Raw genomic sequence first — 57,671 nt, 5'->3', positions numbered from 1 at the left:
ACAGATACTTTATCTCCAAAGGCACGTTTTGTTTGGCGAAAGCCTCTTCAAACATTGGGAAATAATACTCCGAGATTGCCATTAATCGCTCAAAGGAATGTTTTCTATACTTCAGGAACGATTTAATTACATTTTCCAGACTCTGATTGTATTCAATCTTAAAAGGCGATTTTGCGTTCATGGCCTCTAATCTTGATTTCAACAATTCCGTAGGCAATTCATAATCTACCTTCGCGTCCATATTGATGTTTTCAATATCAGAAGTAATGTCATTGTACAACTCAAGATTTGTCAATTCCTTCATCCATAAACTGTCTACGCAAGAAGCCATTTCATCTTTTACGAAGGTCTTTTTAATTGAATCTAGGTACGATAGATTTGTTTCTATACTAACAATTCCTTTGTTTTCGGCAAATTGTTGCGAAAACGAAGGAATTGATGTTAATAAAATGAATGATAGTGATATATTTTTTATTGTCATATTTATTTTGTCAACATCCTTAATTCTAAACGATTAAGGAACTGTTATTTTTACAAACTTAATATGTTATAACTACAAACTTCTATAAATATTGTTAAAACTGATTATCTAGTCTAAAATAGCTGCGATTCCTGGCAATACTTTACCCTCAAGCATTTCAAGCATTGCTCCTCCACCTGTAGAAACGTAGCTCATTTTGTCCTCAAGACCAAATTGTTTTACTGCTGCTACAGAGTCACCACCACCCACAAGAGAGAAGGCTCCTTTTGCAGTTGCAGCTGCAATATATTTTCCAAGTTCAATTGTACCGTTAGCAAAATTTTCCATTTCGAAAACTCCTAATGGACCATTCCAAAGTATGGTTTTAGATTCCATAATTACTTTTTCAAATATGGCTAATGATTTTGGTCCTGCGTCCAAACCTTGCCATCCATCAGGAATTTCTTTTACGTCAACAATTTTAGTTTCGGCATCATTAGAAAATGCATTAGCAGCAACCACATCTACTGGGATGTGAATTTGGACTCCTTTTTCTTTAGCTAACTTTAAAATTTCTAAAGCCAATTCCATTTTATCATCTTCACAAATAGAATCACCAATTTTTCCTCCTAATGCTTTTACAAAAGTAAATGTCATTCCACCACCAATAATCATGTGGTCTACTTTATCTAAGATGTTTTCTATAACAGTGATTTTAGAAGATACTTTCGATCCACCAAGAACTGCTGTTACAGGCTTCTCACTATTTTTTAATACTTTGTTTAAACTCTCTATTTCTTTAGCTAATAATAATCCGAAACATTTTTTGTTTTCAAAAAACTGGGCAATGATCGTAGTTGAAGCATGTGCTCTGTGCGCCGTTCCAAAAGCATCATTCACATAAATATCTCCAAGTGAAGCCAATTCTTTTGCAAAAGCAACGTCTCCCGCTTCTTCTTCACTATGAAAACGAAGGTTTTCTAACAATAAAACTTCTCCTGCTTTTAAGTTGGCTGCAGCATTTTTAGCCTCTTCACCAATACAATCTGAAGCAAATTGAACTGGAACACCAAGAACTTCTGAAGTTGTTTTCAAAATATGTTTCAAAGAGTATTTTTCTTCAACTCCTTTTGGTCTCCCTAAGTGAGACATCAAGATTACACTTCCACCTTGCGCTAAGATAGCGTCGATTGTAGGTTTTGCTGCTTCAATTCGAGTAGCATCCGTCACATTAAAATTTTCGTCTAAAGGCACATTAAAGTCAACACGTATTATTGCTTTTTTATTTTTGAAATCAAAATCGTTTAAAGTCTTCATCAGGTCTGTTTTTAGTTTGTTTATTTGAAAGAACACCAAATATAGAACTTTTAGATTATTAATAAATTTGAAAAAATCAAAAAAACCCTAGCATAAACAACGAAATCGATGTAAATCCATAAATAATTTATTTTTATGCCAAATAAAAAATGATATATTCACAAAAAGAGAGAATCACACTTTCTAAAACGTTTCCATATCCCATGTCATTTTGCTATTACATTTTAGTAAACTTTGCTATCTAATATTTTAGACTAACCCATTTTCTTATATCTTTGCTTCATGCAATTTTCTGAAATTTTAGGACAAGAACACATTAAAAATCATCTGACACGAAGTGCTGATTTGGGTAGAATCCCGCACGCACAATTGTTTGTTGGTCCTGAGGGAAGCGGTACCTTACCTATGGCGATCGCCTACGCACAATACATTTTATGCGGCAATCAAGATGGAGAAAACAATGGCGCCAACCAAGCGTGCAATATGAAGTTCCAAAAAATATCGCATCCTGATTTGCACTTTGCTTACCCTACCGTAACGACCGAAGAAGTAAAGAAAAGCCCAAAAAGTATTGATTTCATTACTGATTGGAGAAAATTTATAACTACAAATCCTTACGGCGGTTTATTTGATTGGTATGCTATATTAGGTGTTCAGAACAAGCAAGGCGAAATAAGAGTAGATGATGCCCAGGAAATTCTTAAAGCATTGTCGTTAAAGTCATATGAAGGCGGTTATAAAATTATGCTAATCTGGATGGCAGATAAACTTAATATTTCTGCTTCTAATAAATTATTAAAGCTGCTGGAAGAACCACCAGAAAAGACAGTTTTTATTTTGATTACTGAAAACGAGGAAGATTTAATTCAAACGATACGTTCCCGTTGCCAGATTTTACATTTTAATGGTTTGAGCGAGCCTATCATTGCAGAAGCTTTGGTAGCAAGAGAACAAACGGATCCCAAACTGGCGGCAAAAATCGCACATCAGGCACAGGGAAATTACAATATTGCGTTGCATTTATTAAATACTAATGATGAAGAGCATCCCTTTGAGCAGTGGTTCGTTACCTGGGTTCGGGCGGCATTTAAAGCAAAAGGAAATGCTGCCGCAATTCAAGATTTGATTCTTTGGAGTGAAAAAATTGCAGGATTAGGAAGAGAGACACAAAAGAAATTTCTTGAATTTTGTATCGAAATGTTCCGTCAAGCGTTAATGATGAATTACGAGACCAAATCATTAGTTTATTTTGAACCTAAAGTCGATAAATTTAAACTTGAAAATTTTGCTCCATTTGTAAACGGCAATAACATTCATGATATTTTCAAAGAACTATCTGATGCCATGTATCATGTGGAACGCAATGGAAATGCAAAAATTATTTTAACTGATTTATCAATAAAACTCACACGTCTAATCCACAAAAAATAAACTTATGAATAACGTTGCCTCCATTTTAATATTAGTTTTTTTAGCGATTTCTTTTCTACAGTCTGGTTACGACAAACTGTTTTACTGGAAAGACAATATCGACTGGTTAAAAGGTCATTTTGCTAAAACACCTTTACGCAATCAAGTCCCGTTAGCTTTAGCAAATGTACTTGTGTTAGAGTTGATATCTGGTATTTTGTGTATTGTGGGTTGTATCGAATTATTGGTAAACAACGGAAGAGAATTTGGTTTTTATGGCGCGGTCTTTTCTTGCATAACCTTACTTATGTTGCTTTTTGGTCAACGATTAGCAAAAGATTACGATGGAGCAAGAACCATTGTTATTTATTTTATACCGGCAGTAATGGCCGTGTACTGGTTAAATTAGAATACAGAAACGAACGAAAACAGTAATTACATTGACAAATAAAATGACACCAAAACATCCTTCCGAATCCTTGACAACATTAACCGATTTAGTGTTGCCTAGCGAAACAAATCCTTTGAATAATCTTTTTGGCGGTGAGTTACTAGCGCGTATGGATCGTGCTGCAAGTATTGCTGCGCGAAGACACTCGAGAAGAATCGTGGTTACAGCATCAGTTAATAGCGTGGCTTTCAACAGAGCCATTCCGTTAGGAAGTGTGGTTACTGTTGAGGCTAAAGTTTCCAGAGCTTTCAAAAGTTCGATGGAGATTTTTATCGATATTTGGGTCGAAGACAGAGAATCCGGTAACAAAACGAAAGCCAATGAGGCCATTTATACTTTTGTTGCAGTAGACGATACGGGAAGACCGGTTGAAGTTCCTCAAATAATCCCAGAAACGGAGCTGGAAAAAGAACGTTTTGATGCCGCGCTCAGACGAAAACAACTTAGTTTAGTTTTGGCCGGAAAAATGAAACCGGATGAAGCTACAGAGTTGAAGGCTTTATTCATGTAAAAAAAGAGAATTTGAAACTGTCTTTTTTCTAGAAAATTAAGGTTTTAAAAAAAATCTTGAAAGAGAAAATTCACATCATAAAAAGAAGTATTTTTACAAAACATACAATTACTTTTAAACGAAATTATTAGCATACTAATCCATGCCGTTAGTTTGTTACAGATAGAAAAATAATACAAATAGATGAAAGAAAAGGTAAAAGAGAAAGAGAAGATGAGTACAGAGAAAGAAGCTAAATTAAAAGCGCTACAGCTTACGCTAGATAAACTAGATAAAACCTACGGTAAAGGAACTGTAATGAAAATGGGCGATAAAGCCATTGTAGAAGTAGAAACTATTTCTTCAGGGTCTTTAGGAATCGATTTAGCGTTAGGAGTAAACGGTTACCCAAGAGGTCGAATAATCGAAATATACGGTCCAGAATCATCTGGAAAGACAACATTGACACTTCATGCTATTGCAGAAGCTCAAAAAGCGGGTGGAATTGCTGCGTTTATTGATGCAGAGCATGCATTCGATAGAAATTATGCTGAAAAATTAGGGGTAGATATTGAAAACCTAATTATTTCTCAACCCGATAATGGAGAGCAGGCATTAGAAATTGCTGAAAACTTGATTCGTTCAGGAGCAATTGATATTGTTGTTATTGACTCTGTTGCTGCTTTGACTCCAAAAAGTGAGATTGAAGGTGAAATGGGAGATTCTAAAATGGGACTTCATGCCCGTTTAATGTCTCAAGCATTAAGAAAATTAACTGGAACGATCAGCAAAACAAATTGTACTGTTTTCTTTATCAATCAATTGAGAGAGAAAATTGGAGTAATGTTTGGAAATCCTGAGACTACAACTGGTGGAAATGCATTGAAGTTTTATGCTTCAGTACGTTTAGATATCCGTCGTTCTACACAAATTAAAGACGGAGACAGCGTTCTGGGTAACAGAACAAAAGTGAAAGTGGTAAAAAACAAAGTAGCACCGCCTTTTAAAATTGCTGAATTTGATATCATGTATGGTGAAGGAATTTCAAAAACAGGAGAGATTTTAGATCTTGCCGTAGAGTTTGAAATCATTAAAAAAGCAGGTTCTTGGTTCAGTTATGGTGAAACCAAATTAGGACAAGGACGTGATGCAGTAAAATCGTTAATCAAAGACAATCCGGAATTAGCGGACGAACTTGAATTAAAGATTAAAGCTAGAATAAAAGAATTAGCAGACGCATAAAACTAAAAAAGAGTTGGCCATGGCCAACTCTTTTTTTATATCCTATTTAGAAAATATCCATTTCTTCTCGTTTGATTCATTCTCAAATTCCAGTAACTGTGTGTAGATAACGTCACGAACTTCTTCTCTTATATGTCTTCTGTCTACTCCTGTTTTTCCAGAAGTCTCAATTTTTTCGTGTATTTTAACCCGCATTAACCCAGGACTACCACTAAAAAAAGTGTAAGACAACCTCTTTTTGTTATCTGCAAAACTAATAGGAACTATCGGAATCTGATGTTCAATTGCCAGTCGGAATGCACCGTCTTTAAACGTGTCCAAAAGTATAGATTCATCATCTGGAACACCTCCTTCAGGAAAAATACAAACACTTAAACCACGGTCAAATCTTTTCTGCGCCTCATTAAAAACCGTTAAGCGACTTTTAGAACAGCCTCTGTCGACTAAAATACAAGTTCGTTTATAGAAAAATCCAAACAACGGAATTTTACCCAATTCCTTTTTACCTACAAAAACGAAAGGATTTTTCACCGTGGCAAGCATCAGCATAATATCAGTCATAGAAGTATGATTGGCCACAATCATATAGCTTTTATCTGGTTCCAAGGTTTGGTTTCTTTCAATTCTATAGTAAAACCCCATTCCGAAAAGAATGAATTTTGCCCAAATACGCGCCATTTTAAAGTAATACGGGTATCCTTTTTCAGAAACGATAGACGCTACTAAAAACGGTAGCATAATCACTATGGGGATAGTAAATAAAACATAAAACCACATCCGCCATAAAGTCCAGAGAATTATTTTTATTCCTTTCATGAGTTCAAAAATAGGGATTCCTATGATACTATTTTTAAAAAGAATTAAAATTGGGAAATATAACCGCAAAGAACGCAAAGTTTTACGCAAAGTAAAAAACAAGAATGACTGAAAATGAGATTTCTAACATTGTCATTGGTTTAGCAATTGAAGTACACAGAGGACTTGGTCCTGGTTTATTAGAAAACGCTTATAAAGAGTGCTTGTATTTTAAAATTAATCAAGCTGGCTTATTTGTTGAAAAAGAAAAAGCCATGCCTTTAATATTCGAAGATGTTTATTTGGATTGTGGTTACCGAGTGGACTTATTAGTTGAAAAGAAGTTGATAATCGAACTTAAAAGTGTAGATTCTTTAACCGATATTCATCTAGCTCAGACCTTAACTTATTTAAAACTGGGAAAATACAAACTAGGACTTCTTATCAACTTTAATGAAATTCTATTAAAAAGTGGAATCAGAAGGGTCGTTAATAACCTATAATTAATAAGTTATTCATCATTTTAATACCTTAGGGCTTGAAAAAAATATTCTTTACAAACTTTGCGAAAAAACTTTCCGAACTTTGCGGTAAATAACTAAATAAACTACACGAACTTTGCAATTCAGAAAAAAATCATAATGGCAAAAATACTTACCGGTGTCCAAAGTACAGGAACACCACATCTAGGAAACCTACTTGGGGCAATCATACCCGCGATTCAATTATCGAATGATCCAAAAAACGAATCTTTTCTTTTCATTGCCGACTTGCATTCGATCACCCAGATAAAAGACGGAAATACATTAAGAACAAACACCTATAGTACTGCTGCAGCGTGGCTGGCTTGTGGACTAGATGTTAACAAAGTGGTTTTTTACAGACAATCAGATGTGCCACAAACAGCAGAATTATCATGGTATTTGAGTTGCTTTTTTCCGTTTCAACGTTTGACATTAGCGCATTCGTTTAAAGACAAAGCAGACAGACTAGATGATGTAAATGCCGGCTTGTTCTCCTACCCGATGTTGATGGCTGCTGATATTTTATTATACGATGCAGAGTTAGTTCCAGTAGGGAAAGACCAATTACAACATGTGGAGATCACCCGTGATGTAGCTTCTCGTTTCAATCACCAAATGGGAGAAACATTTGTAATTCCTGAAGCTAAAATTCAAGAAGACAGCATGTTGATTCCGGGAACTAATGGCGGAAAAATGAGTAAATCAGCTAATAATTTAATTAATATATTTCTGGAAGACAAAGCGCTGCGCAAGCAAGTGATGTCTATAGAAACGGACAGCACACCACTAGAAGAACCTAAGAATCCAGATACTTGTAATGCTTTTGCTATCTATTCCTTGTTAGCCAATGCCGAGCAACTTGCAGCAATGCGTGCTAATTACGAAGGAGGAAACTATGGTTACGGTCACGCCAAACAAGCTTTGTTTGAACTGATATGCGAAACTTTCAAAACCGAAAGAGAAAAATACAATTACTACATAAACAACCTTCCTGAAGTAGACGCTTTACTTAAAATAGGCGCTAATAAAGCTTCGACTGTTGCAAATGGTGTATTATCTAGAGTACGAGAAAAACTGGGCTTTGAAGCGCTTTAAAACCTTCTAGAACAAAACACAAAAAAGCCCTTTCTAAATCAAACTAGAAAGGGCTTTTGGTTTTAAAATAAAAAAAACTAAATCTCACTAAATGTGGGTATTGTGATTCTACATTAAAACACTTTACTTTGTTAGCACTATTATTAATGTATTATTATACCTTTAAAAACTAATCATGAACCAAAGCCAGGCTAGTCAAGGCTAAGCAATGTGGCAAATTCTTAATAGCATTCCTCCTGTCACTCACATTCACTAAATGCCAAGTAGAGGAAGAATCTCCTAAAAAACAAAGTAATATTGAAACAGTAAGCGCAAGAGAAGCTATTTCATTTCTACAAGAAAACAACGCAATTACTTCGTCGCAAACAGGAAAAAAAGTAACACTACAGCCTAGTTTCGATCAAATTTCACAAGAAAAAATTACAAATAGTGATCAATTACTAACTGTGATTCCGATTTTAAATAAGCAGGAAAAAGGGAAAGTAGAATTCTATTATTAAAAATAGAAAGAGAACTAAAAACAGTAGTTTTTACTATGTATCCCGATAAAAACATAGCTACTTCCTCATTCACCGGAAAAATAATAATGCAAAACTTAAACGGTGAGTTCATTAACGGATACCAAGTGAAAGATGGCTTTATCATTGCACAATTTGTCAAGAAAAGTTAAAGTAATGGGATTACAAAAAAAGATATAATTATTGATGGTGTTAGTTTTACTAATTATGACGTTGTAATTGTCGACAATAATTATCACAATCCTCGCACTTACATAAACTACTTGTCCCTCTTTGGTGGCTTAGCTGGCATTGGATCAAGTAGTATTGATTACGGGATGGGATGGGACTATGGAGATGGGGGAGGTGGTGGAAGTACTGGCGGAAGTACAACAACAATAGATGACAAAACAGACTCTAAAGATTTAGATCCCTGCTCCAAGGAAATTTTGGAACAAATAATAAGTGGTAATTCAATTGAAAGCATTATCAATCAATTTGCAGGAAACGATGCTCAATTTACGTGGACATTGGTAACAAACGATGGAAGCACTTTTAAAAATTCTGGCAATATTGCAGAAACTAATTGGAATAATGCTACTGCGAATAGTTACTTAACCGAGATTAATAGATCTTACACTAATACCGCTACTCGCCTTTCAATTGCTAGAACCATTGTTCACGAAGCTATTCATTCTTATATATTGAGTTACATAGATATTGCTACGCAGGGAGGTGCTTCAGCGTCATATAAAAAATTTCCTGAGCTTTGGAATGAATTGGTTGCCAAGAAATATGGAGACCCGAATACAACATTTGGCTGGAATAAATATCATCACGAAGAAATGTCTAGAAATTACGTCACTACAATTGCAAATGCATTAGCAATATGGGATAACAATCAAAATAATAGCCAATATTATACTGATTTAGCTTGGGGCGGTCTTATTGAAACGGATATTTTTAATCAAACAACCGCTTTAACAGCTGAAGATAGAGTTAGAATTGCTGAATCCAACAAGTCAGAAGATTTAAACAATGCCTACGCATTAAGTAATCCATGTAATTAAATAATTATGAAAGGAAAAACGACAATAACAATTATATGCTTTATACTGTTACTTTTTTTTCAGTCTTGTAAAGCACAAAACACTGATTTTAAATGCAATACCGTCGAAATTATAAATCTATTGCTCCCAAAAAATGATTCAATCTGTTTATTTAAAGAAAGTTATAATATAGGAGAAAGAAAAAAACCACAAAGTTTAATTGATCACTATTTTAGAGTATACAGTTATGATATAATGGAAGAAAATGATTCGATTAAAAATGATAATATAGCCTATAAAGTTTTTTATAAAGATATTGACGGCGTAATTTCTTTTAAAGAACTAAATGAAATGAAAACCAGATATACTTCTTGGTCTAAAAGTGAATGGAGACAATCAAATATTAAAAATAAAAATGTCCGTTTAATTTCCATAACAGATAAAAAATTTGATTGTAATACAGTTTACAGAATTTCAGAACCTTTATATGCAAAAGATGAAATGAAAGCGATTATTAAGGTCCATTCTTCTGTAAATAAAACAGGCGGAACGATTTTGACTATCCTAAAAAAAGAAAATGGAAAATGGAAAATAAAAGGAAGCATCCCTATTGGTACTTCGGGGTAAATAAAATTTATACCAGCTGTTAAGGTAACGCCACGCAAGCTTTGCCCGCATTGATAACTGAAACCTTTAAAACTGAAAGAGAAAAATACAATTATTACATGAACAACCTTTCTGAAGTAGACGCTTTACTTAAAATAGGCGCTACTAAAGCTTCAACTGTTGCAAATGGTGTATTGTCTAGAGTACGAGAGAAATTAGGCTCTCAAGTGCTATAAAAACTACATAATCTTAATATACAACCCCCTTTCTAATTTAAATTAGAAAGGGGGTTGCTTTTTAAATTGCAATATCACTAAAACTGGGTATATTTATTAGCGTAACTATTTCCTAAGATTGAAAAATGATCTTTTAGATAGTTAGAGAAAAAAAGATCCTTCTAATTGTAGAAAAATAGTAAATAACAAACTTATAAAATGAAATATTATATATACTGCATCTTGTGTTTAATGCTTGTTTCTTGTGCTTCCAGAAATTATGAAAAGCGGATAATACCCGACTTTATAAAAGAAGAAACTGCTGGGAAATATCATTATAGCTTACTAGTGGAAGAAGCGTTTCCAAGAATGCTAACTCTAGAAGATTACGAAAAAGCATACCTAGATAGAAACATTCCTTTAGAAACACACAAAGTCAGAATGGTTCCTTTCAATAATAAGCGCACACCACAATGGCCTATAGATTCCTTAGAAATATCGTATTTAAAAGAAAAATACGCTAAGGATACGATTACATATCACTGGAAAAAAAAGGATTTTATTCGACCTAAGTTTAAAATATTTAAGAAAAAAGAAATTCTATTCACCGACAGTTCCATACGCCAAAAACATAACTTAAAAAATGCTTTATTAATTTCAAAACCAATAATAAGTTCGGACAAAAAATTCGCTTTGTTTTTTAAAAGCTCTTACATAGTTAGTTTTATGTACGGAGGAGACTCCAAAAACAATATTAATGGAAAACGTAAATGGTACTTGGAAAACAATCACTACGTATGTCCTTCCATAAATAGAATCAAGTAAAAACCAGCTAAAAACATAAAATATATCAGTAGAAACTCGTTTATCTTCTCGTTCTGGTGCTTGCCTACGGCTAGTACCTATCTAAATTGAAAAAAAAACTTAGCGTTTGCAACGCGAATCATCAATACAAAGTAACTTGTAAAAGTGTTGTTTATTCAAACCTAGAATGTAAGTAATAATCAATAGTTAGATACAATGAGTCACGTTATAAAAGCTATATTTAGTACTAAAAACTAAGTAGGTACTCGTTCCAAACGAGCACCAGAGGGTATATCTCCTTGCGAAAAAGACTAATTATCGTAAATTAATCCGATTATGAAAAAACATATTTCACTTCTTTTCCTAACTTTTTTTTCTATTGCTGTCCTAAAGGCACAAGAGACAAAAAAAGACACCTATGAAGTAACACCAGATTGCAACCTATAATTAAAAAAAACATGAAAACAAGTCTAAAAATATTTTCAGCTCTTTTATTCTTTTTCTCGGTACAGACCAAGGCACAAACCGTTAGTGATACTTTGCAGTATTTAAAAACTAATTTTGAATTAAAAAAAGCGAACTATATAGGAAAACCTTTTTCTAGATTGTTAACGGATTTAAAAATACAACCAACGCAATCATGGCATATTACTCCTTTTAGAAAAAAATATTCAGTAATTAGTACAGATTTCTATTTTCTAAAAAAGGGAGCCACTTATACTAATAGAACAATTGTTTTATCGATCTATTGGCAGGAAGAAATTCCTAAATCTACAGTAGAGATATATGAAAATAAAAATGGTTATCTATTTACTAGTGATGAGCGGACTTTTTACGGAAATAAAATAGTCAAGGATATAAAAGTCTATCGCTAATTTTGTGATATTTTAACCAACGAAAGCCCATATTGATGAGCTTTCATTGGTTGGCTTTAATTATAACATAAAAATAAATATAAAAATATTTGCATTAGTACTATTCTTTTACTCTCGCTGGAACTCGTTTGTTTTCTCGTTCTGGTGCTTGCCTACGGCGAGTACCTATCTAAATTGATACTACAAAACCTAGCATTTGCAACGCGGATCATTAAAAAATAGAAACGCGTAAAAATGTTGTTTGTTCAAACCTAGAATGAAAGTAATAATAAGTAGTTGTATAAAAGAGTCCCGTTATAAACGCTATATTTATTACTGAAAATTAATTGAGGTATTAATCAGAGATGATTTTTATAACGGCCCCTCAAATTGTAATTAATTATGAAAACAATTATCTACACACTATTATTATTAAACGTAAGTTTTATATATTCACAAAATTTAAAAAGCTTAGAAAAAGATTTTAATGCTTTTTACGTAGGCAACGAAATCGCAAAACCAATAAAATATATATTATTTGACGGAAAAGAATGCGCTCATACAAAGGGTGAAAATATATCATATAAATGGCGACAGCTTTTTATATATTAAAAAAAGACATAAAACAGATACCCTTTCAATTGCCATTTTAAAAAAAACAAAGCTACAAAGTAGCAGGAGATTACATGAAGAAGAAGATAACTACTTTATGAAAAAAATTGAAGAGTACGAAAGAAAAACCAATACAAAAGTTCCAAAATCAATGCCCATATCGCGCACTCATAAATACTTTAAGATTTATATCTTTGAAAAAGTAAATGCTAATAAAGTAATTAGGCGCGAAGTGGAATGGCAGTATGCCACTTTTTAAAACCTGCAGTTTGTTTTACAGAAACGGAGTTTTATGATGCCCTTCAAATTGTAATTAATTATGAAAAATGTATTTTATATATTATTCCTTGTGGCAACTACTTTTGTAAATGCTCAAACAAAGGCTAGTGATTTCTTTAGATTCTATAAAGGGGAAGATAAGTATTTAAAACCCATTAAATATGTTTTTTTTGACTCTACTGTTAGTAATGCAGTGAAAAAAAAAGTTAAGCACGAAATCTATTTTTATATAAAAGGAGAGACATTTGTTTATAAAAAAAATCACAAAGCTGACACTTGTTCAGTAGACCTTTTACAAAAAATAAAACTGGATAACCCTGCCGATTTACAGCAGAATGCCTTTCACTATTTTAAAAATAAAAAAGAAGAAGTTAAAAGGAAATCAAATAACAGAACATCTATTATATTTCCTGTAGCTGGTTTTAATAAATACTTTAAAGTTTATGTTTTAGAAAAAATAAAGAACGATAAATTACTAAAGTATGAAGTAGACTGGGAGTATTCTAATTTTTAAAGGGCACGAATTAGACTTTGAAGTTATCTAGTTAAAAAAATTAAACCGCAGATTCGCAGATTTAAAAAAATTAAAAATCTGCGAATCTGCGGTTTATTTACTTTAGTTTATATCGCCTCAAACAATTTTCCCGGCAACGGCCGTACCACACCTTTCAGTTCCATATTTAGCAACATTCCTGAAATTTTATAAATGGGAAAATCACAACGCAGGGCAATGATATCCATTAGTTCTTTTCCCGTTTTTAAAAGAAAATCATACACTTTTTGTTCATCGTCCTCGAGAGTCACAAACAATTGTTTTTGTACGGGTTTTGTTTCTTTTTGAATGTCCCAATTCAGTATATAAACCAAATCAGCTGCGCTAGTGAGCACATTTGCTTTTTGCGTTTTTATAAGGTTGTTACAGCCTGCGCTGTATTTATCAGTTACACGACCCGGAACAGCAAAAACATCGCGGTTGTAATCGTTGGCCATGTTAGCCGTAATCAAGGAACCGCCTCGATCAGCAGATTCTATAACGATGGTCGCCTCAGACATTCCCGCTACGATCCGGTTTCTTCTTACGAAATTTTCCTTTTCGGGATTCGAGGAACTCCAGAACTCGGTCATGAAACCTCCATTCTCTTCGACTTTAGCGACATATTTTTTATGGGTTTTGGGATAGATTTGATTCAAACCGTGCGCCACTACGCCTATCGTTTGTAAATTGTTTTCCATCGCCAATTGATGCGCGACAATATCAACGCCATATGCAAAACCACTTACGATGATAGGATCCAGCGGAGCCAAATCCTCAATCAGCTTCCGGCAAAACTCCGTTCCGTAGGAAGTGATTTGGCGCGTGCCCACAATACTGATTATTTTTCGGTTTTTTAAATCGATATTTCCAGAGGTGAACAATAAAAGTGGTCCGTCGATGCAATGTTTCAAACGATCGGGATAATTGTCGCCTTGAAAATGCGCCACATTGATCGCGTTCGTTCGTATGAACTCCAGCTCTGCATTTGCTTTGTCAAAAACAGTTTGATTCTTTAGATTTTTAAGTAAAATCGAACCCACACCATCAATGGCAGCAAGTTGCGTGGCTTTAGTTTTAAAAACTGCCTCGGCAGAACCACAATGAGTGAGCAGCTTTTTGGCCATAATATCGCCTACACCCTCCACTCTTTGTAATGCCAAAAGATAAAATAAATCTTGTTCTGTCATGCTAATTATTTGTAGTTGAAATGTATAAAAAAATTGCGCTGATTGTTAATAAAAATTGTGAATAAAATTTTGATAACTATTTTCATTGTATAACTTTGTCGATATGAACATCGAACCTTACATCGCGCAGCTTTTATATCGTTATCAATGTGTTACCGTTCCTGGATTCGGTGCATTTTTGACTGAAATCCAATCAGCCAAGTGGGTTGAAAGCGCAAATTCATTTTTTCCTCCAAAAAAAATGATCTCTTTCAATGCCAATCTGAAAAATAATGATGGCCTTTTAGCCAATCATATTGCTCAATCAGAGAAAACCTCTTATGATTATGCAGTAAGTGCTATTCAGTACGAAGTATTGACTTGGAAAAAAGCATTGGAAGCAAATGGAAGCTTTTCGATAAAAAATGTTGGAGACATCAGCCTTAACGCAGACAATAACATTGTTTTCAAACCTTTGGATCAAACTAATTATTTGACGAGCTCTTTCGGTTTAAGCGCCTTTGTTTCTCCAGCTGTAAAAAGAGAAATTTTTGAACAAAAAATAGAAGCAATTGAAGAAAACGCTGTTATCACTTTAGATACTGAAGAAAGAAGCGGTCGTTCTTATTTAAAATATGCCGCCATTTTTGTTTTAGGATTAGGATTAACTGCGAGTGTGGGTTATACCGCATATCAAAATCAAATTGCTACCGAAACTGTACTAGTTGAAACAGCCGTTCAAAAACAAGTAAACAATAAAATTCAAGAAGCTACTTTCTTTATAAAAAGCCCAATGCCACCGGTAACTCTTTCGATAAAAGAAAGTAAGATGTCGTATCATATTATGGCAGGCGCTTTTAGAGAGGAAGCAAATGCAGATAAAATATTCAAACGTCTTTCTGACCAAGGATACAAAGCCAGACGCATCGGTATTAATAAATACGGCCTTTACCCTGTCCTTTATGGTAGTTATGCCACATTTGCCGAAGCAGATAAAGCCAAGAAAGAAATTCAGAAAAACGACAATCCAGAAGCTTGGCTTTTGATTGAGTCCCTATAATATAAAAACCAGTATGGTTTAGACTACCCCCAAAAAGTGATACGCTATTTGGGGGTGTTTTTTTAGGAGCTTTTTCCAGCTATTCGCTATATCTCTTGTGGCTCCCGATAAAAATCGGGATGCCACAAGAGGATGCCGCTACTATCTGGGCTATTGCCATTCATTTTCAAAAAGAAATAAAGTGTAGAAATTAGTTAAAGAAATAACATCCGAACCCAAAATATTTCAAAATATAGCTATCAACACTTAGCAATAGTAGCAGGGAAAGAAAAAAAAAAGGCTTGATTGATCTATGAACATCCAGAGTTGTCATTTTTATGCGTTTTAACGGCTTAATTCTGCATTAAGGACTACAAGTGTAATTTAATTCAAAGACGACAATAAAAACGTTCTATTTAGACATAAAAAAAAGCGACTTAAGAAAGATTCCTAAGTCGCTTTTGCATTTATTTGAGTTAAACTAAATGATTAAACAATCTCACTAATTTGAAGTTCTCCTTCTACATTAGTGTAATTAGGTACATCAGCTGCAAATTTTGCTGCATGAGGCCCAAAAGAGGATTGAAATGATTCAACAGAATCAAATTTTAAATCTACTATGGCAAAATAAGGCGCTAATGCCCCAGGAACCCTACCTCCTATTCCTACAGTGAATTCCATTCCTTTTAAGGCATCTCCTAAAGCTTCCTTAATCATAGGAAGGTGTGAGTTTTTGTAATAATCTACATCAAATTTTGTGTCGGTACCGTTTGGGTACATTACGCTTACTTTTATCATTATATTTTTATATTTTTAGTTATTAATTTTAGATTTTACTGAACTTTTTTCTTCCGTTGTCTCCTTCATTAGCACGGTTAAATGGGATCAGTTATTTACTTATAACACCATTGTCTAAAAATTCTTTGTCACTAAGTCCATTCTCATTGACTGTCCCTTTTGGCAACATATTTAGAACCATTGAGTTCACTATTCTACTTTTGCTTAAATCTGGTTTTACGATTACTGCCTTATGGAACACACCTAAGGTTTCTGGAGTGGACTTTGGGTTGCTGTTATTGATTAAAACAATTGTATAAGTATCGCTTTGAACTAAGTTTACTTTAGTGGCATAAGGTGCTAGTTCTGACTCTTCGTCTTTAAATATTGGCGTGAACTTTTTAAGATAATCCTTTGTTGCAGCCTTGCTTTCATTCGCATATTTATGATAATCTGCTATGTGCAACTCACTTTCTATTTCACTTGGTTCGTATCCCAACATCAAAAGAGATTGATCAGCTGCATTATCTACGTGAAAAGGGGTATTGACTTGCTGGTCAAAACGTACAAGCCAATGATAGCTTAATTCTCTGTCATATTTAACAGCAGTGAACTTTGCTAACTCTTCCTTAAGACCCACCATAATCGCCCTAAATTGGTAGGGCGTTAAATTTTTCCCGAAATCAAGATGAATAAAGCCAACCTCATTTGTATTTGTTCTAAATACGTTTTTGATACATTGCTGCGTTATCTTTTTTATGTTGATATCCTGTATTACCATGCTGATTAAATTAGTTTTGTTTTTAAAAACCTTCTCTAAGACTGTTATTAAATTTACTATTATCCCATCTCAACTTTTTCCAAGATTCATCTGTTAAAGGGCGATTCCAAGTATCTTCTTAATGTTTTCGATTCGTTAGTAATAAGATACCGTCACGATTTTCATACCAAAACTTCATCGGTCTTTAATAAGCCAGTATATTTATAAAAGCTCACTAATTTGAACTTGTGGCTGAACATTCGTAAAATTTGGAAGATCGGCCATAATCTTTTCAGCATTGGCTCCAAAAGACTGTTCAAACGACTCCATAGATTCAAAAACCATGTTCGCAATTACGACATAAGGCGCTGTTGTATCAGGAGCACCACCAGCAATTCCCATATTTACATCAGACGAAATTATAGCATCACCCAGCAAATCTGTAAGTAATTGCCCGTGTTTATTTACGTAATATTCTTTATCAAATTTTAAATCCGGTGTGTTAGGGTATAGTACGGTTAATTTTATCATTGCTTCTATTTTTAATATTTAATTTCTTTTTAATATTCTATTTTGAAATATCCATTTTACTCAAAGATTAGTATCAGTTCCGTTACATCTTTCCTGTACTAAAGCAAGCTTTCATTCTGTTGAATATCGCATTTCTGTTCTTTTTATTTAGAAGATAAAAGGAAACCCATAAAGGCTGCACTTATCTTCTCAAGATGCCAATTTATAGTTCTGCTAAAATTTGACGTATCATTTGATTGGTAAATCCCCATTCGTTATCATACCAAGTCATTACTTTTAATAGATCTCCATCAACAACCCTTGTCATACTCAAATCAACTGTTGAGGCGTAAGGGTTTTTAACGATATCTGACGACACTAGAGGTTCCGTAGTCGTTGATAATACGTTATTGTATCTTTCTGTGGCAGCTTCTTCTTCAAAAATTGCATTTATTTCTTCAACCGTTACAGGACGTTCCGTTACAAAAGTTAAATCTGAAATAGAACCTACAGGAATAGGAACACGCAAAGCAACTCCATCAAATTTACCTTTAAACTCAGGCAATACCTTTGTTGTAGCGATAGCAGCTCCTGTTGATGTTGGCACTATATTATTAGCTCCTGAACGTCCCATTCTAAAGTTCTTTTTAGAAGGCGCATCAACTATTGCTTGTGAAGCTGTGTAGGCATGAATTGTTGTCATTATAGCTTTTTTAATCCCAATTCTACGCCCAAGGACTTCAACTATGGGGCTAATATTATTTGTGGTACAACTTGCACAAGAAAAGACATCGGTTTTTCCATCTGCAGAATTGACGCCGTGAACTACGCTTGGTATATCTTCGCTTTTTGTAGGCGCAGATATTATTACAGATTTGGCCCCGGCTTTAATATGTCTTTTGGCATCCTCACTTGCTGTAAAAAAACCTGTGCTTTCAATTACTACATCAATATTGTTTTCTTTCCAAGGTAATTCTTCTGGATTACCAACTGAATTATATTGAATTTTTTTACCATCTATAATAAGATTATTATCATCAAACGTTACTTCCTTTTCATAAACCCCATAAACAGAATCATATTTAATTAGGTATGCAATGTTTTCTGCAGAAACGATATCATTTACTGCTACTAATTCCAAATTTGGTGTGTCTAATATTACTTTGAGTGCGGCTCTTCCTATTCGCCCCATCCCATTAATTGCTATTTTTTTCATTTTTTTGGATTTAATTAAATTAAATTTCAAATATTCTTCAGAAGAAGTTTCAAAGTGAAACCCCTTCCTTGTTTTAATTTATTATTCAGAGAAATCTACCATTATAACATTATCAGAGAAACTTTGATAAGCTGCTTCAATTTGCTTTGCCATTTCGTCTGGAAATAAGTGAAAATCACCTGCTTCAAGTGCATTAATAATTCCTTCAGAAACGACTGTAGTATCGGCAGGATTTTCAAAACCTGCGGCAACTGCCATAGCTGTTGCGACTGGACCCGGGTGAACACTTAGTACAGTAACCCCTTTTTGTCCTAATTCTGTTCTTAATGCTTGTGTTAATGAATATGACGCCGCTTTTGAGGCAGAGTAGGTAGAAAGGTGGGGAAAGTTTTTAATCGACGCTATGGAGTTCATTTGAACTAAAGCTCCTTTATTTGCTTCTAATGTTTTAGCAAAAGCATTAGCCACACGTAGTAAACCAAAAGCGTTTACTTCTAATTGAAAAGCAAAATCTTTTTCAATATCTTCACCAAGGACTGATTGAGGAGTCCCTACACCTGCGTTGTTTACGACAATATCCACATCAGTTGTTTGCTGCGCTAATGCTTGGATTGATGCCGTATCAGATACATCTGCCTGAACGGTAATTACTTTATCCCCAAATTTTTCTTCTAAATCCTTAGTTGAATTTACATCACGAACGGCCAAATATACCTTTTTAGCTCCGTGATTTATTAACGATTCTACTATCGTTTTACCAATTCCTCTGTTTGCACCTGTTACTAAAGCGACTTTGTTTTGTACTGAATAACTCATAATTTTATTATTTAAATATTTTAATTATTTATTTTGTGGTTTCCTATCCCACCGACATTCTTACTATTTGTAAATTAACGTATTAAACTCTATGTAAAGCTGTTACAATCAAATTTACCTATTATAAATTGACGAATGAGTGTTTTTATGTTTTCTTTAGGATAATTCATAAAAACTGATAATTTGTTAGGTACTAAGATTCAGTCAACGTCTTTGTGTTCCTCAAACCTCATAGAGCCATTTATAAAAGCTGATATTAGGCGGTAATTACCCCGAATCGTATAAGCAACTGCTTCGATTAAATAACTCCTTTCCTACACCTAAAATATATTGGTTATTTTCTATTCCGGCACAATGATTAAGTATTCCAATTTCTTGGTTGTTTAATTCTTTAATAAAATCAAAATTGATTTTATTAAAGATAAATCGACGGAAAAGGTTTGTCGCTTTATATCATATTTAGCATGAATTTCCTGAGCACTTTAACTCCGTTTTTCTTTGCTTCTACTAAAATACATGTTAGGCTAATTCTAGCAGAAATGCTCTTCAGATCTCCGAAAATCCTGCGGTTACTAAAGCACGATTCCCGCGCTTTGCTTTTAAACTTTGCCTCTTTAAATGTTTATAAAAACAAGTCAAAAACCCTATTTTATATACTGAACATTCCTGTTTGCACAGTCCCGCAGCCCGAGCTGAGTGGAGCTCTTTTTTGTGCAGCGTAGCGGAACAAAAAAAGCGGGAACGGAGGGCGGATAAGCTGCCCAAATAAATAAAATAGTGTTTGTGACTTGACTGCAATTCTAATTATTTAGACCAAGCATATTTTTTGAAAGCCGCATCTACTGGTGTATTTGCAATATGATTAGTATAGTTACTGATTACTTTTTGAGACACACCAAGAATGATTTCCAAAACTTGTTGCTCACCATAACCTGCTGCGTAAAATGCCTCCAATTCTTCTTGAGAAACATGACCACGGTTACGAACGATAATCAAGGTCATAGTACGTAAAGATTCTAATTTAGGGTTAGCCAATAGTGTTTCATTACGTAAAGCTTCAGTAACCGCTTCATCTACTTTCATCATTGCTGCAATACCTGTGTGCGCTGGTACACAGTAATGACAAGCATGCTCTACGTTAATAGTTTGCCACACTACTGTTAATTCTTCTTCATTGAAAGAAGTGTTTACGAATAATTCGTGTATGTCTTGGTAGGCTTTAAGTAAACCGGGAGCTCCTGCTAAAACTCCGTGAAGTCCTGGAATCATTCCATATGCTTTTTGAGATCCTTCTAATAATGTTTTGCTTGCTTCTGGAGCTGATTCGATGTTGTGTACTTTTAATGTTGTCATAATGTGATTTTTAATTGTATTATTTATAATTATTTTAATTCTAAGCATGTGCTTAGTTTTGAAACAAAAAAAAGCTAGATGTTTTTGAAAGTTAATTCAATATAATCTTCGATTTCTTTAGTATTGTTTAATCTTGATGCTGCCTAGTAAAATATATGTTAGGCTAATTGTAGTGCAAATGCTCTTCACATCTCCGAAAAATTCGGCAATTACTAAAGCACGATTCCCGCGCTTTGCTTTTAAACTTTGCCTCTTTAAATGTTTATAAAAACAAGTCACAAACCCTGTTTTATACACTGAACATTCCTATTTGCACGGTCCCGCAGCCCGAGCTGAGTGGAGCTCTTTTTTGTGCAGCGTAGCGGAACAAAAAAAGCGGGAACGGAGGGCGGATAAGCTGCCCAAATAAATAAAATAGTGTTTGTGACTTGACTGCAATTCTAATTATTTAGACCAAGCATATTTTTTGAAAGCCGCATCTACTGGTGTATTTGCAATATGATTAGTATAGTTACTGATTACTTTTTGAGACACACCAAGAATGATTTCCAAAACTTGTTGCTCACCATAACCTGCTGCGTAAAATGCCTCCAATTCTTCTTGAGAAACATGACCACGGTTACGAACGATAATCAAGGTCATAGTACGTAAAGATTCTAATTTAGGGTTAGCCAATAGTGTTTCATTACGTAAAGCTTCAGTAACCGCTTCATCTACTTTCATCATTGCTGCAATACCGGTATGAGCTGGTACACAGTAATGACAAGCATGCTCTACGTTGATAGTTTGCCACACTACTGTTAATTCTTCTTCATTGAAAGAAGTGTTTACGAATAATTCGTGTATGTCTTGGTAGGCTTTAAGTAAACCGGGAGCTCCTGCTAAAACACCGTGAAGTCCTGGAATCATTCCATATGCTTTTTGAGATCCTTCTAATAATGTTTTGCTTGCTTCTGGAGCTGATTCGATGTTGTGTACTTTTAATGTCGTCATAATGTGATTTTTAATTGTATTATTTATAATTATTTTAATTCTAAGCATATGCTTAGTTTTGAAACAAAAAAAAGCTAGATGCTTTTGAACGTAAGCTCAATATAATCTTCTATTTCTTGTTTATCGTTGACTCTTGATGCTGCTGCAAGTCCGTGTTTTGCTAGTAGCAAATAATTGGCTTGCTTCAACACCGTTTGTTCGTCTTTGCTTTTATCGGTTTGAATTTTTTCTATAAATAGTTGTTTGATACCATCCATAAATTCTACCATTTGTGTATTAATCATTTGGTCTTCTGCTTCTGCAAACTCGTTGTAGGTATTCGTTAGGAAACATCCTTTATAATTACCTATCTCGATTGGAATTTGAACTGAATCATAGAAAAATTCTTTGATATCGTCGATTCCGTTTGTACCGTTTTTAAACTTTTCGAACATGCAGTTTACTTTGCTTTTATAGCATTTTAAACTTTCTAAAAACAACCCTTGCTTGCTACCAAAGCTAGCGTAAATCGAAAACTGATTGATTCCCATTTCTTTCTCCAACATACGAACCGAGGTGTTTTCGTATCCATTGCGCCAGAACAAAGACATTGCTTTTTCTAGAACTTCTTGTTCGTTATATTGTTTACTTCTTGCCATTGTTTGTTTTATTCTGATGCAAAACTAAGCAACTGCTTTGAAATAAAAAAATTATTTAGAAAATTTTAACTTACCTATATCACGAATTCCATTTCTTAAAGAATGTTAAAAAGTAATAAACTGAAGTTAAAGACTTCTCTCATTGACCTTAGCTGCAAGAATTTTTTGTAACTTTAGAATATGGAAAATATATTAGTAGCCGGTGCTAATGGCGCCACAGGAAAAAAAATAGTAGACATTTTAAATAAATCTCAAAATTATAACCCTATTGCAATGGTTAGAAAAGAGGACCAACAAGCCTATTTCAAAGACCAGAATATTCAAACTGTTTTGGGCGATTTAGAAGCTGATGTTACGTCTGTTTTTACTAATCCAATTGACCGAGTAATATTTGCGGCCGGTTCAGCGGGTAAAAATGTGATAGGAGTCGATCAAGAAGGCGCTAAAAAATTAATTGATGCCTCTAAAAAGGCAAATATCAAGAAATTTGTAATGTTGAGTTCTATGGGAGCAGACAAACCTGAAGAAGCAACTCAGCTGCAAGACTATTTGAAAGCAAAACACAATGCAGATGAATATTTAAAAAATAGTGGCTTAAGCTATAGCATTGTCAGACCAGGAACTTTAACGAATGACTCGCAGTTAGAAATGATTGAACTGCAGCAAAAGTTAAACAAACATGGTGAAATAAGTAGAGCCGATGTTGCGCAAACATTAGTACAAAGCTTAGAAGACAAAACGGCTGCAAATGCCACTTTCGAAATTATAAAAGGAGATACTTCAATCCAGAAAGCTTTGGATCAAATTAGTTAAAACAATATTTATTACGCAGTTTAGATTTATAAGAGAGTACCATTATTGATTCAAAATAAAAAACCGAAAGGACTTTATACACTAAAGATCTTTCGGTTTTTTTTTACATGTTGTATTAAGCGGGTACGACATTATAACAACTTATTTGAATTTACTTTTCACATGACTTATTGCTATTTCAACCCTCTACCCTCCTATCTTCGTAATTACATTTTGTTTTAAAGATTCACATTTCTTCGTTTCTCGTCTATTTTTAAATAAATAAGCAAACTAACCGCCAAAGCAGAACATATTGAAAAACCAACAAACAATGGTAATGCTGTTTCTTTAATGAAACGGCCAATAAAGATACTGATAGGAACAGCCATAATTGTGGAAATAAAACCAGTAACCGCTGCGGCAATCCCCGCAATGTGTCCTACAGGTTCCATGGCCATGGCACGTATATTTCCAAAAAGAAAACCAATGCTAAAAAATTGTAATGCAAAAAACAGCAACAAAATGCGCACATCAGGATTTGGCGTATTATAAAATAAAGCAACATAAGTTGCTGAAACTACAAAGAAAGAAACCAGGGCTACGGTAATTAATTTTTCCATTCCGTATTTTAAAACTAGTACGCCATTTGAAAAAACAGCCGCACCTATTGCTATTGCCAATCCGGCGAATATGTATGGGAACTCTTCTTCAAGATTGTACTGATTCTGAAATATTTGCTGGGAACTACTTAGGTAAACCATGAATGATCCAGTAACAAACCCCGAGATAACAGTAAAACCAATCGTTTTCTTGAATTTCAGTAATTCTTTAAACTCCCCTATAAATCCTTTTTTTGAAAAAACCTTCCTGTTTTCATTAGATAAAGTCTCTGGTTGTCGTTTCCAAAACCAGAAGGAAACAACCAAGCTAATAATCACTTGAATATAAAAAATGCCATGCCAATTATAATAATCAAGAACAAACTTACCCAAAGCTGGAGCAACCACAGGAACGAGAATAAAAACTACGGTCACAAATGACATGATGCGCGCCATATAATCGCCGCTGTACATATCACGAATAATCGCAATACTTATGGTTCTGGGCGCAGATAAACCTACTCCTTGCAGAATCCTGCCTAGAACCATCACCTCTAAACTTGTGGCGTTTACACAAATAAAACTGGCCCCAATAAATAAGCCAAAACCCATATAAACTATTGGTTTTCTCCCAAAACTATCTGAAAGTGGACCCCAAATTAAAGGCCCAAATCCAAGTCCAAGAAAGATCATTGTGATGAGTAATTGGTTATCAACAACATTTGTAGTACCAATTGTTATCCCAATAATTTCTAGTGCTGGCAATAAAGCATCGATTGCTAAAGCCACCACCGACATTAATGAAGCCATCAGTGCGACAAACTCAAATTGAGAGGTCCTAATATTTTTTTGCATCCTGCAAAAATAAGGTTTTGAATTGGTTTCTGCGTTGCTTTACAGAAATCTAAGAATAATAGATTATGAATTTTTAGTTACAGCGTTTCGTTTAAAAACCTAATTTAGAACTGCTTATCTCTTAATTCGTTATTTTTTTTATTGTTCCACTTACAGCGCAACAAGCCTTAACCGTGTTGAATATCGTTCCAAATTTTTCTATATTCTTATGAAGTAAATCAATATTTAAGCTATCGTCTTGACTGTAAACGATCAATTCATATTGTATTTCATCCATTCTTGGCGGTTTTTCAAGTCGCACGGCATTTACCGTTAATTCAGCGCTTGAATATTCAAAATTCATCATAACAGAAAAACGAGCTACATTTTTCAGAATGCAAGCTGAAAAAGATCCCAAAAACAACTCTGCTGGATTGGGCAAACTAGATTCTGTATCAGGAGAAACCCCAAAACTAACCTCAGATTCTTTGATATGTACCCCTGCGTCTTTATTTGAGGAGATACTTGCTTTGACAGAATAATTCATAAAGTGATTGGTTTTAGTATTTAGTAATGTATTTTATAAATGCAGTAATTTAATTTTATGAGGACTATGCTTATAAATAATGGATATTGTTTTTGTTAATACCCTGCGATTCTTTAGCTACTCCATAAAAAATTACCCTAGAAACAAGCTTCTTTGCCATAAGGATTTGATTCAAAGTCAATTGTAAAGTTAAACTTTCTATCGTCTTTACCTCTTGTATATTCCACATAATCCCAATTTCCTGAATGCGTTATTTTATATTCTCCGTTAATCTCCGGACCTGTTTTTTCAGAATAGTATTTTATAATTGTGGGATGCGCCCCACCTTTAATAAATTCTTCTTTAATAAAAATTAAATCTATCGGCAATTTTTGCCCTTTGTATTTTATTTGCACCGCATCTTCTTTATCTGTAAAACTTATCCATATCATTCTTGAAGCTACTTTATCGTCTTTATAACAGATATAGTGATCTATAATCGTACTTCTATTATCAACATTTAGGGAGTCTGTTTTTTGATTCTTTACCGTAGTTTCTAAATCTGGTTTATCAGAAATACTTTTTTCTTTATTATCTAAAGTAACTGAAGGAGTATTCTCTGTTTTTTGTTTGCAGGAAAAAATGGAGAAAACAATTATTAATGTCAGTACTATTTTTTTCATAACAATTGTATTCAAACCTAATTCAAACTTGCCTTAAACATTCTCAATTCATCCCAGGAATATTTCTCGCCAAATTTTTCTTTCATTCCGTTCAAGGATTCCTCTTTGTAATGCTTGAAGGCTTCGCTCAATTCCTTGATTTTGTCCTGCGGCAATATATCTTGGACGCTTACTTTTTTAGATTGAATCAACTTTACCAGATGACTTTCAATGGTTTGGATGGTTAATTTCCTGATTGTCGCTATGTCCTGGATAGAATTCTTGTCAATCCAAAGCTCATAAGTAATCTCTACAGTCGATTTTTTGGGCGCTTTACTATCCGTTTTTTTCTTTGAAGTATAGCGTTCCAAGTCTTTTTCGTCTTCAATTAAAGTAATATGTGTTTTCTTGAATTGGTTCTGAATCGCTTCGGTCTTTCTGCTGATGTATTTCTTAATTTCGTCAGAAGTCAATTTTTCTTTCGAAATAGGATCTCCGGCCACAACGGTTTCTATCAGCAGCTTGGCTTTCATCAATCGCAAAACCGCTTTGGTCTGCAATTCTTCAAGCACAATTAGTTCGTCAAAATACGCCTTACTTTTCTTGACCCGCTTCACCTCTTCGAGTTTCCACAAGATCTCAAAAACCAAATCATCCATGGGTTTAAGGAAATAACCTAAGGCCGCTTGAACCCTTTCGGAAACATGAATCAAATCAACCGTTTCATTGTTGAATATTTTATTGAGCTGATGAATGAATTTTTTGGATGGATCCAATAACGAATCGATGGCAATTAACTGTTTCGCTGCCCAAACGGAATGTTTTGATTTTTCAGAGCTTTCTGATTTCTCCGAATAACTGAACTTGTGGTTGCGCCATTCCTGTGCCAAATCACCCCAATCAAAACTATTTATCAGATAGTTATGGATGAAATTTTTGGTTTCAAAATGCAGTGAGTTTTTCAACAATTCCTCCGAGGCTTTATTCAATGAATAATCCATCACATCTTGATCATTAGAAATCCCATTCATTCTTAACGGAGAGAGTAAAATAAGCCCTTCTAACGAGCGCAAACGCGATAACGCAACATAAGCTTGTCCCGGCATAAAAACCTGCGAAACATCGATTGCTGCTTTATCAAAAGTAAGACCTTGGCTTTTATGAACCGTAATTGCCCAAGCCAACTTGATTGGATAATGCACAAAAGTCCCCAAAACCTCTTCTTCAATTTCCTTAGTCGCCTGATCTACCTTGTAGCGGATGTTTTGCCATTCGTATTTCTCGACTTCTATGGTCTTGTCTTCCTCTGGAAAATGGACAAGAATTTCTTGGCTTGACAATGACTTGATAACCCCCATTTTTCCATTAAAATAGTTCTTATCAATAGACAAGTCATTTTTAACAAACATGACCTGCGCTCCTATCTTGAGCTTTAAATTTTCTTCTATCGGAAATATTTTTTCTGGAAAATCACCTACAATATCCGGTTTGTATGTAATTAACTCGCCTTTTAAATCATGTAAAGCCTGCGAGTTCATGGTATCCGCTTTGGCATTATGTGTGGTCAGGGTTATATATCCTTTATTTGCCTTTAAATCAAAATCAGGTTTGACATATTTGTTCAGCACCTGAATATCTTCAGTAGTAATTTGGTTGTTCCGCAAATTATTCAAAACAGAAATAAAAGTAGAATCCGTTTGACGGAAAATTTTGGATAATTCAATATATAACGGCGGATTTTGCTGCACTACATGAGAGTGAAAAAAGAATTTCCCTTTGTAATAAGCACGCAAAGTTCGCCACTCCTCATCCCGAATCACTGGAGGCAATTGTAATAAATCGCCTATAAACAAAACCTGTACCCCTCCAAAAGGCGTTGTCTTCTTTCGTACCGTTTGCATCATGTAATCCATGGCGTCCAACAAATCGGCACGCAACATACTTACTTCATCAATAACCAGCAGTTCCATATTTCGAATCACCGATTTCTTTAGTCCGCCCATTTTAAAATGCCTGCGCAAAGTATCCTTTGACTCGAATTTTACGGTTTCAGTAAACTGGGATTCGACATTAAACGAAGGGATAAAACCGCCGAAAGGCAATTGAAACATAGAATGTATCGTCACACCTCCCGCATTTAGTGCGGCAATTCCCGTGGGTGCTACTACAACCGTGTTCTTATATGTGGTCGCAATAATTTCACGTAAAAGCGTAGTCTTTCCTGTACCCGCTTTCCCGGTCAGGAATATAGACCGTTGTGTTTGATTGATAAATTGTAAGGTGTATTCTGCGGCTTCGGATATGGCTTGCATTAGGCGGATAAATTAAGTAGAAATAAAATTTGAACTGCCCTAATTTTCCCCTCAACAAAGTTTGAATTAAAGCGTAGTAAAAGTAACTTTTTTATAATCCAAAAAACAATATCGGCTTAAAATATAAAACCACTGTTCCAGAAGTAAATGGACTAAAAAAAAAATGCCTTTATTCTAAAAACAGAATAAAGGCATTTATATAATTATAAAAAAATAGAGATTATTTTTTCTCTTCTGCTTTATCTTCTACTTTATCAACTGTTTTAGCAGCTGCTGTGTATTTGTCGTTTAATGCTTTTACGATATCTTTTGTAATGTCGTATTTATCTTCAGCATATAAAACTGATGCAGCATCACCCGTACCGTAGATATAAGAATATCCTTTTTCTTTACCGTAAGCTTTGATGAATTTTTTTACTCCACTTACTAAAGAGTCCATTTCTGCACCACTTTCTTGTTGTAATTGTTGAGATAAAGCTTGTTGAGCATAACTCAATTGTTGCTCTCTTTTTTGTAATTCAGCTCCTTTTTGTTGTGCCCACGTTTGACCATTTGCTTGCGCTTGACTTTGAAAGTTAGCAGCATCTTCTTTGAAACGTTTAATCTCCGCATCAAGCTGTCTTCCTTTTTCTTCAGACTGAGCTTTATATTTCGCTTCAAGATCTTTCGCTTCTGTATATTCTTTCATTAATACCGAAGTATCTACGTAAGCTGTTTTTACTTCTTTAACATCTGCGGTTTTGTTGCAAGCAACAACTGAAATAGAAATTGCGATAATTAATAATACTTTTTTCATTTTGGTTTGTTTGGAATTTATGTGTTTATAGCAAAAATATAAAAAATTAGAGAGTATCCTAAAAAACTTTAAAAATTAGCAAAAAATTATACTATCAGATTTTATTATTAAAAAGACCGATTTTATAACTTATTGCTATAAAAACCGACTTCAACAGCGCTCAAATAAGAAACAAAATTAAAATAAGCAATAACAACACCCGTAAAAGAGGAAATCACGGCTTAAACTAGACTTAAATTCGATTTACTTGTTTTTTAGAACGTAGATATGGGATGAATATTCAAAATTTTGTTTGGCTTTTATGTTCGACTGCAATCCAACAAAAAATGCCTTAACAAAATTCATTTTTCCATGTTTGTACTTTTCAGATAACAGACTCACATAAAAAGAGTCAAATTTCATAGGAAGCACTTTTTCTAATTTCATATCTTCTTTTTCAAAAAGCAATTTAATGGCTTTTTTAGAAAAGTGCCAGAAATGAATTGGTACATCATAAGCAGCCCAAAATGCACCATAATGTTTTGCATCGAAAGATTTAAAATTTGGAACCGCAACAATTAAAGTTCCCGCTGGTTTTAGCAAACGTTTTAATTCTTTTATTTGGTTGTCTAAATTTGGAACATGTTCTAAAACATGCCACATCGTAATCACGTCAAAAGACTGACTTTCTAACCCCAAAGTATCCTCGACAAAAGAAACTGCTTTCTTCAAAGCAATAGCTCTCGCTTTATCACTTGGCTCCACTCCTACTGTCTCCCAACCGTTTTCTTTGGCTACAGCCAAAAAATCTCCAGTACCAGCACCAATGTCTAAAATACGTCCTTTATTAGGTTGTTGTGAATTGATTAGCGCCAACTTATTTTTTAAAGCGATGCCTTTTATAAAATGGTATGCCTTTTCAAACAAAGATCGTTTTCCGTCTGTATGCGAAATGTAATCTTCACTTTCATAATACTTACCCAAGTTTTCTAAACTAGGTTGCGGATATGTAATTAACATGTCCGTTGTTTCATCGTGGTACAAGTCAAATGTTTCTTTAGAAACAGAATGGTCTTTTACTGTAAGGAAATGCTTTTTATTTGAAATATCCATTTTTAGTTCTCAGTCGTCAGTTTTCAATTTTTAGTATAAACGTAAAGATTGAAAATTAAATATTAAATTTATTTTATTTTTAAAACACAAGCTCCTTAGTAATAACAAGGCTTACGGCCATAGTTTCACGTGGAACATGTCATTTTAGAATGAAGATTAACGATTTTTGATTGCAGATTTAAAAAAGATCATAAATCAAAAATCGTTAATCTGAAATCAAACATCTTATCTTCCCATATAAATCAAAAGTACCGAAACATCACTTGGAGAAACTCCACTGATTCTCGATGCCTGAGAAATCGTTACTGGACGAATCTTACCTAGCTTCTGTCTCGCTTCTATAGACATTGATTTTATTTTATCATAATCAAAATCTTCAGGAATTTTCACATCTTCTAAACGAGTTAGTTTATCCGCGTTGTTTCTTTCCTTATCTATATAACCAGAATACTTTACTTGGATTTCGGCTTGCTCTAGAATTTCCTGATCTAAATCATTCGCTTCAATATATGTTTTCACTTTATCAAATTTCAAGATGTCGACCATATCAATTTGCGGACGTGAGAAAACTTTAAACAATTTATCTCCCTGAGTAATTAAGGCAGTATCCTTTGATTCTAATATTGGATTTGCTTCTGCAACACTAACACTAGTTTCTTTAAAAAACGAAACCATTTTTTCCGACTCCTTTAGCTTATGTTCCATACGACGCAAACGCTTTTCAGAAGCCAAACCTATTTCATGTGCCATAGGAGTCAATCTGAAATCGGCATTATCCTGACGCAATAACGTTCTGTACTCTGCTCGCGAAGTAAACATGCGGTAAGGCTCTTCGGTTCCTTTGGTAATTAAATCATCAATTAAAACTCCAATATATGCCTCATCTCTTTTCAAAATTAAAGGTGCTTTTTCGTGCACTTTTAAATGCGCATTTATTCCAGCCATCAATCCTTGGGAAGCAGCTTCTTCATAACCGGTCGTCCCGTTAATTTGTCCGGCAAAATATAAACCTTCAACTAACTTCGTTTCTAAAGTATGTTTCAATTGTGTTGGTGGAAAGTAATCGTATTCGATCGCATAACCTGCACGAAGGAATTTTACCTTTTCAAAACCAGCAACAGATTGCATCGCCTTATATTGAATATCTGCAGGAAGTGAAGTAGAAAAACCATTCACATAAACCTCACAGGTTTTCCACCCTTCTGGCTCTATAAACAATTGGTGTCTTTCTTTATCGGCAAAACGATTTATCTTATCCTCAATCGATGGACAATATCTTGGTCCAAGACTTTTTATTCTTCCGTTAAACATTGGCGAACGATCAAAACCTTCTCTCAAAATATCATGCACCTCCAAAGAAGTGTACGTCATGTGACAAGATCGCTGATGAATTAAAGGCGTCGTCAAATCAGAATAAGAAAACTTATCCGGTTTAGCATCTCCTTTTTCTTCGTTCATTTTCGAATAATCCAAAGACCGTCCATCCACTCTTGGAGGTGTTCCAGTCTTCATTCTTCCAGCTTCAAAACCAGCATTGATTAAATCTTCGGTAATTCCATGAGAAGCACTTTCGCCCGCTCTACCTCCACCAAAATTTTTATCACCAATATGGATTATTCCATTCAAGAAAGTTCCATTTGTCAACACCACCGACTTCGCTTTAATTTCGATTCCTAGCGCAGTTGTAATTCCTTTTACCTTTCCGTTTTCAATCAACAAACCTTTTACCATCTCCTGATAAAAATCAAGATTTGGAGTTCCTTCTAACATCATTCTCCACTCCTCAGCAAATCGCATACGGTCACTTTGAACACGCGGCGACCACATTGCAGGACCTTTTGATTTATTCAACATCTTGAACTGGATCGCAGTCTTGTCTGAGACAATTCCTGAATACCCACCAAGCGCATCGATTTCTCTTACGATCTGACCTTTTGCAATTCCTCCCATTGCAGGATTACAAGACATCTGCGCAATATTCTGCAAGCTCATTGTTACCAAAAGCGTTTTTGAACCCAAGTTTGCAGCAGCAGCAGCAGCCTCAGAACCGGCATGTCCTGCACCCACAACAATAACATCATATTCTTCTTGAAACATCTTATTATATGAATTTGTCCCGTTTAACGGGGGCGAGATTTCAACACCAAAAGCGTTTCTGTTTTTGAAATCTCAATTTATTTTCTCGTTCCCAGCAGCACAACTCCTGTCAGAATCTTTCATCTTTCAAGATTGTTCCACGTGAAACGCCTTAAAAACACAACACCAAAAACTAATTTAATTTACCAATGTTCCACGTGAAACATAAATAGAAATCGGTTGAGTTAGTATTTTATTGTTCCACGTGGAACAGCGCTAATTTTTCATTTTCTTTGGAGCGCATCAGCGACTCATCTTCTTCTCCTTTGTCCTTATATCCACAATAATGAAGCACACCGTGAACCATTACTCTTCTAAGCTCTTCTTCAAAAGACACTTTAAAATCACTAGCATTATCCTGAACACGCTCTACAGATATAAAAATATCACCTCCTATCTCATTCCCCATCGTGTAATCAAAACTGATAATATCAGTCAGTGTATCATGGTTTAGATATTCAAGATTGATCTTGTGTAAGTATTCGTCATCACAAAAGATGTAGTTTATTTCACCCTCTTTCTTGCCCTCAGATAAAATCACTTCAGATAGCCACTTTGTAATAGCGCCTTCGTTCTCTAAGTTGAACTCGTTTTCGTAATTAAAATTGATCATTTTTTATTAAAATATTCTTGAACCTTGCGGTTAAAATTCGAGCGCAAAGGTAACGATTGTCTGTCTAATATCTCAATGCTATTTAAATAATCTAACAAGGCGTCAGGCAATGGTTTAGATTCATTATTAAACTCTCTACTATTGTTCTTTGATTGTCGCTTATTTTCCTCCCCTTGTTCTTGAACAGCCGTGTTTAATTTCAATAATTCCTGCTTCACATTCAGTATCTTTTGCAGTGTCTCGTTATTAAAACCTTTGTTCAACAACTGCTTCTCAATTTGTTTCATCTGTTCCAAAGCATTCTGACCACTACCACCCAAACCTTGTTTACTCAGTTCTTTTTCTAATGCTTCACGTAGCTGTTTTTGTTCCTTGTAAATTTCTAACAAAACTTGCGCATCACCTTCATCCATACCGCCATCTTGCGAACCTTGTTTTCCACTCTTAGAACCTTGACCCAGCTTTTCCTCTTTTCCACCTCCAGGCTTTTGCCCATTCTTCATCCCCTGCTTCATTTTTTGACCAAGACCCTCTTGCTTTTTAATAATATCTAGCAATTGCATTCCTTGCCCACCATCAGGTTTTGGTTTTCCAGAACCCATGCCAGACAACGATTCTTGCATATTATTCAAAATATCACTCAAGAAATCACCTAGCTTATTAGCGGATGAAACCGCGTACTGCTGGTGTGATAAACCTTTTGGTATTTGCGCATCTGCTAAACTGATTAAGGATTTATCAATGTTATAATGTACATTCCCAATCTCCTTGGTAATGTCTTCTGCAATTTTTGAGTTACGTAAAGACATCGCAAACAAACTATCATCAACATGTTTAAACTGCAGTTTTAGATCTTGCTGTAACTTAATATTCTTATTAAAAGCAGGAGACCCATTTTTCAAACCTCTAAATTGAACCATAACATACTCCTGAGACAATGAAAAAGCTAATAAATTATCTAATATTTGTCGCAACATTTTCACATCTTCTTCCATCTGTTCTTTAGCACTTCCTTCTAAACTTTGCGACATCTTCTTAGACATAGACTTCATCTTATCAGCAGCATTCTTCTGATTTGGTTTTGCCTTTGCTTTGTTCTCTTTTTGAAGTTCGTCAGTCGCTTTCTTTAAATCATTAGCAATACTTTTTTCGGTCGCACTATCATTCGGTAAATCGACTGGTGATTTCAATTTGGCATTATCAATATCCAAGTCTTTTAATTCATCTTGAATAGTATCAAATTCAGAGTTAATCTTTTTTTGTTTATCGGCAGAATTTTCCTTTTCATCCTCAGCCAATTTATTCTGTTTTGCCGCCAACTTATCTAATTTATCCCCTAACTGCTCCGCCTTCTTTTCAACATAATACTTCTTAGTCGATTCTACTAACTGCTCCAAATTCTTTACTTGGTTTCTACTATTCTGTTTAAATTGATCTAATTTATTAAGTAATTCTTCATTCTTTATTTTATCATTAAGCTCCTTTAATTCATCCAAAAGTTTTTGATTCTTTTGCAAATCTTGATCTGCTTTGTCTAAGCGTTTTTTTAACTCTTCCTTTAATTCATCTTTTGGAGTCGTTTTTAACTGATCTAAATTCTCCTTCATTTTCTTCGCAAATTCCTTCATCATCTCATCCTGCTTCTTCTGCTGCTGAATAAAATCTTTTACATTTTGCTGATCTTTGAATTCAAATTGCTCTTTCTCTTTGGCTGTCTTTTGCAATTTATCTATTTCAGAAAATTGCTTATCTTGATTCTTTAACGACTTTTGAAGACTATTAATGTTGTCATTTTGCTTTTGCAACAATTCACTTTTCTTCTCCTCATCGGTTGCAATTCGATTAGAAAACACAGAAGATTTTGAACTTTTAAAACCATGCATTGCATCATTATCAAAAACCTCAAAATAATACTCGTAGGAAACTCCCTGTTCAACTGCTAACCCAGTAGGAAAAGAAAATAAAAATTGCTCGTAACCAGAACTCTTTATTGAAATCGTTCTACGTTTAACAGCGTCTGGTTTATTCTTAGGGTAATACACCACTTGTAATTTTGACAATCCATAATCATCTGTAATTTGTCCCAGAATAAAACTTTTATCCACCTTCAAACTATCCGGAGCATAGTTTGCATCGATACTAGGGAACTGATCCTTAACCACCGTAAGCTGATAATTCAGTTTTTCATGATCTTTCACCTGCTTATTAGAGGTAATTATTTGGTAATCTGTATTTTGACCTATACTTTTAGACAATAAAAAAATGTTTTCTTTCTTTTGAAACGGAAAACGCGTACTTTCATCCGCCCACACTATATCTTCGGTCGCCAAAGAATTAATTCTCCAAGTTACCTTAGTACCTTCAGGGATTACCGCGTTTCCTGTTCCTTTAACTACTTCAGATTTTTTATTCAAATATGATGGGTAATTCAATTGCATCTCAAAGTTTGAAATTGTTGGCACAGCAACCACTTTCAACTTATACTCAGCTGACGAAACAGCGTTTCCTTCTATATGAAACACTACATCCACCATTGGCTTATCGATTTTAAATTGAAACTCACCAAGCTTACTGTTCTCCATAAAATAACTTTCGCCATCAATAAAAATCAATGCGTTTTCAGGAACTACATTTCCTTCCGTTTTAATTCTGAGCAAAAAATCTTTATTCTGTTCACATTGCAAATCGCTATTGACCACTATAAATTTAAAAGGTGCAGGCGGTAAAAACGTATCATTAAAATGCACCACTCGATTTAAACTCTGAGAAATAACAGCACTATTACCGGATAGATAAAAGAATAGAAAAAGTAAAATGGGAACTATTGCAAAAGGTAAATAACTTTTATTAGAGCTAAAATTTATAGCCTTGCCAAAAGGAATTGTTCGCAATGCATTTGCCTTTTGATCGATAGACGCCAAAAGCAATTCAGATGACCGTTCCACTTTATCTGAATTCGATAATTGGAGAAAATTAGTCAACGTATCATTGACATCCGCAAAGTGATTTCCTATAATTTTGGATGCCTGGTCATAGTCAATCCCTTTTTGGAATTTAAACAACTTAAATATTGGAAACAAAATAAAACGAAATAACAGCACTACTTCTACAACAATAAAAGTCCAAAATAAAATAGATCTTCCAATTGGCTGCAGCCAAAGAAAATATTCCACGAACAGCGTGAATAAAAAACACAACAATCCTAAACCGCTAAAAAGTACAATTCCCCTTATCAATTCATTAGTGTAATACTTCCTGATAAATACTTCTAACTTTTGATAAATACTATTTGAAGATTCCAAAGCTTTTATTTGTTTCATATAACCAATAAAAGTAATAATTTATATGAATAAAGAAATGTTAAAAACCATCAATATCAAAAATGTTAAAATTATGTCGTTTTCAAATTCTACAGTTCAGCAATTGAAATTGTATCTTTGCATCAAAATTTATAAAAATGTCGAAGCAAGTTCGTGTGCGTTTTGCACCTAGTCCAACAGGACCTTTACATATTGGCGGAGTGCGTACTGCCCTATTCAATTATTTGTTTGCCAAGAAAAATAATGGTGTTTTCTTTTTACGAATTGAAGATACTGATCAAAATCGTTTTGTTCCAGGTGCCGAAGCGTATATAATGGAAGCATTAGAATGGTTAGGGATTTCTCCTGATGAAACAATAGGAAAAAACGAAAAATTTGGTCCTTACCGTCAAAGCGAAAGAAAACCTTTATATAGAGAATATGCTGACCAATTAATAAACACGGGTTGGGCCTATTATGCTTTTGACACTGCTGAAGCATTAGATACAGCAAGAAAAGAACAAGAAGAACAAGGTAAAACTTTTATTTACAATCACACCAATAGAGAGTTACTAGATACTTCTCTAGTAATTTCTGTTGAAGAAACTGCTAAAAGAATCGCAAATGGTGATGCTTATGTAATCCGTTTTAAAACTCCCGTTGGTGAAACATTGCATTTGCAAGATATCATTCGTGGTGATGTAAAATTTGAAACTAGCTTACTAGATGATAAAGTATTGTTTAAAAGTGATGGAATGCCAACTTACCATTTGGCTAATATTGTAGATGACCATTTAATGGAAACTTCACATGTTATTCGTGGAGAAGAATGGTTGCCGTCTATGCCATTACACGTTTTACTATACAGAGCTTTTGGTTGGGATGCCCCTGAATTTGCACATCTGCCTTTGATTTTAAAACCAATCGGAAATGGAAAATTATCCAAACGAGATGGAGATAAACTAGGATTCCCTGTATTCCCATTAGAATGGAAAACGGAAGAAGCAATTTCATCAGGTTACAGAGAAAAAGGTTTCTTTCCAGAAGCAGTTGTTAACTTCCTAGCCTTATTGGGTTGGAATGATGGAACAGAGAAAGAAATATATACTTTGGAAGAATTAGTCGAAGCTTTTGATTTGAACAGAGTTCACAAAGCGGGTGCTAAATTTGATCCAGAAAAAAACAAATGGTTCAATCACCAATATCTAATCAAACAAGAAGATGCTACTTTGGCGAAAGCCTTCACTCCTATCTTAGAGTCTAAAGGTTTCACTATTGATGAAAATGTACTAATTAAAGTGGTTTCATTAATTAAAGAACGTGCTCATTTTGTATCTGAATTTTGGGATTTGACTGATTTCTTTTTTGTGGCTCCAACTGACTATGATGCCAAAGCATCTAAAAACTGGAAGGAAGAAACACCCGCATTAATGCAGGAATTGATTTCTGTGCTGGAAGAAATAACTGATTTCACATCTACCAATATAGAAACTATTGTAAAAGACTGGATGACGAAAAACGAAATAGGAATGGGAAAAGTGATGCAACCTTTCCGTTTAAGTTTAGTTGGTGCTTTAAAAGGCCCCCACCTATTTGATATTGTTGAAGTCGTTGGAAAAGAAGAAACAATTAGTAGAATACATAAAGCAATTGAAACCTTATAAAAAACTAAAAGCCTCCATATTAACGGAGGCTTTTTTTATAAATATAAGATTATTTTTCCACTGAATATTCCGGGATTTCCCTTAAAATTGACTCCAATACCCTTAGAGTTCAAATTTTCAAGCATGTTATTGATTCCATACTGATACGACATATTAAACCTAAAATGACGTACTCCAGCTGTAATACCAACAGCGGGATAAAAATTGAATTTAGAAATATCAACAATATCCTTTGCTAACAGAGCGGTACCTTTAATTGTATTATTCTCATCTTCAAAATCAAGTTTAAATTTTCCGTTCACTTGGACAATTGGACCAAATTCCACACTTAAATGATTTTCTACAATAATATAACTCAACTGTAATGATATTTGAGCAGAAGCCAGTTTATAATTGACATCTACATCTTGAACATTGAGTTTACTAGTAGCCACTGAAAAATTATTCTCACTAAACTCTAGCGCATAAACCATATCCCAGTTATTATAAAAATTTCCTCTCATAGATAGGCTAGCGTTCCAACCTAAATCAGCCTTTGTTTGAAAATTATCTGTATTTAAAGCAAAATGATTAACCCCGAACGTGATTCCTATCCTATTAGAATCCCTATAGCCATATTGTGCAAAAATCGTGCATCCTACTAAAAATAGAACGGATGTGAAATATAGCTTTTTCATATTCTTGAATTAAAGGTTCACAAACCTAAAGTTTTTTTGTAATTTAACAGTCATTTTTAACCTAAATTATAAATCTTATGAACATTACCTTAATTATCCTTCTTGTTATTGGATTATTTATTCTACTGTCTTCTTTCTTTACGGTAAAGCAGCAAACTTCTGTTATCATAGAACGATTCGGCAGATTTCATAGTGTCAGACAATCAGGACTGCAACTAAAAATTCCACTAATTGACAGAGTTGCGGGAAGGGTAAATCTTAAAATCCAACAACTAGATGTAATTATCGAGACTAAAACTAAAGATAACGTTTTTGTAAAACTTAAAGTTTCGGTTCAATTTATGGTAATTAAAGAAACGGTTTATGATGCCTTTTACAAATTAGAATATGCACATGACCAAATTACTTCTTATGTCTTTGATGTGGTTCGTGCCGAAGTGCCTAAATTAAAACTAGATGATGTTTTTGAAAGAAAAGATGATATCGCCATAGCTGTAAAAAGCGAATTAAATGAAGCGATGACTACTTATGGATATACTATTATCAATACCTTAGTAACTGATATTGATCCAGATATTCAAGTAAAAAATGCTATGAATAGAATTAATGCCGCAGATAGAGAGAAAACTGTCGCTGAATTTGAGGCAGAAGCGTCAAGAATTAGAATTGTAGCCAAAGCCAAGGCAGAAGCGGAAAGCAAACGTCTACAAGGACAAGGTATTGCAGATCAGAGAAGAGAGATTGCTAGAGGATTAGTAGAAAGTGTAGATGTGCTAAATAGAGTTGGAATAAACTCACAAGAAGCTTCTGCATTGATTGTGGTTACACAACATTACGATACTTTACAAGCAATAGGTGCTGATACCAATTCTAATTTAATCTTACTACCTAATTCACCACAAGCAGGTAGCGACATGTTAAACAACATGGTAGCTAGTTTCACTGCTAGTAATATGGTAGGTGAATCAATGAAAAAAGGAAATAGAAAAGCGAAAGCAAAAACTGAACCTACTATCATTCCCATTAAAGATAAAGAGGAAAATGATGAAGACGAAGAAACAGAGGAATAACGTTTTTATTGGTATAACAAAAAAGAGGCTTAGCGGCCTCTTTTTTTATTTATTATCCAATTAATGATTAATGGTACCGCAACATTTAATATGGTCCCATAAGAGCCACTAAAACTTGTCTTAATGGAGCCTAACAAATTGTTTAGTAAATGCTTTGGTGCAATGCTTTCCTTTGTTTTATAGTATCTAAAAACAATTTTTTGATAACTGATTTCTTTTTCAATCTTTAAAATCTCTAGTTCTCTGTCAATTTGAGCGTACGATGAATATTTTATAGTTCCCATAGTTTAGTTTAGTCGTTAAAAAATATTTCTGAAAATTTCTCTAATAGAGGTCCTTCCACTATCTTGTCTCTAACTAAAAATAAAAGCCCCGTAGCAAGAAGATAAATCACTCCAACAATTAAAAATCCAAAAGGAAAACTATCTAAATAATTTCCAAGAGCAAATGCAAGGGCTAAAGAAAGAAATAATAAAACCATACCAAAACATAACAATATCAAAGAAAACTTTAAAATCGTAGTAGCTGATTTCATCGCAATTTTAAAAGTTCGTAACTTATAATAGGCTAGATTACTTTCTATATAAGCTTCCGCTTGGTCTTGAATTTCCTCAACATTTTCTTTTATTTCTTCAAATGCCATATATTATGTATTTTCAAATTTAAAGCTTCGTAATTATTTTTGAAGTTTTGCGTTTTTATCTTTCAATTCTGCTAATTTACTTTCGAGAAAAGTAATTACATCTCCCGTTTTATGACTCATACTTGAAAGCAAATCATCATAGCTACCCTCAAAATCAAATTTCTTAGTTGATAATTTTGTTTTTACCTCCTCAGAAAGTTCTTCATACTTTTTTTGTAAATCTTTTTGAGCATCTTTGTAACCGTCTTTAATTTTTACTCTTGTTCTTGAACCTTTATCCGGAGCAAATAAAATTCCAACACCAGCTCCAATAGCTGCACCAGTTAAAATTGCTAAAATCGTATTTCCAGTATTCTTTGACATAATTTTTAGTATTTGATTAATAATATTATAAAGATACAAATTTTATTAACAGTGTGATGTTAACAATAACTAAAAGTGATTCCGAAAAGGGGAAAAACTTAAATAAAGCTTACTATTGAAAGAAAACTATATAAGTTATACTCTTGAATATATAAGAATTAAAAATAGCTTAATCACTCGCTGTGAAAGTCATTTCTAATATAAAAAATCAATTATATAAATAAAACTGATAGATTTTTACAATAATAAAAATAGCACCTTAAAAAAGGTGCTATTAATTGATAATATCTATTATTCCAAAAAAAATGAACTTACAGCTTTAAATCTTTTAATACATCTATAACTTTTTCATTTTTCTCTGTACTGTCTAATTCCGAAAGTTGATTTTGAAATTCATTAAAATTATCAACATCCGATTTTAAATTCTGAATTGCTAAAATTCTTACAGCGGCCAATTGACTTTTTAAAGACATCGTGTATAATTTAGTCAGAACCTCTTTTTCAATATCTTTTGGTTGCACTTTATCAGAATGCAGTAAAATTAAATTAGCAAACAATAAAGAGTTATTGTCATTTTTAACATTTTTAGCAACTGTCTGATTGATGAGGCTGAAATTATCAATACTTTGTATATTAGCAACGATATTTTCCAAAATCAAATCACCATTCGAAGCGTCTTTTTCCTTAACATATTTATTGATTTCTTTTTGAGTATTCATCAATAAATTAGCTTCCTTTTTTCCTTTCTCTTCCCAAGCATCTTTTAGACCAACCGTTTTATTAAAAATCAGTTTACCTTCGGCACTGTCTTTATCTGTATTGAAATAACCCAAACGTTGGAACTGAAATTTATCTCCAGCTATACTGGAAGCTAAGCTTGGCTCCACAAAACCTTTCACTATTTCAAGCGAATTAGAATTCATAAATTCTAAAAAGTTCTTTTCCTTATGACTGTCTGGTGCTTCATCAATAAACAAACGATCGTATAAACGGACTTCAGCTTCAATGGCATGTTTTATAGAAACCCAATGCAAAGTTCCTGCCACCTTTCGTTGTGAAGCTTCACTCCCACTACCGCTTCGGCTGTCTTCATCATAAGTAACATGAATTTCGGTAATAGTACCTTCACTGTCTTTTACAACACTTTCTCCTTTAATGATATACGCATTTTTAAGACGCACTTCATTTCCTATACTTAAACGGAAAAATTTAGCTGGAGCCACTTCTAGAAAATCTTCTCTTTCTATATATAATTCTCGAGAGAAAGGCAATTTTCTAAAACCTGCAGCATCATCTTCTTGATTATTTTCAGCGTCTAATGACTCTTCTTTATCTTCAGGATAATTAGTAATTACCAATTTTACTGGATCTAAAACTGCCATTACTCTAGGTGCTGTTTTATTTAAATCTTCCCTTAGGCAAAATTCCAAGAGCGATACGTCAATCACATTCTCACGCTTTGCAACACCAATGATATCACAAAACTTACGAATAGAAGCAGGAGTGTACCCTCTTCTTCTTAATCCAGAAATAGTTGGCATTCTAGGATCATCCCATCCATTAACAATTTTTTCCTGCACTAATTGCAACAACTTTCGCTTGCTCATAACCGTATAATTAAGGTTCAAACGAGCAAATTCATATTGATGTGGTCTTACTTTATCTTTATCACAAATTTGGTCCAAAAACCAATCGTATAACTCACGATGCATCACAAACTCAAGCGTACAGATCGAATGCGAAACTTGCTCCACATAATCACTTTCGCCATGAGCGAAATCATACATCGGATAAATTTTCCAATCATTTCCTGTTCTATGATGATGACGGTGTAAAACACGGTACATTAAAGGATCCCGCATCAACATATTTTTTGATGACATGTCAATTTTAGCACGTAAAACATGGCTCCCTTCTGGGTAATCTCCATTTTTCATTGCTTCAAATAAAGCCAAATTATCAGCTACAGAACGATTTCTATAAGGACCATCCACTCCAGGTTGAGTAGGTGTTCCTTTTTGAATAGCCATATCCTCAGAAGATTGACTATCTACATAAGCTTTGTTATTTTTAATCATTTCAACCGCCCAATCGTACAGCTGCTGAAAGTAATCTGAAGAATAGCGTTCTTCAGTCCAATTAAATCCCAACCATAATAAATCTTCTTTGATGGCATCAACATATTCCTGCTCTTCTTTAGCTGGATTCGTATCGTCAAAACGAAGATTAACTGGGGCATTGTACTTTAATCCTAAACCAAAATTCAGACAAATTGATTTAGCGTGACCAATATGTAAATAACCGTTTGGTTCCGGCGGAAAACGAAAACGTAGTTCATCCTTTGGAAAACCGTTACTTAAGCTTTCTTCTATAATCTGTTCTATAAAATGAAGTGATTTTTCTTCTGTAGACATAATGTTTTATTAAAGAAGCAAAGTTACCAAAATTGTTGGTTAAATAGCGAATGCAGGATTTGGTTATTTCTTTTTAAGCCAATAAAATTCAAATAATTCGTACTTTTATAAAAAATTAAACAAACTAATTAAAGACGATACTCAAAATGGGGACTATTAAATTAAAAAATATACGCACCTACTCCTATCATGGTTGCCTGATCGAAGAAGGAAAAATTGGTTCCGACTACTCGATTGACCTTGAAATAAAAACCGACTTACGAAAATCTTGCCAGTCGGACGACTTGAAGGATACCGTTGATTATGTATTATTAAATACTATTGTAGTCGAAGAAATGGAAATTCGCTCTCATTTACTAGAACATGTAGCACAAAGAATAATTACTCGTGTTTTTGGAGAAATTCCAGAAATATCAAGAATACTCTTGGCTGTTTCTAAATTAAACCCTCCTATTGGTGGTGATGTCGAAGCGGTTACTGTTGAACTAGAAAAATACAGAAGCTAAACACTTTGGCAATAGAGTAAATTTAAAAGTACTTTAAAAAGGATAAAGTAAATATTTTTTAAAACTTTTAAACTTTAAACTTTTAAACTCTAAACTTTTTAAGTACTTTTGCCATCCATTCAACAAATGGCGTCGTGGCCGAGTGGCTAGGCTGGGCTCTGCAAAAGCTCCTACTGCGGTTCGAATCCGCACGATGCCTCTAAAACCTTCAAAGAAATTTGAAGGTTTTTTTTATGTTTAATTTTTAGAAAAAATGATATAAAGCAAAGGTTCGAATCCGAATGATGAAACTAAAACCTTCAAAGAAACTTGCAGGTTTTTTTTATCCTAAACTCACAAAAGCACTTCATATAGCCTTACTAGAACTACTCAATTAATAACAAAAATTTTAGATATTACCTTCATATCAAGTTTATGTTTAAAAAATTGAACATAAAAAAAACCGCTCAACTAGAGCGGTTTTAAGATATAAAGTAAAAAATTTAATTTTCTTTCTCTATTTTCTGAAATGCATTTTTTACCATTTCTTTTTCTTTTGGAAACCAACCTTGTGTTATCAAAACCAATCCAAAAACCATTAGAACAATACTTATTCCTTTTTTAATTTTTAAGATATTTGTTGGAGTCATTTTTGTTTTTAACTGTTTAGCTAAAAGTATTTTAACACAATCAACTAATAAATAAGTAATAATTACTGCACTAAAAAAAGTAAACATTCTCGAGGTTTGCATATCTAATTTTGGTCCTACCGAAATGATTATTGCTAACCAAAATCCCAGCACTCCAATATTAATAATGTTCAAGAAAAATCCCTTAATAAAAAGACTAAAATAGTCTCTTTTTATGATTTCATTATCAATTTGTTTAGTGTCTATCTTTTTTTCTTTTCGTAAACTCACAAAAGAAATTATACCATAGGCTAACATCAGCATCCCTCCAAAGATAAAGAGAGCCGGTTTGTCTTTTAAAGATTGAATTAACCTATAACTACCCAAGTATGCAATACCTATAAATACGATATCACCTAAAATAACACCTAAATCAAAAACTATTGCAGCCCTAAAACCTTTTATAATACTTGTTTCAAGTAAAATAAAAAATACCGGACCTATCATAAAACTTAAGAAAACTCCCCAAGGAATTCCGGATAAAATATCGTTTATCATTAAAATTTATAACTATAGATTATTTTTTCTCTACGATGGTTCCACCAAACAATGTTTCTTTATTGATTTGTTTTGGACTTCCATAAATGTAAATAGAGCCTCCTGCTCTAACTTTTGCGTCAACAAGGGTAGTAGCATATATTTCGGCAGTTCCCCCCGCAGAAACGCTTGTAGTCGTTTGTGAGGTATGTAAATCCTTTGAATTCAAAACACCACCTGACATCAACACAACGTCCTGATTTAACGCTTTACCAGACAATTCAATGATTCCACCTGTTACCGCTTTTACATTTACTTTTTGGACATCGATATCGATATTGATCTCTGCCCCTTCACGAGCATTTAAATCCATGATCGTAGCTTTAAATTTATCGTCACTTGCAACATAAGAACCTTCGCTGGCTGATATTGATTCTATATCTTTAAAATACAATTTAATCGTAATATCATCTCCAGATAATAATTTAGGAAATGGCATTCTTATTTTCAACTCACCGTTTCTATTAACAAATTCCACTTCACCTTCCCTATTTCCAGTAATTACTGCTCGATTTTCTGAAGATGAAATTAGTATAACTTTCAGTTTATCAAATACTTTGATATCGCTAAAATCACCTAAGCTTTTCGTTACCTGACCAAAACTCATTTGGGTAACAATAACAAATGTTATAATCAATAATTTTTTCATTTTTTTTATTTTATTGGTTCTTCAATTCTTCTTAAAAAATTAAAATCAAGTTGTTTTTTAACAAGATCCGCATTTTTAACTTTAACGTAAATTTCGTCACCTAATTGCAATAACTTGTGTGAACTTGCTCCCACGAGTGCATATTGTTTCTCATCAAAAGAATAATAATCATCTTTTATGTCTCGAATTCGAACCATCCCTTCACATTTATTTTCAATGATTTCTACAAAAATTCCCCATTCAGTAACACCAGAAATAACTCCCAAAAATTCTTGATCTTTATGATCCTGCATGTATTTAACCTGCATGTATTTGATAGAATCTCTCTCTGCACTAGTTGCTAATCCTTCCATAGTGGAAGAATGTAAACATTTAGCTTCATAGATTTCTTCATCCACGGACTTTCCACCATCTAAATAATGCTGTAGCAAACGGTGTACCATAACGTCAGGATAACGACGTATCGGTGATGTAAAATGAGAATAATAATCAAATGCTAATCCGTAATGACCTATGTTATCAGTAGAATATTTTGCTTTACTCATCGTTCTAATGGTCAAAGTATCTACTAAATTCTGTTCTTTAGTTCCTACAACTTCACTTAATAAACTATTCAATGATTTTGAAATATCATCTTTACTTCTTAAATCTATTTTATAACCAAATTTTGCGATCACCGTTTGTAATGCAATTAATTTATCTGCATTAGGCTCATCGTGAATTCTATAAATAAATGTTTTCTTTTGTTTACCAATAAACTCAGCTACTTTTTTATTAGCCAAAAGCATAAATTCTTCAATCAAATGATTTGCGTCTTTTGATACTTTAAAATAAACTCCTTCTGGTTCTCCTTCTTCATTTAAGTTGAATTTTACTTCTACTTTATCAAAAGAAATTGCTCCATCATTCATTCTTTTTCTTCTAAAAATCTTAGCTAATTCATCCATTTTTAAAGTAGCAGCAACAATTTCATCAGAAACAACATAAGAACTTCCAGTTATCGAAATTTCTTCTGGTATTGTATTGTCTTTAGTTTCTATGATATATTGTGCTTCTTCATAAGCAAAACGCTGATCAGAATAAATTACTGTTCTTCCAAACCATTGATCTACTACTTCACATTTATCTGTTATTTCAAAAACAGCCGAGAAAGTATATTTTTCTTCATTTGGACGCAATGAACAAGCAAAATTAGATAAAACCTCTGGCAACATAGGTACTACCCTATCCACTAAATAAACAGAGGTAGCTCGTTGATAAGCTTCATCATCAAGAATAGTTCCTTCTTCAAGATAATAGGAAACATCAGCAATGTGAATTCCTATTTCGTAATTTCCATTTTCTAATTTTTTGAATGATAAGGCATCATCAAAATCTTTAGCATCTTTTGGATCAATCGTAAAAGTCAAAGTATCACGCATATCTCTACGATTAGCGATTTCACTTTCAGTTATCGATGTATCAATTTTTTGGGCAAAGGTTTCTACTTCAATTGGAAACTCAGATGGTAAACCGTATTCAGCTAAAATAGCGTGAATCTCAGTATCGTGTTCTCCTGGTTTTCCTAATACTTTAATAACCGCTCCAAAAGGACTGTCTGCTCTTGAAGGCCAGTCTTCGATATGAACTAATACCACATCTCCTTGCTCTGCCTCTCCAATTTTGTCTTTTGGAATAAAAATATCCGTATACATTTTTGGATTGGCTGTAGAAACAAAAGAAAAATTCTTCTGAATATCAATTACCCCTACAAAGTCAGTTTTATATCTTTCTATTACCTCAATAACTTCACCCTCAGGTCTTTTACCTTTTCTTCGGTTATAAACATATACTTTTACAATATCTTTATCTAAGGCATGGTTTAAATTATTGGTTGGAATAAATACATCCTCCTCTAATTCAGCACAAACAAAATAGGCTGTTTTTCTACCGGTCATGTCAATCTTACCTTCGTAATACTCTTTGCTTTCTGCTTTTATTAAATATTTTCCAGGTTCTGATTCAATAATTTTATTTTGACTTGCAAGTATCTTTAAATCTTTTATTATTTGGTTTCTACTTTGTGTATCGTCAAGCTCTAGCTTTGCTCCTATTTGTTTATAATTGAATGCTTTATTAGCACTTTGCGATAATATTTTTATAATTTGTTCAGAGAAATCTTTCTCTTTCTTTACCGGCTTTCTTATTCTTTTACTCATAAATCTTTTCTTAAAAGTCGAAAATTACGAAATAGTTACGCAGTTATGAAGAAAAAGAGGCAGTTTTAAAGAAAATATAACTTTACAGAATAGTTGTATCTTTATGAAAACAATAAAAATGGAAGCATTTATAACCATCGCTATTTTTGATTACATCCATGAAATAGAAATTCTAAAGCATCGATTAGATCAGGAAGGTTTACAGTATTATTTTCAGAATGAATTAATGTCATCAATTGTTCCAATGTACTCAACTGCTCTTGGAGGAATCAAACTTAAAATTCATCCTAATGACTTTGCAAGCGTAAAAGCAATTTTACAAGAAATGAAGTACGATAACAATTTAAAAATAGTTTAATTTTTCTTTGAAGTTGTCAACACATATATAATACAACAAAAAAAAAAATTAATTTAAATTATTTATTAATGGGTATTATAGCTTGTTAATAGTGGCTATAAATATCTTAAAAAAAGTATTGAAACCAAGTTGTAGAACTTTATTCTGAGTTATTAACAATGCTATAGTTACTTAAATAGTTAGTTTTAAAGAGTTTTTAGATTTTAATTAACAACGGTTGATAAACTAAAATCATTTGAATTTGTAAATAAGTATTTTTAAAATTTTTGTTAATAAAGTACTTTTTAATAGTGATAACTATTCTAAAAATTAACCAAAGTAAATTAGGATTTCTAATGTGGGTTTTTGATTACTTATTTTTTTAATACTACAGAAAAATAGTTCTAATATTCTATCTCAAGTTATCAACAATCAATGTTAATTTAAAGTTAACTGAATATCAAGCAATTGCGTTTTGCTATTAACAATGGCTATTTTTAACAAAATTTATTCAAATTATTTGTTGATTATCAAGGTTTTATGTAATAATCGCAATTGTTGATAACTACTAAACTATCTAGTAATCTGTACATTACAATACAGTAAACAACCGAAGCTAAAATCCACTTTTCTTTTTTAACAAATAAAGAATTCCATACTTTAATAATACAAAATTGTTTTGGTAAATTTGCACGACACAACTTAATAGAAATAAAATGAAAATCGCAATTGGAAATGACCATGCTGGTCCAGAATATAAAAAAGCCATTGTTGACATGCTTAAAGCAAAAGGATACGAGGTAACAAATTATGGAACGGATTCAACTGATAGTGTAGATTATCCTGATTTTGGGCACGCTGTTGCAAAAGATGTAGCTGAAGGAAAAGTTGATTTTGGAATTGTTATTTGCGGAAGCGGTAATGGAATTGCCATGAGCGCTAACAAACATGCTAAAGTACGTGCTGCTTTATGTTGGATGAAAGAGATAGCGGTTTTAGCACGTCAACACAATGATGCTAATATTATTAGTATTCCAGCTCGATATACATCTATTCCACAAGCAGTAGAGATGGTAGATACTTTTTTGAATACTGCATTTGAAGGTGGAAGACACAAAACTAGAGTCGATAAAATTGCTTGTTGCTAATTTTTGAAATCGAGGTGCTTCACACCAAATAATTATATCTAGCCTATTTATTTTTAAATGAATAGGCTTTTTTTTAGAACAAAATTTACAACCTAAAATTCTTATCGTTTCCAGTAATTGATTTCCTATCGCTAGTTTTTATGAGATTACAAGGTCTAACTATTTTGATTTTTTCCGTTCAAATAAAACCACCCGCAAAGGATTATAGCTTGTATTATGACAATAGTCCAAAACTTTAATAAATAGCTTCTTTTAGCCGTTTTATGTCTAAAAAACAACATAGCAATTCCGCTTCCTATAGTACCTCCAAAAGCTACAAAGCTCAAAAGCATTTTTTCGGAGATTCTTCTTTTATGGACTTTCGCTAAATATTTATCGTACGCGATTACTATAAAAGCAATTACATTTAAAATAAGAAATAGGTAGAATAAAATAATCATTTAACTCAATTTAAGTTTCAAAGATATTATTTTAGCTGTTCGAAAAAAACTAAAATGACTAACATACAATTCATATCAAAAGTAGTTGCTACAGCAGCAATTAACATTCAAAAAACCGTGCAATTATTACAAGAAGATTGTACGATTCCGTTTATTTCTAGATATAGAAAAGATACTACAGGAAATCTTGACGAAGTTCAAATTGAAAACATAGCCAAACTTCAAAAAGAGTATGAAGTCATTGTGAAACGCAAAGAAGCCATTTTAAAAGCTATTACGGAACAAGGAGCTATGAACGAAGGGTTGTTTGCTAAAATCGACAAAAGTTTTGATTTACAAGAACTAGAAGATTTCTACTTGCCTTATAAAAAGAAGAAAAAAACCAAGGCTGATGTTGCTCGTGAAAACGGACTAGAACCTTTGGCTAAAATCATCATGGCTCAAAATAATGATGATGTCGATTTTATTTCGACAAAATATTTAAACGATAATGTTATCAACGAAGACGCAGCATTGCAAGGAGCACGTGATATTGTAGCCGAATGGATTAATGAGAATATTTATGTTAGAAAGCAATTGCGACGTTTGTACGAACGTAAAGCAACGATAACAACTAAGGTGGTAAAAACTAAAAAAGACGACGAAGTAGCCCAAAAATTCAACCAATATTTTGATTGGTCAGAGCCATTGACCAAAGCACCTTCACACCGCTTAATGGCCATGTTGCGCGCCGAAAACGAAGGGTTTATCAAGTTTAAAGTCGAAGTGGATGTCGATGAAGCCTATGATATTATTGATGCATTAGTTTTAAAAGGGCAAAATAAAACAACTTCTCATGTGCAACTTGCTATTGAAGACAGTTACAAACGATTGTTGAATCCAGCTATTTCAAATGAAGCTTTGCAAGAAGCAAAAGCCAAGGCTGATGCCAATTCGATTCAGGTATTTGCAAATAATTTAGGGCAATTGTTGCTGGCGCCACCATTAGGTGAAAAACGTATTTTGGCCATCGATCCGGGATTTAGAAGCGGTTGTAAAGTGGTTTGTTTAGATGAAAAAGGAGATTTATTGTACAACGAGAATATTTATCCGCATGCACCACAGAACGAAACGGCCATGGCAATGAAAAAAATAAAATCGATGGTGAATTCCTATAAAATCGACGCTATTTCCATAGGAAACGGAACTGCTTCCCGCGAAACTGAATTTTTCATCAAGAAAATAGCTTTTGATAAACCGGTACAAGTTTTCATCGTTTCTGAGGCAGGAGCTTCGGTATATTCGGCTTCAAAAATTGCCCGTGAAGAATTTCCAAATTACGATGTAACCGTACGTGGTTCGGTTTCTATCGGGAGACGACTTTCAGACCCGTTGGCAGAGTTGGTTAAAATTGACCCGAAAGCGATTGGAGTCGGTCAATACCAACATGATGTGGATCAAAGCAAATTAAAAGAAGAATTAGACAATACGGTAATTCGGTGCGTGAATTCGGTGGGGATAAACATCAACACGGCTAGTAAACATTTATTAAGTTATGTAAGTGGAATAGGAGAGAAGCTGGCGGAAAATATTGTGAACTACCGCTCAGAAAATGGGCCTTTTGAAAATAGAAAACAATTGAAAAAAGTGCCTCGTTTGGGAGAAAAAGCATATCAACAAGGGGTTGCTTTTATCCGAATTTCGAATGCTAAAAATCCGTTGGATAATTCAGCTGTTCATCCAGAAGCGTACGGAATTGTGGAGAAAATGGCCAAAGATTTAAAATTGACAGTCAATGATTTAATTGCCAACAAGGAAAAAACGGCCTTAATAAAACCGGAGAATTATATCACTCCAGAAATTGGATTGTTAACCTTGAAAGATATTATCAAAGAGCTTGAAAAACCAGGATTAGACCCAAGAAAATCAGCCAAAGTATTTGAATTTGACCCAAATGTAAAAACGATAAAAGATGTAAAATCCGGAATGATATTACCAGGAATTGTGAATAACATCACCAATTTTGGTTGTTTTGTTGATATTGGAGTCAAAGAAAGCGGCTTAGTTCACATCTCGCAGCTCAAAGCAGGCTTTGTAAGTGATGTAAACGAAGTGGTGAAGTTACACCAACATGTAGAGGTAAAAGTTACGGAGGTAGATGAAGATAGAAAGAGAATTCAGTTGACGATGATACTTTAAGCAATACGCAAATTCGACAGTATCATTTGCCGAAAGGCAATAAACAACGAAGACTAGAATTTCCATAAAAAAACCATCTTTTTTTAAAGATGGTTTTTTATTTGAGTATGAGGAGATATTATTTCAGCTTACAAAAAGAGCATTAAAAGTGTTAATACGATTCCTGCTGCAGTAAAGTACATTCCTTTTTTAAATATAGTTGTTTTAGGTAAAAACATCCAAAATGTAGAAATAACAAAGAAAAGCAAGGATAAACCAAAAAACACATTCAAAAAGAATAGTGGTTCGCCTGTTTTTGCTTTATGCAAATGATTCATTTTTTCGATTATTAGAGGCTGACTAGTAGTTGTATAGTCGGTTACTCCGGTTTTTTTATTATATGTTCCCTCTTTAAAGAAAATGACATCACCTTCTTCACGCTCTGATTTAAATTTTCTAAGATGTAATGCTTTCCCTATATCTTCTCCACTTAAATTGGTTGCTATAGTTTTAACAATATTCTTTTCTTGTTTTAAAAACGAAGTTTCTCTAAAAATTAATAAGATACCACTTATCGAATATACAGCCATAATCCCCGCAAGGAAAAATCCTAAATAACGGTGAATGATACGCATGTTATTACTCAGTTTGTTTTTTTTCGCCATTTTTATTTCAATTGTTTGTAATGATTTTTTAATTTTTTTTGGCGATAAAAGTAGACAATCTAGATTATGTCTTTATATAACTAAGAAAACTTTAAGAAATACTATTGGGTTACCTACTGTATATTTTAGGTATTTGTAATAATTGAGTATCGTATTCCTGAAAAGATAGTCTGTATTATTTAATAGAAAGGGGTAAATGAAAAGCAACTAATTTAGGGATACTGATAGTTTTCTCTCAAAAAAAATAGCTACAATTTAGCCAACGCAAATTGGTGGTAGTGTAACCAACAATGACTCCTAGTTTAAATTTTTAAAAACAGGAAGAAAACTACATTATTCTTAAACATAAAAAATCCCAAATTCTAATAATACATTAGAGTTTGGGATTCAAATAAGAAAAGATATTTCTTATTTAGTTTCTTCTTTGCTGTCTTCTTTTTTATCAGTTGAATGCTCTTCTTTAGCGGCATTTTTAAATTCTTTAATTCCGCTTCCTAATCCTTTCATTAATTCTGGAATTTTTTTACCTCCAAAAAGTAATAAAACAACTGCTAATATAACTAGGATTTCTGTAACACCAAATCTTCCCATGATTGAATATTTTATTGCCGAAGCAAATTTTTAATAAATGTAGCTACAAAGGTAAATAGAATAACTTAATAAGAATCCAATTTAACTATTATTTAATTAAGTTAAGGTTAAAAATGTATTAAAATTAATTCATTGGTATGATTTAAGTCGAAGTAAGTGACCAAAGTACTTTCGTTGACATTAATTATTATATTTGTAACATAAAGAAAAAGTATGTCAGGAAAAAGATTGAAAAGGAAAAAACTTCACCGTAAATTATTCACTAAAAACCGTTTGGTTATTTTGAATGAGGATACTTTTGAAGAGATATTTTCTTTAAAATTAAACTTAATGAATGTTTTTGTTGTGGCCACTATTGGTGCCATTTTTTTGATTTTAGTCACTACTTTTATAATAGCTTTTACCCCCTTAAGAGAATTTATTCCGGGGTATTCTTCTTCAAAATTAAAAAGAGACGCGACTGAATTAGCCTTAAAATCAGATTCATTAACCACCGCACTGAAGGAAAATGAAGCCTATATTCAATCCATTCAAAAAGTACTTAACGGAGAATTAGATTATGCAAAATTCAATAAGGATTCCATTCTTGCGTCTAGCGCAGAAGTAGTGCCACAACTAAAATTATCGGCATCAGAAGAAGAATTGGAACTCAGAAAAGAAGTAGAAAAAGAAGAGAAGAAACGCCAACCAGCGACTCCGAAGGGTGGTAGTAAAAACTCAAAATAATATAGACTTCCTGCCTTCGAGGCAAAACCAAAAAAAACTATGTCAGTAAAATCAGCCGCAGCAAAACTATTTGCCAAAAATATATACAAGAAAACCCAAGCTTGGGCCAGCAATCCCGTTGGGAGCCAACAAGCTGTTTTCAAATCATTAATTAAAGAAGCAAAAAAGACAGAATTTGGAATCGATCATCATTTTGACCAAATAAAGACCTTTGAAGATTTTGCAAAACAAGTTCCAATTCGAGATTACGAGGATTTAAAATCCTATGTGGAAAAAGTAGTAAAAGGTAAAGAAAATATTCTTTGGAAAGGAAAACCACTTTATTTTGCCAAAACATCAGGAACCACTTCTGGAGCAAAATACATTCCGCTTACAAAGGAATCCATGCCTTATCATATTGAAGCGGCTAGAAATGCCATTTTACATTATATACATGAAACGGGAAAAGCTGATTTTGTCGATGGGAAAATGATTTTCCTACAAGGAAGCCCGGTTTTGGAAGAAAAACACGGAATACAATTTGGACGATTATCAGGAATTGTAGCCCATTTCATTCCAAAATATTTACAAAAAAACAGAATGCCTTCTTGGGAAACCAATTGCATTGAAGATTGGGAAACTAAAATTGACGCTATTGTTGATGAAACCATCAACGAAAATATGACTGTAATTTCAGGAATTCCATCTTGGGTGCAAATGTATTTCGAAAGATTGCATCAAAAAGGAGGAAAGAATATAGGAGAAATTTTTAAGAACTTTAATTTGTTCATTTACGGGGGAGTCAACTATGAACCTTACAGAGCCAAGTTCGAAAATTTAATAGGTAGAAAAGTAGACTCTATTGAATTGTTTCCGGCATCGGAAGGCTTTTTTGCCTACCAGGATTCTCAGAAAGAAAAGGGAATGCTGCTGTTGCTGAATGCGGGAATTTTTTACGAATTTGTAAAGAGCGACGAATTTTATTCTGATAAACCAAGACGCTATACCATTGGAGAAGTCGAATTGGGGGTCAATTATGTTTTGATCATCTCAACTAACGCTGGACTTTGGGGGTATAATATTGGGGATACAGTACAGTTTACGTCATTAAAACCGTATCGAATTATCGTTTCGGGAAGAATTAAACATTATATCTCTGCCTTTGGAGAACATGTTATTGCTAAGGAGGTAGAAAGTGCTTTACAGGAAGCAGTGGAAGGAACATCTGCCCGAGTGAATGAGTTTACAGTTGCTCCACAAATCACACCTGTCAGCGGATTGCCTTATCACGAATGGTTTATTGAATTTGAAAACGAACCAGATGACCTCGTTGCTTTTGCGGAAGCGATTGATAATGCCATGCGAAAACAAAATATGTACTATGACGATTTAATTATCGGAAACATCTTGCAAAAAGTAGTTATAACAAAAGTGACTAAAAATGGATTTCAAGACTATATGAAATCTATTGGGAAACTGGGGGGACAAAATAAGATCCCGAGACTTTCTGATAACAGAAACATTGCGGACTTACTAAGCAAGGCATAAAAGGATTACATTTGGATACCAATACTAATAAAAAAATGAAAGAAACTAAAAATATATCACGTTCAAGAGCACAAGAATCATCTGCTGCCATAGAGAAAATGTACATTACAATGCGTCATTTGTTTAACAGGGGATTCTATAAACCAATGGGAATTTCTGGAGACACTTTACGTGAAGCTTTATTAGCATTGCGTCCTGAAATATATGGAAATATTGCAGAAGAGAAAGTGGAATTAAACGGCCTTTTGTATGTTATTGAACGACTTCCTTTGGGAATTGAGGAATGTCGATTTATAAACCTTACCTCTGCAGAAGGATATTCTAAATCGCATTTCCAAGCAATTATTCCCCCTAAAAGAAAAAGAAATTGTTATCGAATTGATGAGGAGCAAATGAATGTGGAAATCACTCGTGGTCGTTCAGATATTTATGATATTTTAACCCATTTGACTTTTATTTTTATCGAATCCCATAAGATCAGAAATCGAGTTTTATTGGACGATGCCGGCGAAGTTTCACGCGATTGGATGAAATTGCAATATGCGGTTTCGCAAAATAAGAAATTATCTCTTGTAGAAAAAGAGAAAGCAATCTCACATACAGCTAATATTCTTGGGAGAACCTTTGAAGAAGTATTGGACATATATGATGCCTTTGGTTCAATAACTGCACCAGATCGTTTTTTACATGTTATTTACTGGTTAGGGAAGCTAGCGATTGAAGAAATTATCGACAACAAAAAAAGAACTATCACTTTTAGTCCTATTTTAAGAGAGCGACTAGGACATCATATTCATGGTGAAATTTGGGCTACTAATATCAAGGAAGTATTAAAAGAGCAGGGACTTTTAGACCGTCCTATTCATGTTATAAGCGCGAATATGCACTCTGTGATGAATTCTATTTTTGCCACAACCGTTTTAAAAACGCAGTTTAAAGATAAATCTGATTTCTTTATTTATGAAGAATTAAGCAAATCTGGTGCGAATGAAGTTAGAAACAAAGTAGAGGAAGTAGCCTTAAAACATGGTATGATTTCGATTCCGGATACATCTGGAACTAATATTGATGTGCAAATTTTTGATACTGCCAAAATTAATTGGGCGCACTCTTCATTTCCTACAGCGAAACTAGGAGATAAAAAACCAGTTTTAATTGTAATGGATTATGCTTTTGGGGAACAAGCTTACGAAACGGTTGATGAGTTGTTGAAACCGTTTAAAAAAGACACTTTGCTTAATGTGGAATCCGTTTCCATAATGGGAAAAGCGGGTATTCTTGAAGGTGGAAAAGGAGATATTATGATTCCAAATGCACATATCAATGAAGGGACAGCTGATAACTATTTTTTCGAAAATGAATTAACCGCTGAAATGTTTGAAGGAAATGATATTGCTGTTTTTGCAGGGCCGATGGTTACTGTACTAGGAACTTCGCTTCAAAATAGAGATTTATTAAAATTTTTCCATGAATCTACTTGGGGAGTAATAGGTCTGGAAATGGAAGGTTCTTATTATCAAAAAGCCATTCAATCTGCTTCAAAAATCAGAAAAAGTGTACCACAAGATGTAAAAGTAAGATATGCTTATTATGCTTCAGATAATCCATTAGAAACAGGAAGTACATTAGCTTCAGGTGGACTTGGAACAACAGGAGTAAAACCTACTTATTTGATTACCATTAAAATATTGGAACAAATTTTCAACGTAAAATAGAATTATAATATGAGTGTAAACTTACCCCAACATAATACTAACGATCAAGAAATTGATTTAACACAAATATCTAAAAAGATAAAAAGCTTTTTTCAAGGAATTAATACATTTATTTTCAATTGTATTCGGTTTTTTGTAAAAAATGCTGTTGTGATTGCCATTTTGTTGATCGTTGGATTTAGTTTGGGAATGTTTTTAGATAAAACACAGAAAATCTATGATCATCGAATTATAGCAACACCAAATTTTGGAAGCACCGATTATTTATATTCTAAGATTGATTTGATTCAATCTAAAATCCGCGAGGGAGACAGTGTTTTTCTTAAAGAGGTTGTTGGGATAAGGAAGCCTAAAGAAATAGTGAAAATTGAGGTGAATCCAATAAATGATGTTTATAAGTTCATTGAAAATAAATCAGAAAATTTTGAATTAATCAAGTTGATGGCGGAGGCTGGTGACATTAATAAAATCCTTGAAGATAATTTGACAAGTAAGAATTATACCTTACATACCATTACCTTTAAAACCAATAAAAGAACAAATGATTCAGAAACCGTGCAGCCTATCTTAAATTTTTTGAACCAAACGGATTACTATGAAAAGGTACAAAAAGAGACGGTGCGTAATATTCAAGTAAAAATGAATCAAAATGACACTATTATTGCACAAATTGATGGTGTTTTGAATGGTTTTTCTAATAGGGTAAATAGCAATCAAAAAAGTGATAAACTGGTTTATTATAATGAAAATACCCAGCTAAATGATGTTATTAAAACCAAAGAAATGTTGATTAATGAACAGGGAGTTCATAG

58 protein-coding genes, 1 tRNA gene and 1 pseudogene (2 of these 60 cut by a window edge) are annotated in these 57,671 nt (G+C 33.6%); 28 read left to right on the top strand and 32 right to left on the bottom strand.

All coding sequences use genetic code 11. The annotated features are described in order from the left end of the window. A protein-coding gene (locus tag QO200_RS06890; RefSeq protein WP_371538082.1) for a LysM peptidoglycan-binding domain-containing protein crosses the window boundary here: on the bottom strand, positions 1-481 show its start. The gene continues 1,544 nt to the left of window position 1, outside the view; the window shows 481 of its 2,025 coding nt (coding positions 1-481); its start codon is at positions 479-481; the stop codon falls past the left edge of the window. Positions 482-589: 108 nt separating this feature from the next. Beyond that, complete coding sequence (gene pgk, locus QO200_RS06885) at positions 590-1,777, bottom strand: phosphoglycerate kinase (protein WP_371538079.1); 1,188 nt, start codon at positions 1,775-1,777, stop codon at positions 590-592. Between the two features lie 282 nt (positions 1,778-2,059). Here pgk and QO200_RS06880 point away from each other — a divergent pair, with 282 nt between their 5' ends. The 4 genes from QO200_RS06880 to recA all read left to right on the top strand — a co-directional run bounded on the left by QO200_RS06880 (position 2,060) and on the right by recA (position 5,370). Next, positions 2,060-3,208, top strand: a complete 1,149-nt coding sequence (locus QO200_RS06880; RefSeq protein WP_371538076.1) for an ATP-binding protein — start codon at positions 2,060-2,062, stop codon at positions 3,206-3,208. Between the two features lie 4 nt (positions 3,209-3,212). Next, a complete protein-coding gene (locus QO200_RS06875) occupies positions 3,213-3,596 on the top strand; it encodes a DoxX family protein (RefSeq protein WP_371538073.1) in 384 nt (127 codons plus the stop codon). Between the two features lie 43 nt (positions 3,597-3,639). Further along, entirely contained in the window at positions 3,640-4,149 is a 510-nt protein-coding gene (locus tag QO200_RS06870; protein ID WP_371538070.1) for an acyl-CoA thioesterase, read from the top strand. A gap of 213 nt (positions 4,150-4,362) precedes the next feature. Further along, on the top strand, positions 4,363-5,370 hold the full coding sequence (gene recA / locus QO200_RS06865) for a recombinase RecA (protein ID WP_371538257.1): 1,008 nt from the start codon (positions 4,363-4,365) through the stop codon (positions 5,368-5,370). Between the two features lie 42 nt (positions 5,371-5,412). On the opposite strand, the gene QO200_RS06860 is transcribed toward recA, so the two are convergent. After that, a complete protein-coding gene (locus QO200_RS06860; protein ID WP_371538067.1) occupies positions 5,413-6,186 on the bottom strand; it encodes a lysophospholipid acyltransferase family protein in 774 nt (257 codons plus the stop codon). A gap of 104 nt (positions 6,187-6,290) precedes the next feature. Here QO200_RS06860 and QO200_RS06855 point away from each other — a divergent pair, with 104 nt between their 5' ends. The 11 genes and pseudogenes from QO200_RS06855 to QO200_RS06805 all read left to right on the top strand — a co-directional run bounded on the left by QO200_RS06855 (position 6,291) and on the right by QO200_RS06805 (position 13,214). After that, the gene (locus QO200_RS06855; protein WP_371538066.1) at positions 6,291-6,668 is read left to right on the top strand and encodes a GxxExxY protein; all 378 of its coding nucleotides are present in this window, start codon (positions 6,291-6,293) and stop codon (positions 6,666-6,668) included. 138 nt (positions 6,669-6,806) lie between these two features. Further along, entirely contained in the window at positions 6,807-7,784 is a 978-nt protein-coding gene (gene trpS, locus QO200_RS06850) for a tryptophan--tRNA ligase (RefSeq protein WP_371538064.1), read from the top strand. Between the two features lie 535 nt (positions 7,785-8,319). After that, positions 8,320-8,454 (top strand): hypothetical protein, encoded by a 135-nt coding sequence (locus QO200_RS06845; RefSeq protein WP_371538062.1) that lies wholly within the window; start codon positions 8,320-8,322, stop codon positions 8,452-8,454. Positions 8,455-8,565: 111 nt separating this feature from the next. Continuing rightward, entirely contained in the window at positions 8,566-9,351 is a 786-nt protein-coding gene (locus tag QO200_RS06840) for a hypothetical protein (RefSeq protein WP_371538060.1), read from the top strand. Positions 9,352-9,357: 6 nt separating this feature from the next. Then, positions 9,358-9,957, top strand: a complete 600-nt coding sequence (locus QO200_RS06835) for a hypothetical protein (RefSeq protein ID WP_371538058.1) — start codon at positions 9,358-9,360, stop codon at positions 9,955-9,957. A gap of 23 nt (positions 9,958-9,980) precedes the next feature. After that, positions 9,981-10,172, top strand: a pseudogene (locus QO200_RS06830) (tryptophan--tRNA ligase); the annotation flags it as partial. A 198-nt stretch (positions 10,173-10,370) separates the two neighbouring features. Beyond that, positions 10,371-10,976 carry a hypothetical protein gene (locus QO200_RS06825; protein WP_371538057.1) on the top strand — a complete coding sequence of 202 codons (606 nt, stop codon included), beginning with the start codon at positions 10,371-10,373 and terminating at the stop codon, positions 10,974-10,976. A gap of 437 nt (positions 10,977-11,413) precedes the next feature. Then, positions 11,414-11,830 (top strand): hypothetical protein, encoded by a 417-nt coding sequence (locus QO200_RS06820; RefSeq protein WP_371538055.1) that lies wholly within the window; start codon positions 11,414-11,416, stop codon positions 11,828-11,830. A gap of 381 nt (positions 11,831-12,211) precedes the next feature. Then, entirely contained in the window at positions 12,212-12,421 is a 210-nt protein-coding gene (locus tag QO200_RS06815) for a hypothetical protein (RefSeq protein ID WP_371538052.1), read from the top strand. Positions 12,422-12,518: 97 nt separating this feature from the next. Next, entirely contained in the window at positions 12,519-12,680 is a 162-nt protein-coding gene (locus tag QO200_RS06810) for a hypothetical protein (protein ID WP_371538051.1), read from the top strand. Positions 12,681-12,740: 60 nt separating this feature from the next. Continuing rightward, on the top strand, positions 12,741-13,214 hold the full coding sequence (locus QO200_RS06805) for a hypothetical protein (RefSeq protein ID WP_371538049.1): 474 nt from the start codon (positions 12,741-12,743) through the stop codon (positions 13,212-13,214). A 107-nt stretch (positions 13,215-13,321) separates the two neighbouring features. Here QO200_RS06805 and dprA read toward each other — a convergent pair whose 3' ends face one another. After that, entirely contained in the window at positions 13,322-14,422 is a 1,101-nt protein-coding gene (gene dprA, locus QO200_RS06800) for a DNA-processing protein DprA (protein ID WP_371538046.1), read from the bottom strand. Positions 14,423-14,525: 103 nt separating this feature from the next. Here dprA and QO200_RS06795 point away from each other — a divergent pair, with 103 nt between their 5' ends. Beyond that, complete coding sequence (locus QO200_RS06795; RefSeq protein ID WP_371538044.1) at positions 14,526-15,461, top strand: SPOR domain-containing protein; 936 nt, start codon at positions 14,526-14,528, stop codon at positions 15,459-15,461. Positions 15,462-15,929: 468 nt separating this feature from the next. On the opposite strand, the gene QO200_RS06790 is transcribed toward QO200_RS06795, so the two are convergent. The 8 genes from QO200_RS06790 to QO200_RS06755 all read right to left on the bottom strand — a co-directional run bounded on the left by QO200_RS06790 (position 15,930) and on the right by QO200_RS06755 (position 22,503). Beyond that, complete coding sequence (locus QO200_RS06790; RefSeq protein WP_371538041.1) at positions 15,930-16,238, bottom strand: EthD family reductase; 309 nt, start codon at positions 16,236-16,238, stop codon at positions 15,930-15,932. A 91-nt stretch (positions 16,239-16,329) separates the two neighbouring features. Beyond that, a complete protein-coding gene (locus QO200_RS06785) occupies positions 16,330-16,998 on the bottom strand; it encodes a hypothetical protein (protein ID WP_371538039.1) in 669 nt (222 codons plus the stop codon). A gap of 201 nt (positions 16,999-17,199) precedes the next feature. Further along, the gene (locus QO200_RS06780; RefSeq protein ID WP_371538037.1) at positions 17,200-17,508 is read right to left on the bottom strand and encodes an EthD family reductase; all 309 of its coding nucleotides are present in this window, start codon (positions 17,506-17,508) and stop codon (positions 17,200-17,202) included. Between the two features lie 202 nt (positions 17,509-17,710). Then, positions 17,711-18,703, bottom strand: coding sequence for a type I glyceraldehyde-3-phosphate dehydrogenase (gap, locus tag QO200_RS06775; RefSeq protein WP_371538035.1), 993 nt, complete (start codon positions 18,701-18,703; stop codon positions 17,711-17,713). Between the two features lie 81 nt (positions 18,704-18,784). Continuing rightward, the gene (locus QO200_RS06770) at positions 18,785-19,519 is read right to left on the bottom strand and encodes an SDR family oxidoreductase (RefSeq protein WP_371538032.1); all 735 of its coding nucleotides are present in this window, start codon (positions 19,517-19,519) and stop codon (positions 18,785-18,787) included. Positions 19,520-20,323: 804 nt separating this feature from the next. Beyond that, positions 20,324-20,872, bottom strand: a complete 549-nt coding sequence (locus QO200_RS06765) for a carboxymuconolactone decarboxylase family protein (RefSeq protein WP_371538030.1) — start codon at positions 20,870-20,872, stop codon at positions 20,324-20,326. A 444-nt stretch (positions 20,873-21,316) separates the two neighbouring features. Further along, positions 21,317-21,865 (bottom strand): carboxymuconolactone decarboxylase family protein, encoded by a 549-nt coding sequence (locus QO200_RS06760; RefSeq protein ID WP_371538030.1) that lies wholly within the window; start codon positions 21,863-21,865, stop codon positions 21,317-21,319. Positions 21,866-21,939: 74 nt separating this feature from the next. Beyond that, the gene (locus QO200_RS06755; protein WP_371538027.1) at positions 21,940-22,503 is read right to left on the bottom strand and encodes a TetR/AcrR family transcriptional regulator; all 564 of its coding nucleotides are present in this window, start codon (positions 22,501-22,503) and stop codon (positions 21,940-21,942) included. A gap of 180 nt (positions 22,504-22,683) precedes the next feature. Between QO200_RS06755 and QO200_RS06750 the strand changes: the two genes are divergently transcribed. Beyond that, the gene (locus tag QO200_RS06750; RefSeq protein WP_371538024.1) at positions 22,684-23,316 is read left to right on the top strand and encodes an SDR family oxidoreductase; all 633 of its coding nucleotides are present in this window, start codon (positions 22,684-22,686) and stop codon (positions 23,314-23,316) included. A gap of 218 nt (positions 23,317-23,534) precedes the next feature. On the opposite strand, the gene QO200_RS06745 is transcribed toward QO200_RS06750, so the two are convergent. The 9 genes from QO200_RS06745 to QO200_RS06705 all read right to left on the bottom strand — a co-directional run bounded on the left by QO200_RS06745 (position 23,535) and on the right by QO200_RS06705 (position 36,185). Beyond that, a complete protein-coding gene (locus QO200_RS06745) occupies positions 23,535-24,749 on the bottom strand; it encodes a multidrug effflux MFS transporter (RefSeq protein WP_371538022.1) in 1,215 nt (404 codons plus the stop codon). Between the two features lie 121 nt (positions 24,750-24,870). Next, complete coding sequence (locus tag QO200_RS06740; RefSeq protein WP_371538019.1) at positions 24,871-25,275, bottom strand: OsmC family protein; 405 nt, start codon at positions 25,273-25,275, stop codon at positions 24,871-24,873. Between the two features lie 137 nt (positions 25,276-25,412). Beyond that, positions 25,413-25,937 (bottom strand): hypothetical protein, encoded by a 525-nt coding sequence (locus QO200_RS06735; RefSeq protein WP_371538017.1) that lies wholly within the window; start codon positions 25,935-25,937, stop codon positions 25,413-25,415. 17 nt (positions 25,938-25,954) lie between these two features. After that, positions 25,955-28,228, bottom strand: coding sequence for a helix-turn-helix domain-containing protein (locus QO200_RS06730; protein WP_371538015.1), 2,274 nt, complete (start codon positions 28,226-28,228; stop codon positions 25,955-25,957). A gap of 220 nt (positions 28,229-28,448) precedes the next feature. Continuing rightward, positions 28,449-29,024, bottom strand: coding sequence for an OmpH family outer membrane protein (locus QO200_RS06725; RefSeq protein ID WP_371538013.1), 576 nt, complete (start codon positions 29,022-29,024; stop codon positions 28,449-28,451). 243 nt (positions 29,025-29,267) lie between these two features. Beyond that, a complete protein-coding gene (locus QO200_RS06720; RefSeq protein ID WP_371538011.1) occupies positions 29,268-30,116 on the bottom strand; it encodes a class I SAM-dependent methyltransferase in 849 nt (282 codons plus the stop codon). Positions 30,117-30,341: 225 nt separating this feature from the next. Further along, on the bottom strand, positions 30,342-32,213 hold the full coding sequence (gene mnmG / locus QO200_RS06715; protein WP_371538009.1) for a tRNA uridine-5-carboxymethylaminomethyl(34) synthesis enzyme MnmG: 1,872 nt from the start codon (positions 32,211-32,213) through the stop codon (positions 30,342-30,344). A gap of 232 nt (positions 32,214-32,445) precedes the next feature. Next, the gene (gene ybeY / locus QO200_RS06710; protein WP_371538006.1) at positions 32,446-32,865 is read right to left on the bottom strand and encodes an rRNA maturation RNase YbeY; all 420 of its coding nucleotides are present in this window, start codon (positions 32,863-32,865) and stop codon (positions 32,446-32,448) included. Continuing rightward, positions 32,862-36,185 carry a hypothetical protein gene (locus QO200_RS06705; RefSeq protein WP_371538002.1) on the bottom strand — a complete coding sequence of 1,108 codons (3,324 nt, stop codon included), beginning with the start codon at positions 36,183-36,185 and terminating at the stop codon, positions 32,862-32,864. The genes ybeY and QO200_RS06705 overlap by 4 nt, the downstream gene beginning before the upstream one ends. 137 nt (positions 36,186-36,322) lie before the next feature. On the opposite strand from QO200_RS06705, the gene gltX reads away from it, so the two are divergent. After that, positions 36,323-37,828, top strand: a complete 1,506-nt coding sequence (gene gltX, locus QO200_RS06700) for a glutamate--tRNA ligase (RefSeq protein ID WP_371537999.1) — start codon at positions 36,323-36,325, stop codon at positions 37,826-37,828. Positions 37,829-37,863: 35 nt separating this feature from the next. Here the strand turns inward: gltX and QO200_RS06695 are convergent, their stop codons facing one another. Beyond that, positions 37,864-38,505, bottom strand: a complete 642-nt coding sequence (locus tag QO200_RS06695) for a PorT family protein (protein ID WP_371537996.1) — start codon at positions 38,503-38,505, stop codon at positions 37,864-37,866. Between the two features lie 77 nt (positions 38,506-38,582). Between QO200_RS06695 and QO200_RS06690 the strand changes: the two genes are divergently transcribed. Beyond that, entirely contained in the window at positions 38,583-39,575 is a 993-nt protein-coding gene (locus QO200_RS06690) for an SPFH domain-containing protein (protein WP_371537992.1), read from the top strand. A gap of 29 nt (positions 39,576-39,604) precedes the next feature. Here QO200_RS06690 and QO200_RS06685 read toward each other — a convergent pair whose 3' ends face one another. From QO200_RS06685 to QO200_RS06670, 4 genes are all read right to left on the bottom strand, one after another. Then, positions 39,605-39,859, bottom strand: coding sequence for a DUF6327 family protein (locus tag QO200_RS06685; protein ID WP_371537989.1), 255 nt, complete (start codon positions 39,857-39,859; stop codon positions 39,605-39,607). A gap of 8 nt (positions 39,860-39,867) precedes the next feature. Then, positions 39,868-40,218: a phage holin family protein gene (locus QO200_RS06680; RefSeq protein ID WP_371537986.1), complete on the bottom strand. Its 351-nt coding sequence runs from the start codon at positions 40,216-40,218 to the stop codon at positions 39,868-39,870. Positions 40,219-40,251: 33 nt separating this feature from the next. Beyond that, positions 40,252-40,581 (bottom strand): YtxH domain-containing protein, encoded by a 330-nt coding sequence (locus QO200_RS06675; protein ID WP_371537983.1) that lies wholly within the window; start codon positions 40,579-40,581, stop codon positions 40,252-40,254. Positions 40,582-40,892: 311 nt separating this feature from the next. Further along, positions 40,893-42,995: a glutamine--tRNA ligase/YqeY domain fusion protein gene (locus tag QO200_RS06670; protein WP_371537980.1), complete on the bottom strand. Its 2,103-nt coding sequence runs from the start codon at positions 42,993-42,995 to the stop codon at positions 40,893-40,895. Positions 42,996-43,141: 146 nt separating this feature from the next. Here QO200_RS06670 and folB point away from each other — a divergent pair, with 146 nt between their 5' ends. Further along, positions 43,142-43,501, top strand: coding sequence for a dihydroneopterin aldolase (gene folB, locus QO200_RS06665; protein ID WP_371537977.1), 360 nt, complete (start codon positions 43,142-43,144; stop codon positions 43,499-43,501). 128 nt (positions 43,502-43,629) lie between these two features. Then, positions 43,630-43,700: transfer RNA gene (locus QO200_RS06660), tRNA-Cys, on the top strand. 283 nt (positions 43,701-43,983) lie between these two features. Here the strand turns inward: QO200_RS06660 and QO200_RS06655 are convergent. Genes QO200_RS06655 through rnr form a run of 3 tightly spaced genes read right to left on the bottom strand, consistent with a single transcriptional unit; the run spans position 43,984 to position 47,553 of the window. Next, positions 43,984-44,667: a LysE family translocator gene (locus QO200_RS06655; RefSeq protein WP_371537974.1), complete on the bottom strand. Its 684-nt coding sequence runs from the start codon at positions 44,665-44,667 to the stop codon at positions 43,984-43,986. Between the two features lie 19 nt (positions 44,668-44,686). Beyond that, positions 44,687-45,355 carry a head GIN domain-containing protein gene (locus QO200_RS06650; RefSeq protein ID WP_371537972.1) on the bottom strand — a complete coding sequence of 223 codons (669 nt, stop codon included), beginning with the start codon at positions 45,353-45,355 and terminating at the stop codon, positions 44,687-44,689. Between the two features lie 5 nt (positions 45,356-45,360). Next, on the bottom strand, positions 45,361-47,553 hold the full coding sequence (rnr, locus tag QO200_RS06645) for a ribonuclease R (RefSeq protein WP_371537969.1): 2,193 nt from the start codon (positions 47,551-47,553) through the stop codon (positions 45,361-45,363). A gap of 118 nt (positions 47,554-47,671) precedes the next feature. Between rnr and QO200_RS06640 the strand changes: the two genes are divergently transcribed. Continuing rightward, positions 47,672-47,911 carry a hypothetical protein gene (locus QO200_RS06640; RefSeq protein ID WP_074721113.1) on the top strand — a complete coding sequence of 80 codons (240 nt, stop codon included), beginning with the start codon at positions 47,672-47,674 and terminating at the stop codon, positions 47,909-47,911. Between the two features lie 695 nt (positions 47,912-48,606). Then, a complete protein-coding gene (gene rpiB / locus QO200_RS06635; protein WP_371537966.1) occupies positions 48,607-49,038 on the top strand; it encodes a ribose 5-phosphate isomerase B in 432 nt (143 codons plus the stop codon). A 155-nt stretch (positions 49,039-49,193) separates the two neighbouring features. Here the strand turns inward: rpiB and QO200_RS06630 are convergent, their stop codons facing one another. After that, positions 49,194-49,478: a DUF1294 domain-containing protein gene (locus QO200_RS06630; RefSeq protein ID WP_371537963.1), complete on the bottom strand. Its 285-nt coding sequence runs from the start codon at positions 49,476-49,478 to the stop codon at positions 49,194-49,196. A 54-nt stretch (positions 49,479-49,532) separates the two neighbouring features. Between QO200_RS06630 and QO200_RS06625 the strand changes: the two genes are divergently transcribed. Further along, on the top strand, positions 49,533-51,656 hold the full coding sequence (locus QO200_RS06625) for a Tex family protein (RefSeq protein ID WP_371537959.1): 2,124 nt from the start codon (positions 49,533-49,535) through the stop codon (positions 51,654-51,656). 128 nt (positions 51,657-51,784) lie between these two features. Here the strand turns inward: QO200_RS06625 and QO200_RS06620 are convergent, their stop codons facing one another. Beyond that, complete coding sequence (locus tag QO200_RS06620) at positions 51,785-52,300, bottom strand: hypothetical protein (RefSeq protein WP_371537956.1); 516 nt, start codon at positions 52,298-52,300, stop codon at positions 51,785-51,787. A 408-nt stretch (positions 52,301-52,708) separates the two neighbouring features. Further along, positions 52,709-52,891, bottom strand: coding sequence for a twin-arginine translocase TatA/TatE family subunit (locus QO200_RS06615; RefSeq protein ID WP_371537953.1), 183 nt, complete (start codon positions 52,889-52,891; stop codon positions 52,709-52,711). Between the two features lie 213 nt (positions 52,892-53,104). On the opposite strand from QO200_RS06615, the gene QO200_RS06610 reads away from it, so the two are divergent. The 4 genes in view from QO200_RS06610 to QO200_RS06595 are tightly spaced (at most 39 nt apart) and all read left to right on the top strand, a layout consistent with a single transcriptional unit that may run on beyond the window. Next, a complete protein-coding gene (locus tag QO200_RS06610) occupies positions 53,105-53,617 on the top strand; it encodes a peptidase (protein ID WP_371537951.1) in 513 nt (170 codons plus the stop codon). Positions 53,618-53,656: 39 nt separating this feature from the next. Then, positions 53,657-55,144: a GH3 auxin-responsive promoter family protein gene (locus QO200_RS06605; protein ID WP_371537948.1), complete on the top strand. Its 1,488-nt coding sequence runs from the start codon at positions 53,657-53,659 to the stop codon at positions 55,142-55,144. Between the two features lie 35 nt (positions 55,145-55,179). Next, a complete protein-coding gene (locus tag QO200_RS06600) occupies positions 55,180-56,859 on the top strand; it encodes a hypothetical protein (protein ID WP_371537946.1) in 1,680 nt (559 codons plus the stop codon). A gap of 9 nt (positions 56,860-56,868) precedes the next feature. Then, a protein-coding gene (locus QO200_RS06595; RefSeq protein WP_371537945.1) for a hypothetical protein crosses the window boundary here: on the top strand, positions 56,869-57,671 show its 5' portion. The gene runs 187 nt beyond the window's last position; the window shows 803 of its 990 coding nt (coding positions 1-803); the start codon lies at positions 56,869-56,871; its stop codon lies beyond the right edge, outside the window.

Source organism: Flavobacterium sp. Arc3, from assembly GCF_041431375.1.
Classification (GTDB): domain Bacteria; phylum Bacteroidota; class Bacteroidia; order Flavobacteriales; family Flavobacteriaceae; genus Flavobacterium.
The sequence above is the reverse complement of the archived record's forward strand: the minus strand, read 5'-3'. Positions and strand labels throughout refer to the sequence as shown.

Bases quoted from the DNA above. Each gene is read 5' to 3' on its own strand.
- pgk (WP_371538079.1), bottom strand. From the start codon at position 1,777: ATGAAGACTTTAAACGATTTTGATTTCAAAAATAAAAAAGCAATAATA.
- QO200_RS06880 (WP_371538076.1), top strand. From the start codon at position 2,060: ATGCAATTTTCTGAAATTTTAGGACAAGAACACATTAAAAATCATCTG.
- QO200_RS06875 (WP_371538073.1), top strand. From the start codon at position 3,213: ATGAATAACGTTGCCTCCATTTTAATATTAGTTTTTTTAGCGATTTCT.
- QO200_RS06870 (WP_371538070.1), top strand. From the start codon at position 3,640: ATGACACCAAAACATCCTTCCGAATCCTTGACAACATTAACCGATTTA.
- recA (WP_371538257.1), top strand. From the start codon at position 4,363: ATGAGTACAGAGAAAGAAGCTAAATTAAAAGCGCTACAGCTTACGCTA.
- QO200_RS06860 (WP_371538067.1), bottom strand. From the start codon at position 6,186: ATGAAAGGAATAAAAATAATTCTCTGGACTTTATGGCGGATGTGGTTT.
- QO200_RS06855 (WP_371538066.1), top strand. From the start codon at position 6,291: ATGACTGAAAATGAGATTTCTAACATTGTCATTGGTTTAGCAATTGAA.
- trpS (WP_371538064.1), top strand. From the start codon at position 6,807: ATGGCAAAAATACTTACCGGTGTCCAAAGTACAGGAACACCACATCTA.
- QO200_RS06845 (WP_371538062.1), top strand. From the start codon at position 8,320: ATGTATCCCGATAAAAACATAGCTACTTCCTCATTCACCGGAAAAATA.
- QO200_RS06835 (WP_371538058.1), top strand. From the start codon at position 9,358: ATGAAAGGAAAAACGACAATAACAATTATATGCTTTATACTGTTACTT.
- QO200_RS06825 (WP_371538057.1), top strand. From the start codon at position 10,371: ATGAAATATTATATATACTGCATCTTGTGTTTAATGCTTGTTTCTTGT.
- QO200_RS06820 (WP_371538055.1), top strand. From the start codon at position 11,414: ATGAAAACAAGTCTAAAAATATTTTCAGCTCTTTTATTCTTTTTCTCG.
- QO200_RS06815 (WP_371538052.1), top strand. From the start codon at position 12,212: ATGAAAACAATTATCTACACACTATTATTATTAAACGTAAGTTTTATA.
- QO200_RS06810 (WP_371538051.1), top strand. From the start codon at position 12,519: ATGAAAAAAATTGAAGAGTACGAAAGAAAAACCAATACAAAAGTTCCA.
- QO200_RS06805 (WP_371538049.1), top strand. From the start codon at position 12,741: ATGAAAAATGTATTTTATATATTATTCCTTGTGGCAACTACTTTTGTA.
- dprA (WP_371538046.1), bottom strand. From the start codon at position 14,422: ATGACAGAACAAGATTTATTTTATCTTTTGGCATTACAAAGAGTGGAG.
- QO200_RS06795 (WP_371538044.1), top strand. From the start codon at position 14,526: ATGAACATCGAACCTTACATCGCGCAGCTTTTATATCGTTATCAATGT.
- QO200_RS06790 (WP_371538041.1), bottom strand. From the start codon at position 16,238: ATGATAAAAGTAAGCGTAATGTACCCAAACGGTACCGACACAAAATTT.
- QO200_RS06785 (WP_371538039.1), bottom strand. From the start codon at position 16,998: ATGGTAATACAGGATATCAACATAAAAAAGATAACGCAGCAATGTATC.
- QO200_RS06780 (WP_371538037.1), bottom strand. From the start codon at position 17,508: ATGATAAAATTAACCGTACTATACCCTAACACACCGGATTTAAAATTT.
- gap (WP_371538035.1), bottom strand. From the start codon at position 18,703: ATGAAAAAAATAGCAATTAATGGGATGGGGCGAATAGGAAGAGCCGCA.
- QO200_RS06770 (WP_371538032.1), bottom strand. From the start codon at position 19,519: ATGAGTTATTCAGTACAAAACAAAGTCGCTTTAGTAACAGGTGCAAAC.
- QO200_RS06765 (WP_371538030.1), bottom strand. From the start codon at position 20,872: ATGACAACATTAAAAGTACACAACATCGAATCAGCTCCAGAAGCAAGC.
- QO200_RS06760 (WP_371538030.1), bottom strand. From the start codon at position 21,865: ATGACGACATTAAAAGTACACAACATCGAATCAGCTCCAGAAGCAAGC.
- QO200_RS06755 (WP_371538027.1), bottom strand. From the start codon at position 22,503: ATGGCAAGAAGTAAACAATATAACGAACAAGAAGTTCTAGAAAAAGCA.
- QO200_RS06750 (WP_371538024.1), top strand. From the start codon at position 22,684: ATGGAAAATATATTAGTAGCCGGTGCTAATGGCGCCACAGGAAAAAAA.
- QO200_RS06745 (WP_371538022.1), bottom strand. From the start codon at position 24,749: ATGCAAAAAAATATTAGGACCTCTCAATTTGAGTTTGTCGCACTGATG.
- QO200_RS06740 (WP_371538019.1), bottom strand. From the start codon at position 25,275: ATGAATTATTCTGTCAAAGCAAGTATCTCCTCAAATAAAGACGCAGGG.
- QO200_RS06735 (WP_371538017.1), bottom strand. From the start codon at position 25,937: ATGAAAAAAATAGTACTGACATTAATAATTGTTTTCTCCATTTTTTCC.
- QO200_RS06730 (WP_371538015.1), bottom strand. From the start codon at position 28,228: ATGCAAGCCATATCCGAAGCCGCAGAATACACCTTACAATTTATCAAT.
- QO200_RS06725 (WP_371538013.1), bottom strand. From the start codon at position 29,024: ATGAAAAAAGTATTATTAATTATCGCAATTTCTATTTCAGTTGTTGCT.
- QO200_RS06720 (WP_371538011.1), bottom strand. From the start codon at position 30,116: ATGGATATTTCAAATAAAAAGCATTTCCTTACAGTAAAAGACCATTCT.
- mnmG (WP_371538009.1), bottom strand. From the start codon at position 32,213: ATGTTTCAAGAAGAATATGATGTTATTGTTGTGGGTGCAGGACATGCC.
- ybeY (WP_371538006.1), bottom strand. From the start codon at position 32,865: ATGATCAATTTTAATTACGAAAACGAGTTCAACTTAGAGAACGAAGGC.
- QO200_RS06705 (WP_371538002.1), bottom strand. From the start codon at position 36,185: ATGAAACAAATAAAAGCTTTGGAATCTTCAAATAGTATTTATCAAAAG.
- gltX (WP_371537999.1), top strand. From the start codon at position 36,323: ATGTCGAAGCAAGTTCGTGTGCGTTTTGCACCTAGTCCAACAGGACCT.
- QO200_RS06695 (WP_371537996.1), bottom strand. From the start codon at position 38,505: ATGAAAAAGCTATATTTCACATCCGTTCTATTTTTAGTAGGATGCACG.
- QO200_RS06690 (WP_371537992.1), top strand. From the start codon at position 38,583: ATGAACATTACCTTAATTATCCTTCTTGTTATTGGATTATTTATTCTA.
- QO200_RS06685 (WP_371537989.1), bottom strand. From the start codon at position 39,859: ATGGGAACTATAAAATATTCATCGTACGCTCAAATTGACAGAGAACTA.
- QO200_RS06680 (WP_371537986.1), bottom strand. From the start codon at position 40,218: ATGGCATTTGAAGAAATAAAAGAAAATGTTGAGGAAATTCAAGACCAA.
- QO200_RS06675 (WP_371537983.1), bottom strand. From the start codon at position 40,581: ATGTCAAAGAATACTGGAAATACGATTTTAGCAATTTTAACTGGTGCA.
- QO200_RS06670 (WP_371537980.1), bottom strand. From the start codon at position 42,995: ATGTCTACAGAAGAAAAATCACTTCATTTTATAGAACAGATTATAGAA.
- folB (WP_371537977.1), top strand. From the start codon at position 43,142: ATGGGGACTATTAAATTAAAAAATATACGCACCTACTCCTATCATGGT.
- QO200_RS06655 (WP_371537974.1), bottom strand. From the start codon at position 44,667: ATGATAAACGATATTTTATCCGGAATTCCTTGGGGAGTTTTCTTAAGT.
- QO200_RS06650 (WP_371537972.1), bottom strand. From the start codon at position 45,355: ATGAAAAAATTATTGATTATAACATTTGTTATTGTTACCCAAATGAGT.
- rnr (WP_371537969.1), bottom strand. From the start codon at position 47,553: ATGAGTAAAAGAATAAGAAAGCCGGTAAAGAAAGAGAAAGATTTCTCT.
- QO200_RS06640 (WP_074721113.1), top strand. From the start codon at position 47,672: ATGGAAGCATTTATAACCATCGCTATTTTTGATTACATCCATGAAATA.
- rpiB (WP_371537966.1), top strand. From the start codon at position 48,607: ATGAAAATCGCAATTGGAAATGACCATGCTGGTCCAGAATATAAAAAA.
- QO200_RS06630 (WP_371537963.1), bottom strand. From the start codon at position 49,478: ATGATTATTTTATTCTACCTATTTCTTATTTTAAATGTAATTGCTTTT.
- QO200_RS06625 (WP_371537959.1), top strand. From the start codon at position 49,533: ATGACTAACATACAATTCATATCAAAAGTAGTTGCTACAGCAGCAATT.
- QO200_RS06620 (WP_371537956.1), bottom strand. From the start codon at position 52,300: ATGGCGAAAAAAAACAAACTGAGTAATAACATGCGTATCATTCACCGT.
- QO200_RS06615 (WP_371537953.1), bottom strand. From the start codon at position 52,891: ATGGGAAGATTTGGTGTTACAGAAATCCTAGTTATATTAGCAGTTGTT.
- QO200_RS06610 (WP_371537951.1), top strand. From the start codon at position 53,105: ATGTCAGGAAAAAGATTGAAAAGGAAAAAACTTCACCGTAAATTATTC.
- QO200_RS06605 (WP_371537948.1), top strand. From the start codon at position 53,657: ATGTCAGTAAAATCAGCCGCAGCAAAACTATTTGCCAAAAATATATAC.
- QO200_RS06600 (WP_371537946.1), top strand. From the start codon at position 55,180: ATGAAAGAAACTAAAAATATATCACGTTCAAGAGCACAAGAATCATCT.